Origin of the sequence: Roseicyclus marinus (assembly GCF_036322625.1) — a bacterium.
Lineage (GTDB): Bacteria > Pseudomonadota > Alphaproteobacteria > Rhodobacterales > Rhodobacteraceae > Roseicyclus > Roseicyclus marinus_A.
Genome location: NZ_AP027266.1, coordinates 1,592,821 through 1,647,763, shown reverse-complemented (window position 1 = coordinate 1,647,763; position 54,943 = coordinate 1,592,821). Strand labels below are relative to the sequence as shown.

60 protein-coding genes and 1 other RNA gene (2 of these 61 running past the window's edge) are annotated in these 54,943 nt (G+C 65.5%); 15 read left to right on the top strand and 46 right to left on the bottom strand.

The annotated features are described in order from the left end of the window. The 4 genes in view from AABA51_RS07920 to AABA51_RS07905 are tightly spaced (at most 37 nt apart) and all read right to left on the bottom strand, a layout consistent with a single transcriptional unit that may run on beyond the window. A protein-coding gene (locus AABA51_RS07920; RefSeq protein ID WP_338276213.1) for a beta-ketoacyl-[acyl-carrier-protein] synthase family protein crosses the window boundary here: on the bottom strand, window positions 1-128 show its start. It extends 1,084 nt beyond the left edge of the window; 128 of the gene's 1,212 nt are visible here — the first part of the coding sequence; its start codon is at window positions 126-128; its stop codon lies beyond the left edge, outside the window. 7 nt (window positions 129-135) lie between these two features. Then, a complete protein-coding gene (locus tag AABA51_RS07915) occupies window positions 136-405 on the bottom strand; it encodes an acyl carrier protein (protein WP_338276211.1) in 270 nt (89 codons plus the stop codon). Window positions 406-437: 32 nt separating this feature from the next. Beyond that, a complete protein-coding gene (locus tag AABA51_RS07910; RefSeq protein ID WP_338276210.1) occupies window positions 438-1,535 on the bottom strand; it encodes a UDP-3-O-(3-hydroxymyristoyl)glucosamine N-acyltransferase in 1,098 nt (365 codons plus the stop codon). Window positions 1,536-1,572: 37 nt separating this feature from the next. After that, window positions 1,573-3,171, bottom strand: coding sequence for a L,D-transpeptidase family protein (locus AABA51_RS07905; RefSeq protein ID WP_338276208.1), 1,599 nt, complete (start codon window positions 3,169-3,171; stop codon window positions 1,573-1,575). A 360-nt stretch (window positions 3,172-3,531) separates the two neighbouring features. Between AABA51_RS07905 and AABA51_RS07900 the strand changes: the two genes are divergently transcribed. From AABA51_RS07900 to msrA, 3 genes are all read left to right on the top strand, one after another. Further along, window positions 3,532-4,092, top strand: coding sequence for a YcbK family protein (locus tag AABA51_RS07900; protein WP_338276206.1), 561 nt, complete (start codon window positions 3,532-3,534; stop codon window positions 4,090-4,092). A 133-nt stretch (window positions 4,093-4,225) separates the two neighbouring features. Continuing rightward, complete coding sequence (gene msrB / locus AABA51_RS07895; RefSeq protein WP_338276204.1) at window positions 4,226-4,675, top strand: peptide-methionine (R)-S-oxide reductase MsrB; 450 nt, start codon at window positions 4,226-4,228, stop codon at window positions 4,673-4,675. Further along, entirely contained in the window at window positions 4,672-5,187 is a 516-nt protein-coding gene (msrA, locus tag AABA51_RS07890) for a peptide-methionine (S)-S-oxide reductase MsrA (RefSeq protein ID WP_338276202.1), read from the top strand. Before msrB ends, msrA begins: the two co-directional genes overlap by 4 nt. Before the next feature lie 53 nt (window positions 5,188-5,240). Here msrA and AABA51_RS07885 read toward each other — a convergent pair whose 3' ends face one another. The 18 genes from AABA51_RS07885 to AABA51_RS07800 all read right to left on the bottom strand — a co-directional run bounded on the left by AABA51_RS07885 (window position 5,241) and on the right by AABA51_RS07800 (window position 22,127). Then, window positions 5,241-5,921 carry a hypothetical protein gene (locus AABA51_RS07885; protein WP_338276200.1) on the bottom strand — a complete coding sequence of 227 codons (681 nt, stop codon included), beginning with the start codon at window positions 5,919-5,921 and terminating at the stop codon, window positions 5,241-5,243. Continuing rightward, window positions 5,893-7,404: a PucC family protein gene (locus AABA51_RS07880; protein ID WP_338276198.1), complete on the bottom strand. Its 1,512-nt coding sequence runs from the start codon at window positions 7,402-7,404 to the stop codon at window positions 5,893-5,895. The genes AABA51_RS07885 and AABA51_RS07880 overlap by 29 nt, the downstream gene beginning before the upstream one ends. A 128-nt stretch (window positions 7,405-7,532) precedes the next feature. Further along, window positions 7,533-7,871 (bottom strand): light-harvesting protein, encoded by a 339-nt coding sequence (locus AABA51_RS07875; protein WP_338276196.1) that lies wholly within the window; start codon window positions 7,869-7,871, stop codon window positions 7,533-7,535. Window positions 7,872-7,883: 12 nt separating this feature from the next. After that, the gene (pufB, locus tag AABA51_RS07870) at window positions 7,884-8,039 is read right to left on the bottom strand and encodes a light-harvesting antenna LH1, beta subunit (RefSeq protein ID WP_277822569.1); all 156 of its coding nucleotides are present in this window, start codon (window positions 8,037-8,039) and stop codon (window positions 7,884-7,886) included. A 257-nt stretch (window positions 8,040-8,296) separates the two neighbouring features. Continuing rightward, window positions 8,297-9,238: a 1-phosphofructokinase family hexose kinase gene (locus AABA51_RS07865; protein ID WP_338276195.1), complete on the bottom strand. Its 942-nt coding sequence runs from the start codon at window positions 9,236-9,238 to the stop codon at window positions 8,297-8,299. Between the two features lie 44 nt (window positions 9,239-9,282). Further along, window positions 9,283-10,827, bottom strand: coding sequence for a rhodanese-like domain-containing protein (locus AABA51_RS07860; protein WP_338276193.1), 1,545 nt, complete (start codon window positions 10,825-10,827; stop codon window positions 9,283-9,285). 38 nt (window positions 10,828-10,865) lie between these two features. Continuing rightward, a complete protein-coding gene (locus AABA51_RS07855; RefSeq protein WP_338276191.1) occupies window positions 10,866-11,240 on the bottom strand; it encodes a Na+/H+ antiporter subunit G in 375 nt (124 codons plus the stop codon). A gap of 12 nt (window positions 11,241-11,252) precedes the next feature. Beyond that, window positions 11,253-11,522, bottom strand: a complete 270-nt coding sequence (locus AABA51_RS07850) for a K+/H+ antiporter subunit F (RefSeq protein WP_338276189.1) — start codon at window positions 11,520-11,522, stop codon at window positions 11,253-11,255. Then, window positions 11,519-12,010, bottom strand: a complete 492-nt coding sequence (locus AABA51_RS07845) for a Na+/H+ antiporter subunit E (RefSeq protein ID WP_338276187.1) — start codon at window positions 12,008-12,010, stop codon at window positions 11,519-11,521. Before AABA51_RS07845 ends, AABA51_RS07850 begins: the two co-directional genes overlap by 4 nt. A gap of 4 nt (window positions 12,011-12,014) precedes the next feature. Further along, a complete protein-coding gene (locus AABA51_RS07840) occupies window positions 12,015-13,538 on the bottom strand; it encodes a monovalent cation/H+ antiporter subunit D (RefSeq protein ID WP_338276186.1) in 1,524 nt (507 codons plus the stop codon). Beyond that, entirely contained in the window at window positions 13,535-13,888 is a 354-nt protein-coding gene (locus AABA51_RS07835) for a Na+/H+ antiporter subunit C (RefSeq protein ID WP_338276184.1), read from the bottom strand. Before AABA51_RS07835 ends, AABA51_RS07840 begins: the two co-directional genes overlap by 4 nt. Window position 13,889: 1 nt before the next feature. Further along, a complete protein-coding gene (locus tag AABA51_RS07830) occupies window positions 13,890-16,784 on the bottom strand; it encodes a monovalent cation/H+ antiporter subunit A (RefSeq protein ID WP_338276182.1) in 2,895 nt (964 codons plus the stop codon). A 139-nt stretch (window positions 16,785-16,923) separates the two neighbouring features. After that, entirely contained in the window at window positions 16,924-18,018 is a 1,095-nt protein-coding gene (gene modC / locus AABA51_RS07825; RefSeq protein WP_338276485.1) for a molybdenum ABC transporter ATP-binding protein, read from the bottom strand. Continuing rightward, window positions 18,018-18,713, bottom strand: a complete 696-nt coding sequence (modB, locus tag AABA51_RS07820; protein ID WP_338276180.1) for a molybdate ABC transporter permease subunit — start codon at window positions 18,711-18,713, stop codon at window positions 18,018-18,020. The genes modC and modB overlap by 1 nt, the downstream gene beginning before the upstream one ends. Before the next feature lie 7 nt (window positions 18,714-18,720). Further along, window positions 18,721-19,491, bottom strand: a complete 771-nt coding sequence (gene modA / locus AABA51_RS07815; protein WP_338276178.1) for a molybdate ABC transporter substrate-binding protein — start codon at window positions 19,489-19,491, stop codon at window positions 18,721-18,723. Window positions 19,492-19,558: 67 nt separating this feature from the next. Further along, a complete protein-coding gene (locus tag AABA51_RS07810; RefSeq protein ID WP_338276176.1) occupies window positions 19,559-19,930 on the bottom strand; it encodes a winged helix-turn-helix domain-containing protein in 372 nt (123 codons plus the stop codon). A 71-nt stretch (window positions 19,931-20,001) separates the two neighbouring features. After that, window positions 20,002-20,721 carry a VIT family protein gene (locus AABA51_RS07805; RefSeq protein ID WP_338276174.1) on the bottom strand — a complete coding sequence of 240 codons (720 nt, stop codon included), beginning with the start codon at window positions 20,719-20,721 and terminating at the stop codon, window positions 20,002-20,004. Next, window positions 20,721-22,127: an FAD-binding oxidoreductase gene (locus AABA51_RS07800; protein WP_338276173.1), complete on the bottom strand. Its 1,407-nt coding sequence runs from the start codon at window positions 22,125-22,127 to the stop codon at window positions 20,721-20,723. The genes AABA51_RS07805 and AABA51_RS07800 overlap by 1 nt, the downstream gene beginning before the upstream one ends. Window positions 22,128-22,289: 162 nt before the next feature. Here AABA51_RS07800 and AABA51_RS07795 point away from each other — a divergent pair, with 162 nt between their 5' ends. Next, window positions 22,290-23,789 carry a fused MFS/spermidine synthase gene (locus AABA51_RS07795; RefSeq protein WP_338276171.1) on the top strand — a complete coding sequence of 500 codons (1,500 nt, stop codon included), beginning with the start codon at window positions 22,290-22,292 and terminating at the stop codon, window positions 23,787-23,789. 84 nt (window positions 23,790-23,873) lie between these two features. Here AABA51_RS07795 and AABA51_RS07790 read toward each other — a convergent pair whose 3' ends face one another. The 10 genes from AABA51_RS07790 to AABA51_RS07745 all read right to left on the bottom strand — a co-directional run bounded on the left by AABA51_RS07790 (window position 23,874) and on the right by AABA51_RS07745 (window position 32,671). Further along, complete coding sequence (locus AABA51_RS07790; RefSeq protein WP_338276170.1) at window positions 23,874-25,097, bottom strand: cysteine desulfurase; 1,224 nt, start codon at window positions 25,095-25,097, stop codon at window positions 23,874-23,876. Next, on the bottom strand, window positions 25,098-25,697 hold the full coding sequence (locus tag AABA51_RS07785; RefSeq protein WP_338276168.1) for a YIP1 family protein: 600 nt from the start codon (window positions 25,695-25,697) through the stop codon (window positions 25,098-25,100). Further along, window positions 25,694-26,197 (bottom strand): hypothetical protein, encoded by a 504-nt coding sequence (locus tag AABA51_RS07780; RefSeq protein WP_338276166.1) that lies wholly within the window; start codon window positions 26,195-26,197, stop codon window positions 25,694-25,696. The genes AABA51_RS07785 and AABA51_RS07780 overlap by 4 nt, the downstream gene beginning before the upstream one ends. 3 nt (window positions 26,198-26,200) lie before the next feature. Beyond that, window positions 26,201-27,502 carry a SufB/SufD family protein gene (locus tag AABA51_RS07775; protein WP_338276165.1) on the bottom strand — a complete coding sequence of 434 codons (1,302 nt, stop codon included), beginning with the start codon at window positions 27,500-27,502 and terminating at the stop codon, window positions 26,201-26,203. Then, window positions 27,502-28,257: a Fe-S cluster assembly ATPase SufC gene (sufC, locus tag AABA51_RS07770; protein WP_338276163.1), complete on the bottom strand. Its 756-nt coding sequence runs from the start codon at window positions 28,255-28,257 to the stop codon at window positions 27,502-27,504. Before sufC ends, AABA51_RS07775 begins: the two co-directional genes overlap by 1 nt. Window positions 28,258-28,313: 56 nt before the next feature. Continuing rightward, the gene (locus AABA51_RS07765) at window positions 28,314-29,228 is read right to left on the bottom strand and encodes an FkbM family methyltransferase (protein ID WP_338276161.1); all 915 of its coding nucleotides are present in this window, start codon (window positions 29,226-29,228) and stop codon (window positions 28,314-28,316) included. A gap of 32 nt (window positions 29,229-29,260) precedes the next feature. Then, entirely contained in the window at window positions 29,261-29,455 is a 195-nt protein-coding gene (locus tag AABA51_RS07760; protein ID WP_338276159.1) for a hypothetical protein, read from the bottom strand. Window positions 29,456-29,498: 43 nt separating this feature from the next. Beyond that, window positions 29,499-31,034, bottom strand: coding sequence for a Fe-S cluster assembly protein SufB (gene sufB, locus AABA51_RS07755; protein WP_338276157.1), 1,536 nt, complete (start codon window positions 31,032-31,034; stop codon window positions 29,499-29,501). 62 nt (window positions 31,035-31,096) lie between these two features. After that, window positions 31,097-32,140 (bottom strand): cysteine desulfurase family protein, encoded by a 1,044-nt coding sequence (locus AABA51_RS07750; RefSeq protein WP_338276155.1) that lies wholly within the window; start codon window positions 32,138-32,140, stop codon window positions 31,097-31,099. Between the two features lie 69 nt (window positions 32,141-32,209). Beyond that, window positions 32,210-32,671, bottom strand: coding sequence for an Rrf2 family transcriptional regulator (locus tag AABA51_RS07745; protein WP_338276153.1), 462 nt, complete (start codon window positions 32,669-32,671; stop codon window positions 32,210-32,212). Window positions 32,672-32,838: 167 nt separating this feature from the next. On the opposite strand from AABA51_RS07745, the gene AABA51_RS07740 reads away from it, so the two are divergent. The 4 genes from AABA51_RS07740 to AABA51_RS07725 all read left to right on the top strand — a co-directional run bounded on the left by AABA51_RS07740 (window position 32,839) and on the right by AABA51_RS07725 (window position 35,116). Beyond that, on the top strand, window positions 32,839-33,492 hold the full coding sequence (locus tag AABA51_RS07740) for an alpha/beta hydrolase (protein WP_338276151.1): 654 nt from the start codon (window positions 32,839-32,841) through the stop codon (window positions 33,490-33,492). Between the two features lie 13 nt (window positions 33,493-33,505). Further along, entirely contained in the window at window positions 33,506-33,739 is a 234-nt protein-coding gene (locus AABA51_RS07735; protein ID WP_338276149.1) for a hypothetical protein, read from the top strand. 168 nt (window positions 33,740-33,907) lie between these two features. After that, a complete protein-coding gene (locus tag AABA51_RS07730) occupies window positions 33,908-34,114 on the top strand; it encodes a hypothetical protein (protein ID WP_338276147.1) in 207 nt (68 codons plus the stop codon). Window positions 34,115-34,120: 6 nt separating this feature from the next. After that, window positions 34,121-35,116: a DUF6976 family protein gene (locus tag AABA51_RS07725; RefSeq protein ID WP_338276145.1), complete on the top strand. Its 996-nt coding sequence runs from the start codon at window positions 34,121-34,123 to the stop codon at window positions 35,114-35,116. Between the two features lie 40 nt (window positions 35,117-35,156). Here the strand turns inward: AABA51_RS07725 and AABA51_RS07720 are convergent, their stop codons facing one another. From AABA51_RS07720 to recA, 3 genes are all read right to left on the bottom strand, one after another. After that, window positions 35,157-35,447, bottom strand: a complete 291-nt coding sequence (locus AABA51_RS07720) for a DUF1330 domain-containing protein (protein ID WP_338276143.1) — start codon at window positions 35,445-35,447, stop codon at window positions 35,157-35,159. A 3-nt stretch (window positions 35,448-35,450) separates the two neighbouring features. Continuing rightward, window positions 35,451-38,111 carry an alanine--tRNA ligase gene (gene alaS, locus AABA51_RS07715; RefSeq protein ID WP_338276141.1) on the bottom strand — a complete coding sequence of 887 codons (2,661 nt, stop codon included), beginning with the start codon at window positions 38,109-38,111 and terminating at the stop codon, window positions 35,451-35,453. Between the two features lie 193 nt (window positions 38,112-38,304). After that, window positions 38,305-39,378 carry a recombinase RecA gene (gene recA / locus AABA51_RS07710; RefSeq protein WP_338276139.1) on the bottom strand — a complete coding sequence of 358 codons (1,074 nt, stop codon included), beginning with the start codon at window positions 39,376-39,378 and terminating at the stop codon, window positions 38,305-38,307. 221 nt (window positions 39,379-39,599) lie between these two features. On the opposite strand from recA, the gene AABA51_RS07705 reads away from it, so the two are divergent. Further along, on the top strand, window positions 39,600-40,196 hold the full coding sequence (locus AABA51_RS07705) for a gamma-glutamyl kinase (RefSeq protein WP_338276137.1): 597 nt from the start codon (window positions 39,600-39,602) through the stop codon (window positions 40,194-40,196). 4 nt (window positions 40,197-40,200) lie between these two features. Here AABA51_RS07705 and AABA51_RS07700 read toward each other — a convergent pair whose 3' ends face one another. From AABA51_RS07700 to AABA51_RS07660, 9 genes are all read right to left on the bottom strand, one after another. Further along, entirely contained in the window at window positions 40,201-42,471 is a 2,271-nt protein-coding gene (locus AABA51_RS07700; protein WP_338276135.1) for an ATP-binding protein, read from the bottom strand. Window positions 42,472-42,642: 171 nt separating this feature from the next. Then, entirely contained in the window at window positions 42,643-43,803 is a 1,161-nt protein-coding gene (locus AABA51_RS07695) for an RsmB/NOP family class I SAM-dependent RNA methyltransferase (protein WP_338276133.1), read from the bottom strand. Between the two features lie 31 nt (window positions 43,804-43,834). Then, the gene (guaB, locus tag AABA51_RS07690; RefSeq protein WP_338276131.1) at window positions 43,835-45,289 is read right to left on the bottom strand and encodes an IMP dehydrogenase; all 1,455 of its coding nucleotides are present in this window, start codon (window positions 45,287-45,289) and stop codon (window positions 43,835-43,837) included. Window positions 45,290-45,371: 82 nt separating this feature from the next. Next, a complete protein-coding gene (locus tag AABA51_RS07685; protein WP_277822631.1) occupies window positions 45,372-46,088 on the bottom strand; it encodes an RlmE family RNA methyltransferase in 717 nt (238 codons plus the stop codon). An 87-nt stretch (window positions 46,089-46,175) separates the two neighbouring features. After that, window positions 46,176-47,168, bottom strand: coding sequence for an acryloyl-CoA reductase (gene acuI / locus AABA51_RS07680; protein WP_338276128.1), 993 nt, complete (start codon window positions 47,166-47,168; stop codon window positions 46,176-46,178). A gap of 51 nt (window positions 47,169-47,219) precedes the next feature. Continuing rightward, window positions 47,220-48,323 (bottom strand): dimethylsulfoniopropionate demethylase, encoded by a 1,104-nt coding sequence (locus AABA51_RS07675; RefSeq protein WP_338276126.1) that lies wholly within the window; start codon window positions 48,321-48,323, stop codon window positions 47,220-47,222. After that, the gene (locus tag AABA51_RS07670) at window positions 48,314-48,829 is read right to left on the bottom strand and encodes a DinB family protein (RefSeq protein ID WP_338276124.1); all 516 of its coding nucleotides are present in this window, start codon (window positions 48,827-48,829) and stop codon (window positions 48,314-48,316) included. The genes AABA51_RS07675 and AABA51_RS07670 overlap by 10 nt, the downstream gene beginning before the upstream one ends. A gap of 4 nt (window positions 48,830-48,833) precedes the next feature. Continuing rightward, complete coding sequence (locus tag AABA51_RS07665; RefSeq protein WP_338276123.1) at window positions 48,834-49,526, bottom strand: DUF1326 domain-containing protein; 693 nt, start codon at window positions 49,524-49,526, stop codon at window positions 48,834-48,836. A gap of 14 nt (window positions 49,527-49,540) precedes the next feature. Further along, window positions 49,541-50,302, bottom strand: coding sequence for a DUF2182 domain-containing protein (locus AABA51_RS07660; RefSeq protein ID WP_338276121.1), 762 nt, complete (start codon window positions 50,300-50,302; stop codon window positions 49,541-49,543). Window positions 50,303-50,372: 70 nt separating this feature from the next. Between AABA51_RS07660 and AABA51_RS07655 the strand changes: the two genes are divergently transcribed. After that, window positions 50,373-51,113: a FadR/GntR family transcriptional regulator gene (locus AABA51_RS07655; protein ID WP_338276119.1), complete on the top strand. Its 741-nt coding sequence runs from the start codon at window positions 50,373-50,375 to the stop codon at window positions 51,111-51,113. A 117-nt stretch (window positions 51,114-51,230) separates the two neighbouring features. After that, window positions 51,231-52,274 carry an ABC transporter substrate-binding protein gene (locus AABA51_RS07650; protein ID WP_338276117.1) on the top strand — a complete coding sequence of 348 codons (1,044 nt, stop codon included), beginning with the start codon at window positions 51,231-51,233 and terminating at the stop codon, window positions 52,272-52,274. Window positions 52,275-52,332: 58 nt separating this feature from the next. Here the strand turns inward: AABA51_RS07650 and AABA51_RS07645 are convergent, their stop codons facing one another. After that, window positions 52,333-52,641, bottom strand: a complete 309-nt coding sequence (locus AABA51_RS07645; protein ID WP_338276115.1) for a DUF6525 family protein — start codon at window positions 52,639-52,641, stop codon at window positions 52,333-52,335. A 77-nt stretch (window positions 52,642-52,718) separates the two neighbouring features. On the opposite strand from AABA51_RS07645, the gene ssrA reads away from it, so the two are divergent. Further along, window positions 52,719-53,073: a transfer-messenger RNA gene (ssrA, locus tag AABA51_RS07640) on the top strand. Window positions 53,074-53,136: 63 nt separating this feature from the next. On the opposite strand, the gene AABA51_RS07635 is transcribed toward ssrA, so the two are convergent. Further along, on the bottom strand, window positions 53,137-53,598 hold the full coding sequence (locus AABA51_RS07635; RefSeq protein ID WP_338276113.1) for a hypothetical protein: 462 nt from the start codon (window positions 53,596-53,598) through the stop codon (window positions 53,137-53,139). A 330-nt stretch (window positions 53,599-53,928) separates the two neighbouring features. Between AABA51_RS07635 and AABA51_RS07630 the strand changes: the two genes are divergently transcribed. From AABA51_RS07630 to AABA51_RS07620, 3 genes are all read left to right on the top strand, one after another. After that, window positions 53,929-54,294 (top strand): DUF4345 family protein, encoded by a 366-nt coding sequence (locus tag AABA51_RS07630; protein WP_338276111.1) that lies wholly within the window; start codon window positions 53,929-53,931, stop codon window positions 54,292-54,294. An 88-nt stretch (window positions 54,295-54,382) separates the two neighbouring features. Beyond that, entirely contained in the window at window positions 54,383-54,853 is a 471-nt protein-coding gene (locus tag AABA51_RS07625) for an SspB family protein (protein ID WP_338276109.1), read from the top strand. Window positions 54,854-54,933: 80 nt separating this feature from the next. Further along, a protein-coding gene (locus AABA51_RS07620; RefSeq protein ID WP_338276107.1) for a class I SAM-dependent methyltransferase crosses the window boundary here: on the top strand, window positions 54,934-54,943 show its beginning. It continues 551 nt past the right edge of the window; the window shows 10 of its 561 coding nt (coding positions 1-10); it begins with the start codon at window positions 54,934-54,936; the stop codon falls past the right edge of the window.

Sequence of the window (54,943 nt, the reverse complement as noted above, 5' to 3'; positions counted from 1 at the left end):
CGGTCGAGGTCGCGCAATTCCAGTTCCGCGATCCCGCAGCGTCCCTCGCGCATGGCTTCGAGCGTCGTGGGCACGTCATGCCCGAGCGCGTTGATCGTGCCCTGCCCGGTGATGACGACGCGGCGCATGATCTGCTCAGCCGCCCTTTTGGTCGGCGACGAGCGCCTCGACGGCGGCGATGATGGCCGCGACCGAGGAGATGTCGAAATCGCTCTGGTCGGGTTCGTTTGCGTTGAACGGCACCTGGATGTCGAAGGCTTCCTCGATCGCGAAGATCGACTCGACCAGTCCAAGGCTGTCGATGCCAAGATCGGCCAATGTCGCCTCGGGCGTCACGTCTCCGGGTTCCAGAACCGCCTGTTCGGCGATGATCGCGATCACCTTGTCACGGATAGCGTCAGACATGCCCAAACCCTCTTGCCCGGCTTGCGCGTCACTTAAGATGTCTTGTCCGTCTTGAAAACGGCTTTCTGCAAGGCTGCGACGGTCTGGGCCAGGCGTGGCAGGCGGCGCAGTGCCTTGTACATCTCGACCTGCGTTTCCATGCGCACCGCCGGATAGCCCAGAAGCGCCCGGCCGGGGGGCACGGTGGACAGGATGATGGTGGAGGCCCCCGTCACCACGTCCGATCCGATTTCCAGATTGTCGGCGACACCGGTCTGGCCGCCCAGCACGACGCGGTCGCCGATGGTGACCGATCCCGCGATGCCGACCTGCCCGCAGAGCAGGCAATCCTGCCCAATGCGGCAATTGTGGCCGACATGGACCATGTTGTCGAGCTTGGTCCCATTCCCGATGGTCGTATCGGCGACCGTGCCCCGGTCGATGGTGGCATTGGCCCCGATCTCGACATCATCGCCGATCCGGACCGAGCCGAGCGAGTGGATGCGCGTCCAGCCTTGCGGCGTCACGGCCCCGTCAGCCTTGCCAAGGGTGGCGCGGGTGGTTTCGACCTGGCTGGTTTCGGGGGTGACGAAGCTGAACCCGTCGCCGCCGATCACACAGCCGGGTTGCAGGATGACGCGGTCCCCGATGATCACGCGTGCGCCCACCCGCGCGCCCTGCAAGATTAGGGCGTCATCGCCTATCCGGGCCCCTTCGGCGATGGAGACATGGCTTGCGATGCGCGCGCGCGCGCCGATCTGCACATCGGGGCCGATCACGACGAAGGGTCCGATGGCGGCCCCCGCCCCGATCCGTGCGGTCGGATCGATCACGCTGGACGGGTGAATGCCTGCAGCGATGACGGGGCCTGGATCGAGGGCGCACGTGACATGGGCCATGGCGATCCGGGGGCGCGGCGCGACGATGGCCGCTTGCAGGCCCAGGGCCCGCCAATCCATGCCCGCACCGATCACGGCGGCGCGCGCGGAGCCTTGGGCCAGGCCGGCGGCGTATTTCGCGCTCATGGCCATGGCAAGGTCATCGGGACCCGCCTGCCCCGGCTCGGCCACGCCGGTGACGATGATCGTGCCGTCGCCAAGAACCTCGGTCCCGAGCGCCGTTGCGATCTGCTGAATGCTGTACCCCGTCATGCCGACCCCGCGTCGCCTGATGTCGCGGGATCAGGCTTTAGCTGGCCGGATCGGGCATGACCACCCCAAGCGACTGGATGGCCGCCGACAGCCGTGCGTTCCGTCCGTAGATATCGTTGCGGAACTGGATGTGCCCATCGGATTCCACCCAGGCCGTCAGATAGGTCAGGTGCACGGGAATATGCACGTCGAGATCGAGATAGGTTTCCTCGCCCGTGGCAAGAATGCCCTGGAACAGGCCCACCGGATCGTCGGTCTGCCGCGCGAGCAGGTGATAGGCAAATTCATGCGGGTCATCGAGCCGGATACAGCCCGAGGAATAGGCCCGCACCTCATGCTCCATCAGGTATTGATCGGGGCTGTCATGCAGGTAGATCGCATGCCGGTTGGGGAACATGAACTTGACCGTGCCAAGCGCGTTGCGCGGCCCCGGAGGCTGGCGCAGGTCGAAGGGGAAATTCGACACGGTGTACTGGCTCATGTCGATGCTGGCCGGGTTCACCTGCCGACCGCCCGCCAAAAGCTGCATGTAGGTGCTGCCGCCCGCCAGAATGTTGGGAATGTAGCTGCGCATCGCGATGGAGCGCGGCACATACCAGCTGGGGTTGATCACCATATGCTCCATCTCGTCGGAGAATTCGGGCGTCTGGCGGTCGCGGGCCCCGATGACGGAGCGGGTGATGAAGCTGACCTCCCCGTTGTCGATGACGCGGGTGTGGAAGTCAGTCAGGTTGACGAAGATCAGCCGGTCATGGACCTGTCCGTCATTGAGCCAGCGGTGACGCTCCATCGACAGGACGATCTCGTTCCAATGGTCTTCGACCGAACGGTTCACGGCGCGGATCGTGTCAGCATCGGCGATGCCATCAGCCGTCATGCCGTTGTTGGCCTGGAAATTCACCACGGCCGCCTGAAGGGCGCTGTCGTATTCAGCGGTGGCCGAGCGGTCGAGATAGCCCATCCGCATCAGCCGGTTGCGCAGCTGCACGACCGCCTGCCCCGTATCGCCGGGACGCAGGCTGCCCGCCTGCACCGTCGGACCGTAGCCGCCATCGGCGGCCAGCGCCTCGAGCTCCAGCTTGGTGCGCAACAGCCGCGTATAGGCGGGGCTTTGCGGCGGCAGGGACGCCATGAACCGATGCGGATCGCTGTCGAGGAATTCCGACATCAGCCCATAGGGGTCACGATGCGGCAGATCCTGAAAGATGTCGGGAATGATCGTGGAGGGGTCGATGAAGCCGCCATGCACATCCTGCGCGTATTGCAGGAAGATGCGACTGGCCATCACGTCCGCCTGCCCGCGCAGGTAGGGGTTCGTCGCGGCGTGAAATGCCGCCCGCAGACCTTCGGTGTCGTACCGGTCGATCGGGAGTCCGTGGACATGCGCCTGTTCCAGCGCCCGCATGAGCGCCGCGCGCCTGTCAGCGGCTTCGGTCACGGTCCAGACCGGCTGGAAATCGCGGTCGCGATAGAAGGCGACCAGCGCCTCGTCCTGGGCGGCCGCCTCGGCGATGGCTTGACGCAGGGCCGAAAACGCCTGTGCCTCGACGGGGGTCGGGGCGAGCGAAAGGGTCGCAATCGGTGCCGCCACAAGTGCGGCGGCAAGCAGCGCGGAGCGGGCGATACTGAACGTCATGGCTTTGACTGCCTTTGAAACTTTTGGTTTGCGGCTATGCACACAAGAAAACAGGCGATAGCCAGCATGTCCATTCACATTGCCGAAAGTTTTTTTCTATAGGTCTCGGGCCGCAACAGTGGATGTCCCCACTTTCGGGTGCGTGCCCGGTTGCGCGGAGTTTCACCCGGTCCGATTCGAAGACCGGCGAAAATTTGCCGAAATCCGGGGCTTGCTCGAATCGAAGCGCAACTAGCACTTTCACGAAAGTTTCAGTTGTGTCATGAATCTCACAGCGCCTGGGGATGGCACGCGTCTTGAAGGCTCCGGAACAAGGGGTCGACGCATCACGGACGGGCAAGACATGGGGCAACCTGACCAATGACGACGACGACGTTTTCGCGCCGCGCGCTTTTGCGTGCGTTTGCTGCGACTGCCGTGACTGCGGCACCGATGATGGCCAATGCGACGGGTTTCCTGCGCGGGGCCGGTGATGTTCGCCGTATCACGATGTACAATGGCCGCGCTGGCGAAAGCATCGACATGATCTACTGGATCGAGGGTGACTACATTGCCCCCGCGCTTGAAGAGATCAGCTTTTTCATGCGCGACTGGCGCAACAACCAGGTCCACACCATCGATCCGCGCACCATCGACATCATGACGGCGGCGCATCGTCTGTTGGAAACCTCGGAACCCTACATGCTTTTGTCGGGCTATCGCAGCCCCGAAACCAATGCCATGTTGCGCAGCCGGTCTTCCGGGGTGGCGCGCAATTCGCTGCACATGCAGGGCGAAGCGGCCGATCTGCGGGTCAATTCCCGTTCCGTGAACCAGATCTTCAACGCGGCGCGCGCCTGCAATGCGGGCGGGGTCGGACGATATTCGCGATCGAACTTCGTCCACATGGATTGCGGCCCGGTCCGCAGCTGGGGCGGCTGAACCGCCAAACCGCGTCCCTGCCCTTCCTGAAGCCCCGCAACACCGCTTGCGGGGTTTTCGTTTGCTCGGGAGGTTGGACAGCCTGCCTTGCAGACCCCATATATCGCCCAGACCAATCCGATCAGGAGCGCGCATGACCCGCTATACCAAGGACCCGGATGCCATCGCCCGTCTGACGCCCGAGCAATATCGCGTCACGCAGGCCTCGGGCACCGAACGGCCCGGCACTGGGGAATACCTCTACAACAAGGAGCCTGGCATTTACGTCGACATCGTCTCGGGCGAACCACTTTTCGCATCGTCGGACAAATACGAAAGCGGCTGTGGCTGGCCCAGCTTCACGAAGCCGATCGAGCCTGCCCATATCACGGAGCTGCGGGATCTGACCCATGGCATGATCCGGACCGAGGTGCGTTCGACCCATGGGGACAGCCATCTGGGTCATGTCTTTCCCGATGGGCCGCGGGATCGTGGGGGGCTGCGCTATTGCATCAATTCCGCGTCGCTGCGTTTCGTGCACCGCGATGACATGGTGGCCGAAGGCTACGGCGATTATCTGGACCAGGTGGAGGATGTGGCATGAGCGACCAACGCGAACGCGCCGTTCTGGCGGGCGGGTGTTTTTGGGGCATGCAGGAATTGATCCGGCACAAACCGGGCGTTCTGGCGACGCGGGTGGGCTATACCGGCGGCGATGTCCCCAATGCCACCTATCGCAATCACGGCACCCATGCCGAGGGGATCGAGATCATCTTTGATCCTGCGGTGATCAGTTACCGCGAGATCCTCGAATTCTTCTTCCAGATCCATGACCCGACCACGCCCAACCGTCAGGGCAATGATCGCGGCATGTCCTACCGGTCCGCCATCTATTTCGTGGACGACGGGCAGCGGCAATGCGCGCTCGACACGATCGCGGATGTGGAGGCATCGGGGCTTTGGCCAGGCAAGGTCGTGACGGAGGTGGAACCCGTCGGCCCCTTCTGGGAGGCGGAGCCCGAGCATCAGGATTACCTGCAGCGTATCCCGCATGGCTATACCTGCCACTTTCCCCGCCCCAACTGGGTCTTGCCCAAGCGCGCGGCGGCGGAATGAAAAAAGGCCGGGCAAAGCGCTCGGCCTTTTTGTTTTGGGATCGTGCCGCGTCGTCAGCGATGGGCCGACAGGCTGCGGAAGCCGAATTTCTCGAAAATGCGCGGATGGCCGGACAGGACCGAGGATTTCGTCGGGGACGAGACCGAGCGCGCGGAGCTCAGCATCAGCCGCCCGCCGCGCATCGCGGTCACGCGGCGCGGCTTGTTGCTGAGCAGCGGACGCGGCCAGAACCCGCGCGACATGTAGCGGGTGCCTTGCATCACTGACGGTTTGTAATCGCGCCGCCGCGATACGGTGGGCCACATGAAGATGCCCGAAAAGCTCCACTGCGCCCAACCCGAGCCTACGTAATCATCGCGCGTCATCATCAAGGGATGGCTGGGCAGGATGCTGGGCGTGTGGTTCTCGAGATTGGCGACTTCGCGGATGTATTCGTTGCAGGCGCCCCGGCCCGTATCGATCCAGGCTTCGCTGTCGGCGGCGGCCATGGCAACCCGCGCGGCCCCGAACGGGGTGACGGGTGCGCGGCAGACGAACAGCGCCTGACCGCCCGTCATTGCCCGCATATAGGCGGCGGCTGCCGCCTCACCGACGCGGGCAGCCGCGATGGCCGCGCCATCGGCACTCGTGATGATGCTGAGCGTGCTCTCGGGAAAGCCCTGAGCGCGCAATTTGTCCGCAACCCGGTTTGCGGTTTCGACCTTGTCATAAAGCCGTGAGACGACGGTGGTCATGTGGCTCTCCTCCTGTCGGCCGCCGGTCGGGCGGCGTGGTGTCACTGGATACAGCTTTCGGACCCGGTCGATCCTGGCTGCGAACATAGCTCACGGTCTGGGAAAGTCGCGCCTGTTTTCGGCGCACGAGGATGATCGCAACCGCAGCCATCAGCAGCAGTGCGAATTCGAGGGTAAAGACCGGCGTATAGGCCGCCTCGGCGCGAAAACTTTCTGCCCCCGGCAGCCCGAGGACGAGATCGCGCAGAAGGCCACCCAGCGCCACGGCAAGACCCGCCGCCGTCGCCTGAACGGCACCCCAGGCCCCAAGGGCCAGTCCGACCTGCGCGCGCGGCGCACTGCGCATCGTCGCGGTCAGGGTGCCATGTCCGAAAAGCCCCGCACCAAGTCCTGCGGCAGCCGTGCCCGCAACGAACATCCACGCCGCGCCCATGGGACCTGCCGCGATGATGAGGCCAAAGGCCGGCAAGCCGATCAAGGCCCCCCACCAGGCCACGTCCAGTGGATCATGCCCCTTCATGAGCACGCGCGAGGCGATGGCAAAGCCCACCAGCCCGCCTGCGGCCAGAACGGCGGTCAGGCGCGTGGTGGCCGCGACCGACAGGTCCAGGACCTGCCCGCCATAGGGTTCGAGCAGAACATCGGCCATGCCAAAGCCCATGGTGCCCAGTGCGATGACGATCAAGAGGCCGACAGCCGTCCGCCCCGTAACGAAAAGCCGCCAGGCATCGCGGAATTCAGGATGCGTTTCGACCCGGTTGGCACGCGCCCTGTCGCGCGGCTCCTGTTTCCAAAGCGCCAGAAGGTTGAGCGCGATGGTGATCACGGCAGCCCCCTGAACCACCCGGATCAGCCGACCGGGCGTGTAATCCTGCAAGAGCCATCCAAAGACGAGGGCCGAACCGATCATGCCCAAGAGCAGCATGACATACATCAGGCCCACGACCTTGGGCTGGTCCTCGATCTCGACAAGGTCCGTGGCCAGCGCCAGGCCCACGGTCTGAACCGTGTGAACCCCCGCACCCACGAGGAGAAAGGCCAGCGCTGCCGCCGATTGGCCGATCCAGGGTGCGGCTTCGGCCGCGTCCTGGTAGCCCGACAGCACGAGAAGCGCGAAAGGCATGATCGCGAAGCCGCCGAATTGCAGCATAGTCCCCTTCCAGATGTAGGGAACGCGGCGCCAGCCCAAGGCGGATCTGTGGGTGTCGGATTTGTAGCCGATAAGCGCGCGGAAGGGCGCAAAGACCAGCGGCAAGGCGATCATCAGCGCCACGAGCGAGGCGGGCACCGCCAGTTCGACGATCATCACGCGGTTCAGCGTGCCGACCAGCAGAACAAGCGCCATACCCACGGTCACCTGGAACAGCGACAGCCGCAGAAGACGGGACAGGGGCACGCTTTCGGTCGCCACATCGGCAAAGGGAAGAAACCGGGGCGCGATGCCCTGGATCTTCCGAAGCGCGGTGTCGCGAAGGCTGGTCATGATGGAAAATCGTCCATTCCGCCCATCATCACCATCTGTCCGGGGGCGTGCCGGAATCGGGTCGGGGGTGCGGGATCAGCCGCGGCCTCCGACCCGGTTGTCACGGTCGTTCGGCATCGGATCAGCCCCTATTGCCGCAGCGCGGCCTGGGTCAGATCGTCAACCACCAGCGTGGCGGTCCGGCCATCGGGCAGGATCACGCGCATCGATTGGGTGCCATCCGCATTCGCGTCGATATACATCGGCAGGTTCGCGGTAGCCCCGGCCGAAGCGGGCAGAACGCCACGTTCGGTCGAAAGTGCTGCGGTTTCACCACCGGCCGAGCTGCCGGAGAGGAAATCGGCAACCCAGGTCGTGTTGCTCAGAACCGCCACATGGACGGCAAAAGAGCCCACGGCCACGGCGCCGAGGAACAGCGGCACACCCACGGTCGGTTTGACCACAAGCCACATCTTTGCGTTGTTCATGCTGTGCCCTCCTCAGCCGAGCCACGGTGTGGACACGGCCACAAGCACATGCGCGAGCAGCGCGATCGCGCCGAAGACGCGGGTGCCATCGATGAGGTAGCTATGCACCTCTTCTGCTTCTTTCAGGGTCAGACCGGTCGGCCAGACCTTATCGGGATCGTCGGCCATATGCCGCCCCTCCTTTCTTGCGACTACAATCGGCGGGCACAATGCCGCGCCGCTCAACGGCGGAGGGAGGCGGCGCCTCCCAAAGCCATAACTGTAAAGTTGACATGACAGTTTGAACACTTCAACTGTAAATCTGACAAGACAGTTCTTTTCCTGTGCGCCGGGCCGCTCAAAGCGGTTTAGGCGCTGCCCGGAGCCCGGAATCCGGAGCGGAACAGGCCGCCATGGCCCCCCGAACAGGCACGATTCGCAGTTTTTCAGATCGCGCGGGCCGCGCTTGACGGCAGCAAAGCCTGCATCGTCGCGGCCTCGCAGAGGCGGGTTGCCGGGGTGGTGACAGCTGCACTGGCTGCGGCGCACCCATGGGACAGGACCTCTGGCAAGGGCAATCCGCGCGCCAGCGCCAGCACTGCACCGGCGACGAAACTGTCCCCTGCGCCGGTGCGCGACACGACCTCCACATCCGCTGCCGGAGCAAACCAACGCCCCTCGGCACTGGCAAGAACCGAGCCTTCGGCCCTTCGGGCGATGATCACGACCCTTGCCGCCCCTTGTGCCACCAAAGCCGTCGCAAGGGCCGCGCTGTCCGCAGCCATCGGCAAGGCGCGCCCTGCAAGCGCTTCGGCTTCGGCCGCATCCATCCGCAACACGGCCAATCCCGTCTTGCCCTCAGCCAAGGCTTTGAGGGCCGCGCCCGATGTGTCGGCCATGACCTCCACCCCCTGCCCCGACAACCGCCGTACAAGAGCCGCCAGCGCATCGGCTGAAAAGCCGGGGGGCAAGGAGCCGGACAGAACGAGCCAATCCCCGGGCCCTGCCCGGTTCGTGATCGCCTGCGACACGGTCACCTGATCGCCGGAGTTCCATGCCGGGCCGGGAAAGATAAAGCGGAACTGGTGGCCTGTCCGTTCTTCGATGACAGACAGGTTCTGCCGCACCGCGCCGGGCGCAGGCAGGCATTCCACGGATACGCCGCAGCCTGCCAGCATCTCGACGAGGGCCGTGGCTTCTGCACCGCTTGCGGCGACAAGCGCTGTTGCCGCGCCGCCCAGCTGGATGATCGCCCGCGCGACGTTGATGCCGCCACCGCCGGGATCGCGCAGCGGTTCGCGACATCGCAGCTTTTCGCCCGGCAAAAGCTCCGGCGTCGTGGTTTCTAGATCGATCGCCGGGTTGAGCGTTACGGTCAGGATGGCCATGATCTTGTGCTAGCCTGCTATGGCCGTGCCGCTCAAGCGGACAATCACATGAGAAACTGCGCCCGTTCCGCCGCGCTCAATTGCGCGACCAGCCCCTTTTCCCAGGCGAGATAGAGCCGGGACGCGTCTGCATTGCCCGAGTGGCGGCCATGGGCAAAGCTTATGATGTCGACGGCTTCGTCCAGGTCCAGCTCTTGCCCCGGTACGATCTGCGCACCGGCGGTGCGCAAGGCGGGCAATCCGCCCTCGACGATCTGCACATCGGTCCGCCCGCGCGCGATCAGGGTCGCCGCCGCAAGCTCGGCACGCGCGGTCCTATCGCCGATCAGAAGGGGCGCAATACCCGGCGGTGGAACCTGCAACGCCGCGCGATGGCACCAGACCGCCCCTGCCACAGTGCCCGCCATGTGATCGCTTGATCCCCGCAGATCAAGCAGCATGGCCTTGCCTTCGGCCACGGTTTGAAGCGCTGTCCCTGCGGCAATGCGCGAGACCGAGTGTCGCTTTGGTTCTGGAAACTCCCGGCTCGGCAGGCTGCGCAACGCCGCGTCGATCCGGCATACGGCCACGTCATGACCAAGGGCGCGCAGCCAGAAAGCCCCAAGCGCCCCCCGCACCCCCAAGTCATCGACAAGCACGACCCGCGCGCGCCGGGGGCCGATGTAGCGGTCGGTGGCCTGAACGAGCGTGACGAGCGGCGCGCCCGTCGCGCAGGGGATGCGATCCGCCCTCGCCTCGGCGCTATCGCGCACGTCGAAGACGAAAGTGGTGCGGCCAGGATCGCCAAGTTCTGCCGAAAGCGCCTTGGCCGTAATCAGGGCGAGGGCGTGTTCCGCCATGAAGGCCTCTGCGCGGTTGCGTGTCATCTCGGCATCCACGCCGGGCAGCGGGGCCACGGCATTGTCCCGGACCAGATCCCGTCCCGCAAGACACCAGCCCTGCGTTCCGTCCTCCAGCCACCAGACCTCGCGATTGGGATCGAACAGCGACAGGCTTGCTGCGCCCACAATCCCCCGCGTCCGGCCCGCGCAGGTCAGAACGATGGGTGCCCCTGCGGGCAGGCTGTCGATCCGGTGCACCAGTTCGCCATTGGGAAGACAGACAGCGCCCGGCACGGTCATCTCGGCGTGTTCGCTCGCCGGTCGCGTGTCAAAGAACAGGAACCTGCGCCCCTCGTCGCGCCACTGCGCCAATCGCTCGGCTGGCAGCGGGCGCGGGTGAAGGGCGAGTTCCGCCAGTTCCCCGAGCGTCTTGGAGGGAACATGCACCCCCTTGTAGAGCGTCAGCCCCGCCGCCGCCCAACCGGGCGCACCGGCTGCGATCACCGCCACATCCGTGTAGCCCATTCCGGCAAGAATACTTGCAGCCTCGACCGCGATCCCGTCGCCCGCATCGAGCAGAAAGACCGGGCAGGACAGGCGCGGCACCAGCGCGCCGATCGACGTTTCCAACAGGCTGAAGGGACAGGGCACGGCAAAAAGTGGATGCCCTTCGGAAAAGGGTCCGGGTTCTCGCAGGTCGATCAGCGCGATCTCCCCTGCCCCGAGCAGCCTTGTATTGGCCTGTGTCGCCGTGATGGTTTCAGCCATGCTTCCCCCCTTTGAGCTTGGCTCTTCGTGGCTGCCTGTCAGGGGGTGCGACGATCCTCGGGGGCGTCGTCATAGGGGGACCAGCCCTCACCTGTTCCGCTGGGCGGCAGGTCGTCGCCGCGCAGGTGCTGGACCATATACACCTTGGCGATGAAATGCGCGGTGATCGGGGCGGTCAGAAACAGGAACATGGTGATCAGAAGCTCGTGGAACGAGAACTGGCCCTTTTCGACGTAGAACCAGATCATCGAGGCAACCAGCATTCCCCCCACGCCCAGCGTGGTGGCCTTGGTCGGGGCATGCAGGCGTTGCAAGGTGTTGCGCAGCCGAACCAGCCCGAAAGAGCCGACAAACCCGAAGATCCCGCTGACGATCAGCGCGGCGGAAATCAGGATCTCACCGATGATGTCCATGGCCTGCCCCCCTTATTCGATGATGTTGCCGCGCAGCAGGTAGCGGCAATAGGCGACGGTGGACACGAAACCGACCATGGCGATCAGCATCGCGGCCTCGAAATAGATCGCCGTCCCGCGCCAGATGCCATACAGCACCAACAGCGCGATCACGTTGATGACCATCGTGTCGAGCGCAAGGATACGGTCGGCAGCGGTCGGCCCCTGCGCGATCCGCCACAGATCGAGGATCAGGGCGAGCCCGTAACAACTGGCCGCGAAGAAAAGCGCCATCTCGATCATTCGAAAATCTCCTTGAGGCGGCGTTCGTAGCGCGTCTTGATCTGGTCCCGCACCCCGTCCGGATCATCGGTATCGAGCGTGTGGACAAGGATGGCCGCGCTGTCGGCGGACAGTGTCGCTGATACGGTGCCGGGCGTCATGGTGATCGTGCCGGCAAGGACGGTGATCGCTTCGGCCGAGGTCAGTTCGACCGGCACCGTGATCCAGACCGAGTTGATCCGCGCCTCGGGCCGGAACAGAAGGATCATCGCGACCTGAACATTGGCGACGACGATGTCCCATAGCACGATCAGCGTGTATTCGATGATCATGCGCGGGTTTCGCACCCGTGGCCGATCCGGCCAATAGGCCCGCGTCAGCATCGGAATGACAAGGCCGAAACCCGCGCCAAGGATCACGTTGCCAAGGGTGACCTTGTTGACGAGCGCCAGCCAAACCACGACCAGCGACAGGGTCAGAAGCGGATGGGGAACGAGACGTGCCAGCATGTCCTCAACCCTCCGTTCCGGTGCCAAGCACCGCCGTCATGTATCCGGCCCGATCAAAGATCTGCAGCGCCGTATCCTCAAGATAGCCCGAAACCGGCAGGGCAAGGATCGCAAGCAGCGCCAGCATCCCGATGGAGATCATCGCAGGGGCCAGTTCCCATGCCCCCGCCTTGCGCGTTTCGGGGGAGGCGGCAAGCGGCGCTTCTAGCGCGGTCGAGGACCAGAACAGCACGCTGCCTGCCCGTGCAAAGCCCACGATGGTCAGAAGCGATCCACCCAGGATCGCGGCCCAGGCCCAGCCCATCAGACCCGGCTCGCGCAGCGCATCGAGGATCAGGAGCTTGCCCAGAAATCCGCTGAGCGGCGGCATGCCCGCCATGCCGATGGCCGCCCCGAAAAACAGCGCCGCGAACAGGCCGTTCTGTGCCGTTGCCGGGACCGGTCGCAGCGCGTCGTTGTTGCGTCGTGCGACGACGAGATCCGCGACAAGGAACAGGCAGGCGGCGGCAAAGGTCGAATGCACCAGGTAATAAAGCGCCGCAGTGGTTGCCTCGGGCGAAAAGGCCGAAACCGCCGCCATCAGCGTGCCCATCGACCCCAACACCGAAAAGGCGATGAGCGGCATCAGCCGTCGCGCGCCCAAAACGCCGAAAGCGCCCACGGCGATGGTCAGGATGGCCGCCGGGAAGAGCCATGTCGCCGCCAGATCCTCGGTCGGCGTGATGCCCGGACCAAAGGAGATCGTATGGACCCGCAAGATCGCATAGGCCCCCACCTTGGTCATGATGGCAAAAAGCGCCGCCACCGGGGCGGAGGCATTGGCATAGGTTGCAGGCAGCCAGAACTGCACCGGGAAAAGCGCAGCCTTCACCGCGAAGACGATCATCAAAAGGATCGCCGCCACCCGCACCAGCGCCGCCTCCTCCGCCGGGATCGTGGCGATCACGCGCGCCATGTCGGCGATGTTGAGCGTCCCGGTCGAGGCGTACAGCGTGCCTAGCGCGAACAGGAACAGCGTCGATCCCGCAAGGTTCATGACCACGTATTGCAGGCCCGCGCGCACCCTGTCGCGGCCGCCCGCATGGATCATCAACCCGTAGGAGGCGATCAGCAGCACCTCGAAGAAAACGAACAGGTTGAAGATATCCCCGGTCAGGAAAGCCCCGCAGATGCCCATCAACTGGAACTGGAACAGCGTGTGGAAATGCTTTCCGCGCGCGTCCCAGCCGGTGGCGATGGCATGGATCAGCACGATCACAGCCAGCACGGCCGTCAAAAGCACCATCAGCGCCGACAGCCGGTCGAGCACCAGCACGATGCCAAAGGGCGCGGGCCAATCCCCCAGCCGGTAGACAAAGGTTTCGCCCGTAGCCGCCATTCCGGCATTGAACAGGGCGACAGCCAGCAACAGAACGGTGCCCGTGACCGACGCGATGCGCGCCAGCCCGATATCGTGGCGCATGACAAAGCCGATGATGGGCGCAAAGAGCGCGGGCATCACGACGGGAAGGATGATCCAATGCATCACTTGCCCCCCTCGGCGCGGTCATCATTTTGGTCGATGTCGACCCTATCGCTTTCGGCCTCGAAATAGGCGGCCAGCCCGATCATCACCAGAACGGCGGTCATCCCGAAGGAGATCACGATCGCGGTCAGAACCAGGGCCTGCGGCAGCGGGTCGGTATAGCTCGCCTCGCCATAACGCGACAGGATGGGCGACTGGTCGATAGCCAGACGCCCGCTGGCAAAGATGAAGACGTTGACCGCATAGGACAGGAAGGCCAGCCCAAGGATCACGGGAAACGTGCGCAGGCGCAGGAGCAGATAGACACCCGCAGCCGTCAGAACGCCGATGGCGCTTGCGAGGATCATTTCCATGTCAGCTGTCTCCCCCGCGCGCCGTGACCCTGTCCATCCCGGGGTCGAAGTCCATCGCTTCGGTGTTCACGGTCTCGCCGGCATGACGCGCGATCCGCGACAGGCTGTAGAGCATCAGCATCACAGCCCCCAGAACGGTCAGGAACACGCCCAGGTCGAACAGCATGGCCGTGGCCAGTTCGAATTCCTCGATCGGCGGAAGATGCACATAGGTATAGGCCGAGGTCAGGAAGGGCGTGCCCGAAAGCCATGCCCCGACCCCGGTCAGGCCCGCGATGATCACGCCAAAGCCGATCAGCGTGTGGTATTCGATCCGCTTGCGCGCCTGCGTCCAGGCAAAGCCCGAAGCCATGTATTGCATCAAAAGCGCGATGGCGACGACCAGACCCGCGACGAACCCCCCGCCCGGCTGGTTGTGCCCGCGCAAGAAGATATAGGCCCCGACCACGATGGCGATGGGCATCAGGACGCGGGTGACCACGACCATCATCAGCGGATGGCGGTCGCGCGACAGATGGGTCACGGCCAGCCCTTCGCGCAGCACAGCCGACATGGCACCCCCCCCGCGCAGCTTGCGCGCCACGGGACCGGCCAGAAGCGTCTGGACAAGCGCATAGATCACCATGCCCGCGATCCCCAGGACGATGATCTCGCCATAGGTGTCATAACCCCGGAAATCGACGAGGATCACGTTGACCACATTGGTGCCGCCGCCGCCCTCGTAGCTGTTGTCGAGGTGGAACTGCGAAATGGTCGAGATGTCGCGCAACAAGAAGGCATAGGCCAATCCCCCGACGCCCAGACCCGCCACCACGGCGATCACCCCGTCACGCAGGCGGCGCAAGGCGCTGCTTTCGATGGGCGTTGTCTTGGGCAGGAAATGCAGCGCCAGAAGCAGCAGCATGATCGTGACCGTCTCGACCGAGATCTGCGTCAGCGCCAGATCGGGGGCCGACAGATAGGCAAATCCCGCCGAGATCGTCAGACCGATGATCCCGATCAACACAAGCGATGTGAAGCGGTCCCGGTGCAACAGGACCACGGCGACACTCGCCACGATCAGCATGAGCCAGCCGATCCCCACCACCGCAGGCACCGGCAACAGGTCGCGCGTCGGCGCGGACAGGCCGCTGCCGGTATAGGCGATCCACCCAAGCGCGACCGAGGTGACGACGAAAACCGCCAGATACCGGCTGATCGCCCCGTTGTGCGCGATCTCGGTGATTTGGCGCGACAGGGCGACGATGGCGGCCACCAGACGGTCAAAGATCACCTTGGCCTCGGGGCGCGGCGCCCCCTCCCATGCCGCCAGAAGCGGCTTGTGCAGGCCAAGCAGCGCACCACCCCCCAGAACCGCGATGACCGACATCCAGAGCGCGGGCGTCACGCCATGCCAGATCTTCAGATGCGGGTGCAGATCTGCCCCGGTGACGGCATTGGCGGCCGCCGTCACGACCCCCTCGGCCAAGAAAGGCGCGATCCCGATCACGACCACCAGAACGGTCAGGAATGCGGGTGCTGCCCAAAGCCCTGCGGGCGGATCATGTGGTTTGTGCGGATAATCATCGCGCACCGGCCCCAGAAAGACATGGCCGATGAAGCGGAAGGAATAGGCCACCGACAAGAGCGCGCCCAAGGTCGCCAGAACCGGCACGGCCCACGTGCTGCCCGCCCAATAGGTGTGCGATGCCTCCTCCAGCATCATCTCCTTGGACAGGAACCCGTTCAAAAGCGGTATGCCCGCCATGGACAGGGCCGCGATCGTGCCGATGGCGAATGTGATCGGCATCAGGTGGCGCAAACCGCCCAACCGGCTGATGTCGCGGGTATGGGTCTCGTGATCGACGATCCCCACCGTCATGAAGAGTGCCGCCTTGAACGTCAGGTGGTTCAGGATGTGAAACACCGCCGCCACCGCCGCAGCCTCCGTCCCGAAGCCCAGAAGCATGGTCAAAAGACCCAGGTGGCTGACCGTCGAAAAGGCCAAAAGCGCCTTCAGGTCATCCTTGAAAAGCGCAATCAGCGCGCCCAGCACCATCGTGACCAGACCCGTGGTCGCCACGATGTAGAACCACGCATCCGTCCCCGCCAGAACCGGCCACATCCGCGCCATCAGGAAAACGCCCGCCTTCACCATGGTCGCCGAATGCAGATAGGCCGACACGGGCGTCGGGGCCGCCATCGCGTGCGGCAACCAGAAATGGAACGGGAACTGCGCCGATTTGGTGAAGGCCCCCAAAAGGATCAGGATCAGCGCGGGCAGATACCATTCGGAGGCCCGGATCGCCTCACCCGCCTGCAGGATATCGGTCAGCTTGTAGCTTCCCGCGACATGGCCGAGGATCAGCATGCCCCCGATCATCGCAAGACCCCCTGCCCCGGTCACGGCCAGCGCCATCCGCGCGCCCTGCCGCCCCTCGGGCAGACGTTTCCAATACCCGATGAGCAGGAAGGACGAGAGCGAGGTCAGCTCCCAGAAGATCAGCAAAAGCAGGATGTTGTCGGAAATCACGATGCCCAGCATCGCGCCCTGGAACATCAGCAGATAGGTGTAGAACTGGCCCATCGGATCGTCGCCCGACAGGTAGAACCGCGCATAAAGCGTGATGAGCAGGCCCACGCCGAGGATCATCGCGGCAAACATCAGCCCCAGCCCGTCGAGGAAGAAGGACACCGACAGCCCCAGCTGCGGCAGCCACATCACCTCGGCCGTGATCACCTCTCCGCGCAACACGTCCGGCGCGAGGATCAGCAACAGGATCAAGGCCAGCACGGTCGGCACGGCGGTGAAACTTGCGCAGGCGTTGCGTCCTGCACGAATCATGATCCCCGGAATCACTGCGCCCAGAAAGGGCAACAAGGATATCAGGAACAGGAAATGGCCCTGGTCGTTCATTTATGCGTCCCTGCCGTGCACGCGGCGTTCCGTCTTGGATAAGCGGTTGCAAGCCGATGGAAAAGAGCCTGCCAGCCCCATGAACGACGCCCGGCGCAAAAAATGAAGCATGATCGGGCAGAAAACCTTTGCCGCGCCGTCAGGTCGCACCATGCGCCGCGCCGACATCGGCCGGCGCGACGGCAACCGATTTCAGAACCGCATGCACCGATACGCCCGGTTCCAGCGCCAGGGCCGCGACCGACCGGCGCGTGATCCGCGCCAGCACACGCCCCGCAGGCGTGTCGAGGGCCACCAGCGCCCCCGGACCCTCACCGGCCCGGATTTCGGCCACGACACCGGGTAGGATGTTGAGCGCGGACAAACCATCCGGCGCCGCGCGCGACAGGATCACGTCATGCGCCGCGATCCGCACCCGCAGGTTCACGCCCGCCTCGCGCCGCAACCGTGGCAGGAACAGCGCAATCCCGCCCGCCTCGATCTCGGTCAAGCCGTCCGCGTGATGGCGGACCACACGCGCCATCAGAACCGCCCCTGCCTCGCGCGCGCCGGTGGGCAGGACGGTCGGGTCGCCCAGCACCTCCGCCGCGGGTCCCGCCGCGATCACCCGTCCAGCCTCCAGCGCGACGATCGTCGTGGCCAGCCGCGCCACCTCGGATGCGGCATGGCTGACATAGAGGATCGGGATCGCCACCTCGTCGCGCAGCCGCTCGAAATAGGGCAGGATCTCGGCCTTGCGCGCCTCGTCCAGCGCGGCCAGCGGTTCATCGGCAAGGATCAGGCGCGGCGCGGAGAGCAGCGCGCGCCCGATGGCCACGCGTTGTTTTTCGCCCCCCGACAGCGCGCCGGGCCGCCGGTCGAGCAAGGGACCGATCCCCAGCATCTCGACCACGCGCCCCATATCCTCGCGCGGGGCGCCTTTGGGCGCGAACCACGCGCCATAACGCAGGTTCTGCCGCACGCTCAGATGCGGAAACAGTCGCCCTTCCTGAAAGATATAGCCGATGCGGCGTTTGTGCGGGGGCAGCCACTGGCGCGCAGCCGTATCGGTCAGGATCGTGTCGCCCATGGCGATCCGCCCCGCTTCGGGCCTGAGCAATCCGGCGACCGCGTTGACGATACTGGTCTTGCCGGACCCCGAGCGCCCGAACAGGACCGTGATCCCCTGTGGTGCGGCAAATTCCGCATCGAGCGTGAAGCCGCCAAAGCGGTGTTTCAGCCGCACCTCCAGCATCACGTGCCCCCGATCCGGCGTGCGACCGCCCGGCTGATCCATTCCGACAGGAGCAGCGCCGCCATGGCGATGACGATGGCCACGATGACCAGTCGCGCCGCGTCATCCTCCCCGCCCGGCACCTGCAAGAAGGTGTAGATGGCCGAGGGCAGCGTTTGCGTTTGCCCCGGGATGTTCGAGACAAAGGTGATCGTCGCCCCGAATTCCCCCATCGCCTTGGCAAAGGCCAGGATCGCGCCCGCGATGATGCCGGGCAGGATCAGGGGCAAGGTGACGGTCAGAAAGACCCAAGACCGCGTTGCGCCCAGCGTGCCCGCCGCCTGTTCGAGCTTGGGGTCCACCGCCTCGATCGCCAGCCGGATCGCGCGCACCATCAGGGGAAAGGCCATGATCCCCGCCGCCAGCGCCGCCCCCGTCCAGCGAAAGGCAAAGACGATCCCGAACCAGCTTTCGAGGAATTCGCCCACTGGCCCCCGCCGCCCGAAGGTCATAAGCAACAGGTAACCCGTGACCACGGGTGGCAGGATCAATGGCAGATGCACCAAACCGTTCAAAATCTGCTTGCCCGGAAAGCGCCAGCGCGCAAGCGCATAGGCGGTGAATATCCCGAACGGCAGGCTCACCACCGTCGCCCAGAAGGAGACGCGGAGCGACAGGAAAACCGCCTGCCATTCGCTGGGGGAAAGCCAATCCATCACGGCGTCAATCTAGCACCCTGAACCCCTGGGCCTCGAACCGGGTCCGCGCGGCCTCCGATCTCAGCGCGTCGAAAAAGGCGCGGTCTGCCGCATCCGCCGCCTCGATCAGAAGGGCGGCGGGATAGCGGATCGACGGATGGCTGTCGGCGGGAAAGGTGCCAAGGATCGTCACGGTGTCATCCGCGGCTGCATCGGTCGCGTAGACGATGCCGTATGGGGCCTCTCCCGTCGAGACAAGCGCCAGCGCGGCGCGCACATTGTCGGCTTGCGCAACCGACCCCTCGACCAATCCCCAAAGTCCAAGATGTTCCAAGGCCGCCTTGCCATATTGACCGGCGGGCACCGCCTCGACCAGCGCCATGGCCAAACGTTCCTCCCCCAGCATGCTCGCCAGGTCGAGCTCCGGGCCGATGTCGACCTGTGTTGCACCCCGATCATGCGCGACCAGAACCAGCGCATTGCCCAAAAGATCGGTCCGCGTGCCTTCCACAACCAGCCCCTCCGCCTCGACTGCATCCATCCAGGTCACCGCGGCCGAGATGAAGATATCGGCAGGCGCGCCCGCGAGGATCTGCTGGGCCAATTGGTTCGATCCGGCGTAGGAAATGGTAACCTGGTGGCCCGTCTCCGCCATCCAATCCGCCGCGACCGCGTCAAGTGCCGTCCGCAGGGATGCGGCGGCAAAGAGCATCACGCCCTCTGCCCGGGCCGGGACCGCAAATCCAAGGGCGAGCGCAAAGGCAAGCGCGGGTCGGGCAAAGGTGGACAGGCGCATGATCAGTCTTTCCGACACTGATATGTTTCATGAAACATATCGTAAGCCACCGGCCCCGAGGCAAGCGTTATTTTCCGTCGGGAATATCGCGTAGCAGAGCCGCAAGGGCCGCCACCTGCGGCGCGCCAGCCTTGGCCACGGTGGTTTCCATGTTGCGGTAGAGGGCCAGCACCGCCTGCCCCGTGGCGGTCAGATGCGCCCCGCCCCCGGCCTTGCCCCCGCGTGCCGACGCGACGAGCGGTTCACGAAAGGCCGCGTTCATATTCTCGACCAAAAGCCAGGCGCGCTTGTAGCTCATGTTCATCGCCCGCCCTGCAGCGGCGATGGAGCCCGTCCGGCCGATATGCTCCAACAGGTCCACCTTTCCGGGACCCAGCATCGTGTCTTCCCCGAACAGGATACGGATGCGCAGGCTGGCAGGGGCGGATCGGGCCGTCATGCGCCGATCATGCCAAGACGAGCGGGAGGGACGCAAGCGCGATACATTCCGCCTCCACCCTTGCAGAGATGCTAAAGTGTGGCACCGACGATCGACCCGATCGCACTCGTGACGCCCATGGCCACAAGACCCCAGATCGTCACCCGGATCGCCCCCCGCCTGCGCGATGCGCCGCCCGCCTGCGCGCCAAGCGCGCCCAGCGTCCCAAGCGCAAGCAGGGTCGCGCCACCCACCCAAAGCTGCAGATCGTCGAGCGGCGCAACCGCCCCCACGGCCAATGGCACCGAAGCCCCTGCCGCAAAGGTCAGGGCCGAGACCAGTGCCGCCTGCAGCGGACGCGGCGGGGACAGGTCGGTCAGACCGATCTCGTCGCGCAGATGGGCACCAAGCGCATCGGCCTCGGTCAGATGTTCGGCCACTTCGCGCGCCAACGGCGGCGGCAGACCACGGGTCTCGTAGATCGCGGTCAACTCGTCCAGTTCCGCCTCGGGGTTTTGCTTCAGCTCGCGCTTTTCCTTGGCGATATCGGCCTGTTCGACATCCTCCTGGCTCGAGACCGAGACATATTCTCCCGCCGCCATGCTGAGCGCGCCTGCCGTCATGCCCGCAACGCCGGCCAGAAGGATGGTGACATGATCGGCCGCCCCCGCCGCAACCCCCACGATCAGCGAGGCGGTGGACAGGATGCCGTCGTTCGCCCCCATGACAGCCGCGCGCAGCCAGCCGGAGCGGCCCGACAGATGCGGCTCGATATGGGCCGAAGGGATGCCGTGATGAATGGGCCGCGCCATCAGCCAAGCCCCATCTTGCCAGGGTTCAGGATGTTGAGCGGATCGACCGCGCGTTTGATCGCCTGCATCATGCCCATCGCCCCCTGCCCCAGTTCGCGTTCCAGATATCCCGCCTTGCCCTGCCCGATCCCGTGTTCGCCGGTGCAGGTCCCGTCCATCGAAATCGCCAGCTCGTTCAGCCAGCCGATGAACTCCTCGGCCTGCGCCACCTCGGCGGCATCCTCGGTATCGACCAGAAGCAGGCAATGGAAATTCCCGTCGCCCACATGGCCCACGATGGGCGCAAGCATGCCCATCGCGGCAAGCCTGTCCTGTGCGGCGCTCACGCAATCCGCCAGACGGCTGACCGGTACGCAAACATCAGTCGACAGGCCCCGCGCGCCGGGGCGCAGCTGCAATCCGGCCCAATAGGCGTCATGGCGCGCCTGCCACAGGCGGTTTCTGTCCTCCTCCCGCGTGGTGAAGGTGAAACCATGGCCCCCCATCTCTTGCGCGATCTCGCCAAAGGCGCGCGCCTGTTCGGCAACGCCCGCCTCGGACCCGTGGAATTCCAGAAGCAACAGAGGCGTCTCGGGAAGCGTGAGCTTGGAATAGGCATTGACCGCGCGCACCTGCAACGCATCCAGCAATTCGATCCGGGCGACCGGAATGCCATACTGGATCGTCGCGATCACGGCCGCGCAGGCCGCGCCCACATCGGGAAAGGAACAGGTCGCGGCCGATACGGCCTCGGGTATGCCTTGCAGGCGCAGGGTCAATTCCGTGATCACCCCCAGCGTCCCTTCGGAGCCCACCATCAGGCGCGTCAGGTCATAGCCCGCGCTGGTCTTGCGCGCGCGCTGTGCGGTCGTGACCACCTCGCCCGAGGGCAGGACCGCCTTGAGCGACAGGACATTGTCCTTCATCGTCCCATAGCGCACCGCATTCGTGCCGGACGCCCCCGTCGCGGCCATCCCGCCGAGCGACGCATCGGCACCGGGATCGACCGGAAAGAAAAGCCCCGTAGCGCGCAGATGCGTGTTGAGCGCCTTGCGCGTGACACCGGGCTGGATCACGCAATCCATATCCTCGGCATGAACCGCGAGAATGGCGTTCATCTCCTTGAAATCGAGCGAAATGCCGCCTGCGGGCGCATTCACGTGCCCCTCCAGCGAACTGCCCGCCCCAAAGGGGATCACGGGAACCCGGTATTCTGTGCAGATGCCCAGGATCGCCTGCACCTCTTCGGTCGAGGTGGGGCAGATCACCGCATCGGGCGGCTGGTTTCGCAGCCACGTGGTGGTATGCGCATGCTGTTCGCGCAGGGCCTGACCGGTCTCAAGCCTTGCGCCGAAACGTTGCCGCAACACCTCGATCGCGGTCGCGATGCCGGTTTCGTTGCGCGCCAGATCGTGAACGCCCGCCATCTTGTCCGCCCCCCGGTTCTGCTTGGCCGTGCCAATCGCTTAGACCCAAGCGGAGGGCCTGTGCAAGCGCACCCGCTGTCACATTCGCCGCGTCACGGTTGCACTTGCCTCCGCCCGCCGGGTCGTTTCAAGTGCAAGCTCGGGACTTTGGGGAGGATCCACATGACGCGACCGACGCCGCTTTGGCTACTCGTGGTCTTGCAAGGGGGCATTTCGGCCGCCTCGCTCGTGGTCGAGATCGTGGCGGGCCGGATGCTCGCACCGCATGTGGGCATGTCGCTCTATACATGGACGGCGGTGATCGCCGTGGTTCTCGCGGGCTTTTCCGCAGGCCATTGGTGGGGCGGGCGCCTGGCCGCGCTGCCGACCAACCGGGCGCTGGCCTGGACGGGGGGTGCCACGCTGGCGGCGGCGCTGACCACGGCGGCGGCGGTCCTGATTCTGCCCATGGTAGCGGGCCCGGTGCTGGCCGTTGTCACAAGCCCCGTATGGGGCATTACGGCGCTGACCATGGTGGTCTTTTTCCTGCCCTCCTTCTTTGCCGGTGTGCCCGCGCCCGTTCTGGCGCAGATCGCCATCACCTCGAACCCCGACCGGTCCGGCCCCGCGCTCGGCGCGATGTTCGCCTCGGGGGCTGTCGGGGCCATCGCGGGCGTTCTTCTGGCCGGCATCGTCTTCATCGCCTGGCTTGGCTCTGCCCTGACGCTCGTCGTGGTGACGGTTGTCTACATCGCCTCGGGCCTGTTGTTCTTCTGGCTCGCGCGCTCGCGCGGTTTTGCCATCGCGGTGCTGGCCGGGGCGGCGGCAGCAGGCATGGCGGGGCTGGCGCTGGCCGCCCCCCAGCAATGCCACCAGGAAACGCAATATTTCTGCCTCCGGGTCGAGGATCTGTCGGCCGATCCGTCCAGCCCCGTGCATCTGATGGTGATCGACCACCTCGCCCATGGGATCAGCGCCCGCGATGCGCCGCAGGTCCAGTTCACCGTCCATGGCGCGATGCTCGACACGCTGACGCGGCTCCGCGCGCCCCGGGCAGATTACAGCACCTACGTGATCGGCGGCGGCTCCTTTTCCGTGCCGCGCAGCCTGATGGCGCAGGGGGCGGGCCCCATGACCGTGGCCGAGATCGACCCAGAAGTGACGCAGCTTGCCGAAGACGCCTTTTGGTTCGACGCCTCCGCCGCCGAGATCTGGCACGAGGATGCGCGCCGCGCCCTCCTGATCCGGCCCGAGCGGCAATTCGACATCATCATCGGCGATGCCTTCACCGATGTGGTCGTGCCCGTTCACCTCGTGACGCGGGAATTCTTCGAACTGGTCGCGGCACGGATGACGCGTGACGGGTCCTTCCTGATGACCGTGATCGATTACGAGGATCGCCTGGGCTCGCTGGGGTCCATCGTCATGACGCTGCGCGAGGTCTTTCCGGTGGTCGAGGTCTGGACGCAGGCTGGCCAGCCCGCGCCCGGATCGCGGATGGTCTTTGCGGTGGTGGCGGGATCGGTCGAAACCCCGATCAGCCAATTCACCGCCCCTGCCCCCGATCTGATGGCCTTTGCCGCGCTTGATGACCGGTTCATCCGGGCGATCGCGGCCGACAGGGGCATGATACTGACCGATGATTACGCGCCCATCGACCGGTTGATGGGGCGGCCCGACTGAGCTTTTGAATGGTGCGCCTGAAGGCACACCCTACCATGCGCAACGGTCCGGGTAGGGTGCGCCTTCAGGCGCACCTACGTGCATTCACGCGAACAACTCGTGGCACAGCTCCAACGCCTCGATCAGCACATCCACCTCGGCTTCGGTGTTGTACATCCCGAAACTCGCCCGGCAGGTCGCGTTCAGCCCCAGATGCGCCATCAACGGACCGGTGCAATGCTGCCCTGCCCTGACCGCCACGCCCTTCTTGTCGAGCACGGTCGAGATGTCATGCGCATGGGCCGCCCCCTCGAGCGTGAAGGAAAAGATCGCCCCCTTGCGCGCCGACGTGCCTTGCACGTTAAGCCAGTTGAGCCCGTCCAGCCGCGCCCTTGCGTAATCGCAAAGCCGTTTTTCGTGAGCGGCGATATTCTCCATCCCCACGCCCATCATGTAGTCGAGCGCCACGCCCAATCCGATCTGCTGTACGATCCCGGGCGTGCCCGCCTCGAACTTCATCGGCGGGTCGTTGTAGATCACCCGGTCGCGATGCACCTCGCGGATCATGTCGCCGCCCCCGATGAAAGGGCGCATCTCGGCCATCCTGTCGGCCTTGATATGGATCGCGCCCGACCCCGAGGGGCCATAAAGCTTGTGGCCCGTGACCGCGTAGAAATCCGCCCCCAGATCGTCGAGGTTGAGCGGCATGTGCACCGCCGCCTGTGACCCGTCGACCAGCACCGGAATGCCGTGCGCATGGGCTGCCTCGATCACCGGTTTCACATCGAAAACGGTGCCCAGGACATTGGACATATGGGACATTGCGACCAGCCTGGTCTTTGGGCCCATAGCCTCGATCATCGCCTGCGGGTCCAGATCGCCCTTGGCATCGACCTCCACCCATTTCAGCACAACGCCCTGCCGCTCGCGCAGGAAATGCCATGGCACGATATTGGCGTGATGTTCCGCAATCGTCAGAACGATCTCGTCCCCGGCCTCGAGCCGCGGCATCGCCCAGCCATAGGCGACAAGGTTGATCCCTTCCGTCGCACCCGAGGTAAAGACGATCTCGTCCTCGTTTTTCACCCCAAGAAAGCGCGCGATGGTGCCGCGCACGCCCTCGTATTTCTCGGTCGCAAGGTTCGACAGGTAATGCAGGCCGCGATGCACGTTGGCGTATTCCATCGAATAGGCCTGCGTCACCGCGTCGATCACCACCTGCGGCTTCTGCGCGCTCGCCCCGTTGTCGAGGTAGACCAACGGCTTGCCGTTCACCTGCCGCGACAGGATCGGGAATTCCGCGCGGATCTTGTCGATATCATATGTCATTCAGACCGTCCCGAAGGTGATGCCCAGAAGCGTCAGCAAAAGGCTGAGGGCAAAGAGAAGCGCAAAGGCCGACAGGATCGTCATCACCGCCACCATGCCAAGCGACGTGAACCCGTGCAGTGCCGCGATGAAATTCACCAAGAGCCACAGGAAAAGACCCAAGGCCAGGATCGTGATCAGCCCTGCAACCGGAGGAAGCGCCACCAGCGCGATCAACTGCACCACCTGCACGCAGAGAAAGATGAATTGCAGCCAGATGATCAGCGCGAGCGCTTCCTCAAAGCGGCCCGTGCCGCCGAAAAGCCGCCCGATATGCGTGATCGCATGGGCCATCAGGTACAGGAACCCGGCCTGAAGCGCCCCCATCACGACCGGAGACGCCCCCATAGGACCGGTCAGCGGCCCGCCTTGCGGCAATCCGGCCAGAAGATAGAGGATATCGCCCAGAAGCATCGACAAGACGATGACCAGCGCGAATGCCAGCCACAGCGCCTGTCGCGGCAGCCCCAGCGCCAGAACCGTTTCGGCCCCTTCGCGGGGATTGGCCACCGTGTCGCGCGCCATCCGCAACAGGGGGCCCAGAGAAATGATATGGGTCATGCCCCCGCCTCGGGTTCGCGTTCCGCCTCGCGCAAGCAAAGGCCCCAGATGGCGAGGAAGGCAATGAGCAAAAGCCCCCCGGCGATCCTCTGCTCGATCCCCGGCCCGATGAAGCCCGCCACCAGCCCGTGAAAGAGCCATGCAGGCGATGTCGCAAGCAAGGACCAGAACAGCGCCAGCCGCGCCGAATACCACGTCCCACGCCCCCCGATCATCCGCGCAACCACATGCGTGATGCCGGCCAGGGCATAGGCCATCAAGGGCCAGATCATCAGCATCGAGAAAAAGGTGATCGCCATGACGGCTTCCAGCGGCGGACCACCTTCTGACGCAAGAAACGCCTCCCGGCTCAACCGTGGCCATTGCGCGACGAAGATCACGAGACAGGCCGCGATCAGCATCGCCAGCGCCCGATCCTCGCGGCGGCCCATGGACAAGAGCCGCCGCATGACCACGCCGGGCCTGCGCCATGTCGCCACGATATCGGTGGTCACCGCCATGGATCAGCCCCGCCTGCGCCGCTCCAGCCACATCTGCAACCGGACGCGGATATCCTCGGCCAGCCGCTCATCCTCGATCTCGCCGATGGCCTCGTCGATGAAGGCCAGAACCAGCAGGTCCGTGGCGGTATCGTTCGGCACACCGCGCGCACGCAGATAGAACAACGCGGTTTCGTCGATCGCCCCGGTGGTGGAGCCGTGCGAGCATTTCACGTCATCGGCGTAGATTTCCAGCTCCGGCTTGGCCTGGAACGACGCTTCCTCGTCCAGAAGCAGCGATTGGCTGATCTGGTAGCCATCCGTTTTCTGCGCGCCGGGTTTCACGAGGATCTTGCCCTGGAACACGCCTTCGGCCCCGTTTCTCAGCACCTTCTTGAACACCTGGCGGCTTTCGCAGCGCTCGGCGTCATGGGTGATGAACACGGTATCGTCATGGTGGAACGCATCGTTGCGCGCATCGCCCATCGCGGCGCCTGCGACATGGGCCACGGCATCGTCACCGGTCAGCTCGATCACGTGCTCGTTGCGCGTCAGCACGCCGTTCACGGTCAGGGTAAAGGATTTGTAGACGCTTTCCTCGCCCAGCCGCGCGAACATATGGGTCGCCGCGCGGCGCTCATGGTCGCGGCCTTGCGCGCGCACATGGTGGAACGTGCCGCGATCGGCCACGCTGATCTCCATGCATTTGTTGAACCGGGCTGCGGCCGGACCGTTCTCCAGAATGGTCAGCTCCGCCCCGTCCTCGACCCGCACGACATGGTGCAGGATCGCATCCGAGGTTTCCGAGCGGTGCAGGTAGACAAGGCTGATCGGCTTTGCGACCTTTCCCGTCGCCCGGATCACCACGCCATCTTGTGCAAAGGCCGTGTTCAACGCCGCCAGCGGACGCTGAACCGGGGTCTGGCCCGCGGTTTCCAGCTTGCCGTAATGCTCACGCGCCCAATGGATGTCGCGCGCCATTGCGTCCGACAGGCGCTCGATCTCCACCCCGGCAAGGCTCAGATCGTCGGATTGCGCGGCGTCAAAGACGCCATCGACAAAGACGATGCGCAGACGGTCGATCCCAGCAAAGATCGGCTCTTCATCCGTCGCCTCGAACAGGGCCGCGCGCGGCGCTGCCGCCTGCGTGAGGCTGCTGGGATCGGTGAACTTCCAATATTCGTCGCGCCGATTGGGAAGACCCATGGCGCGCAGCCGCGCCAGCGCATCGGCCCGCGCCGCATTGGCCCAAGCGCCCCCTTTGGGCAGGTCCAGCGCCGCGATGCGCGCCTCGGTCAGATCCTGCTTGGCTTGTGCAACCGCCATCACGCCACCTCGTTCAGGATATCGGCATAGCCGTTCTTTTCCACCTCGAGCGCCAGCTCCGGCCCGCCCGTCTTCACGATGCGGCCATCGGCCATGATATGGACGACATCGGGTTTGATATGGTCCAGAAGCCGCTGGTAATGCGTGATGACGAGGAACCCGCGCCCCGCATCGCGCAGCGCATTCACGCCATCCGACACCAGCTTCATCGCATCCACGTCAAGCCCGCTGTCCGTCTCGTCGAGGATGCACATCTTGGGCTCCAGCATCGCCATCTGGAGGATTTCGTTGCGCTTCTTCTCACCGCCCGAAAAGCCCACGTTCACGGGGCGCTTGAGCATCTCGGCGTCGATCTTGAGCGTCTTGGCCTTTTCGCGCACGAGTTTCAGGAAATCGCCCGCGCTGATCTCGTCCTCGCCGCGTGCCTTGCGCTGCGCGTTCAGCGCCGTGCGCAGAAAGGTCATGTTGCCCACGCCGGGGATCTCGACCGGATACTGGAACGCCAGGAACAGACCCGCCGCAGCGCGGTCTTCGGGTTCCATTTCCAGCAGGTCTTCGCCTTCCAGCGTCGCGCTGCCCTCCGTCACCTCGTAGCCATCGCGTCCCGACAGCACGTAGGACAGCGTCGACTTGCCCGATCCGTTCGGCCCCATGATGGCGTGAACCTTGCCCGCCTCGACGGTCAGGTCGACACCCTTGAGGATCTGCTTGTCCTCGTCTTCAAGCTTCACATGCAGGTTCTTGATCGTCAGCATTGGCGTATCCTCTCAGCAATCTTGACGCCCTCGGCGCGTGCCGGGGCCATGTTTCGTCATTCGGCGGCCAGCGTGTCCGGCCCTGCCCGCTCGGGGCGTTGTGTCGTTTCGGGAAGAAGGTCGATGTAATCATGCACCTGTTCGGGCCTGATCCGCTCGCGCTCGGCCAAGACGCCAAGCGCCGCGACGCCCAGATCCTGGCTCAGGAACACCGCATCGGCGAGGATCGCGAGATGCTTGAGCGCCTCGTCCTCCAGCCGCTCCAGCCCAAAGAGATGGCGCACGAAAACCGCGTCCCCGTCGCCCAATTGGCTGCGGTAATGCTTGCGCCGCAGGCGATTGCAATAGCCCGACCGGAACCCGAAACTCTTGAGGAACAGGAACTTGTGCAGCCCGAACCCCATCTTGCCCAAGACAGCGGCCTGATCGGGCAACAACGGCTGATCCTCGTAGATCGGCAGCGCCGAAACCTCCGAAATCACCGTGACAGCACCTGTCAGACGCGCCTGTCCATGCTCGAACACCGCGCATTCCCCGCCCTGCACGTCGATCTTCAACAGATCGAATTCGGGCAGCTCCGCGATATCGTCGAGCCGGATGGTCTCGACCTCCAGCCGTTCCACCACCTTGGCGCGGTCCTTGAACTGTCCCAGCGCCGCCATCGTCGCCCCGCTCGGCTCCAGTAGCGAGGTAAAGCCGCTGTCGGCGCACACCCTGAGCGTTCCGCGCGATCCATCGCCCACCACATGCGGCAGGTAATGCTCGCCCTTGCCCGCATCGCGACGCAGCTTTGCCAGCGCCTCTTCCTGCGGCTCGAAACCCCAGACCTCGCAGCCGCCCATCTTCAGCAGCCCCGCATAGGGCGGCACGTCCAACGGGTTGGCCCCCACATCGACGACCCGCGTGACGCGCGCAGGCGAAAGAATCCCGATCAGGGCCTCCACACGTTTCGCGTCGAAATCTGCCGACATGACCTTCCCCTCAAGCGCGCCGATAGGACCCGTCAGCGCCGCATGATCAGCTTGGCCGAGACATGGCTGATGATCGTCGCCGTCACCGCCGCAAAGGCCGCCATGCCCGGCCCGCCGGGCTGCCAGATCGGATAGGTCAGGCTCATCATGATCACGACCCCGATCGCCACCAGAAGCGCATAGCGCGGGCGCGGCTCGCCCGCCGTCAGCCAGAATTTCATGTTCATCGACCCACCTCGATACCAGACCCGTCTCGCCGCGCCGGCCCGATCAGCCGACGCTACCCTCCAGCGAAATCGCCACCAGCTGCTGCGCTTCCATGGCGAATTCCATCGGCAAGGCCTGCAAGACCTCGCGCGCGAAGCCGTTCACGATCAGGGCGACGGCCTCTTCCTCGCCGATCCCGCGCTGGCGGCAATAGAACATCTGCTCGTCATCCACCTTGGACGTGGTCGCCTCGTGCTCCACCCGGCTCGAGTTGTTCTTGACCTCGATATAGGGAACAGTATGCGCGCCGCATTTGTCGCCGATCAAAAGGCTGTCGCATTGCGTGTAGTTGCGGCTTTCCTTGGCCTTGGGATGCATCGACACAAGACCGCGATAGGTGTTCTGCGCGCGGCCCGCGCTGATCCCCTTGGACACGATGCGCGACTTCGTGCGCTTGCCCAGATGCACCATCTTGGTGCCGGTATCGGCCTGCTGGGCATTGTTGGCGATGGCGATGGAATAGAACTCGCCCTGGCTGTCATCGCCCCGCAGGATGCAGGAGGGGTATTTCCACGTGATCGCCGATCCCGTCTCGACCTGCGTCCACATCACCTTGGACCGGTCGCCCCGGCAATCGGCGCGCTTGGTCACGAAATTGTAGATGCCGCCCCGGCCTTCCTCGTCGCCCGGATACCAGTTCTGGACGGTGGAATACTTGATCTCCGCATCCTCGAGCGCGATCAGCTCCACCACCGCCGCATGCAGCTGATGGGTGTCGCGCTTGGGCGCGGTGCAGCCTTCGAGGTAGCTCACATAGCTGCCCTTGTCGGCGATGATCAGCGTGCGCTCGAACTGGCCCGTATTCTCGGCATTGATGCGGAAATAGGTCGACAATTCCATCGGGCAGCGCACGCCCGGCGGGATGTAGACAAAGGAGCCGTCCGAAAACACCGCCGAATTCAGCGTGGCAAAGAAATTGTCGGTGATCGGCACGACGGAGCCGAGGTATTTCTTGACCAGCTCGGGATGCTCGCGGATCGCCTCCGAGATCGAGCAGAAGATCACGCCCGCCTTCTTCAGCTCGGCCTGAAAGGTCGTGCCGACGCTGACGCTGTCAAAGACCGCATCGACCGCCACCTTGCGCCCTTCGGCCGGCGCATCCTCCGCCCCTTCGACGCCGGCAAGGATCATCTGTTCCTTCAGCGGGATGCCCAGCTTGTCATAGGTCGCCAACAGCTTGGGGTCGACCTCGTCCAGGCTCTTGGGCTTTTCGGCCATGCTCTTGGGCCGGGCGAAATAATACTGGTCCTGGTAGGCGATGGGCGGGTAATTCAGCATCGCCCATTCCGGCTCGTCCATCTGCTTCCAGCGCTTGAACGCCTGCAGACGCCAGTCGGTCATCCATTCCGGCTCGCCGTTCTTGTCCGAGATCAGGCGCACGATGTCCTCGTTCACGCCCTTGGGCGCGTAGTCCATCTCGATCTCGGTTTCCCAGCCGTATTTGTACTTGCCGCCCATCGCCTGGACGGTTTCGACCGTTTCGCGGTCGACGCCATCCTTGACCTGCGTGTCCTGCATGTCGGTATCGAGGGCTGCCATGTCACTCTCTCCTCTGCCGGCCTTGGCCGGGTCATCCTCTGGGGCCGGGTCCCGGCCGTTCGTCAGCGGCGCTTGGCCGCCCATCTGTCCCGCGCCGCGAGCCAGGCTTCGGCAAAGGCCATCACCTCCGCCTCCGTCGTCTCGGGCCCGAGCGAGACGCGCAGCGCCGATGCCGCCGCCTCCTCGTCCAGACCCATGGCGCGCAAGACGCCGCTGGCCTTCACCTTGCCCGAGGAACAGGCCGATCCCGCCGAAACGGCGAAACCTGCCAGGTCCATCTGCATCACCTGCGTCTCGCCCTTCCATCCGGGCGTGACCATCAGGCTGGTGTTGGGCAGCCGGGTCTGATCTTTCCCGACAAAAATAGTCCCTTTCGCGCGGGGTTCCAGAGTCTTTTCTAGAATATTTCTAAGTTTGTCCACCCGATCCCAAACGCCCGAGGCCAGATCTTGCGCCGCCGCCTCTGCCGCTGCGCCAAATCCGGCAATGCCGATCAGGTTCTCGGTGCCCGATCTGCGCCCCATCTCCTGACCGCCGCCGCGGATGCGCGCCTCGACATCTAGGCCCCGGCGCAGCACCAGCGCCCCGATTCCCTTGGGCCCCCCGATCTTGTGGGCCGAGACAAAGACCATATCGATTCCCGACCAGTCAAAGGCCACGGGCAGTTTTCCGAACCCTTGCGTCCAGTCACTCACCGCCAGCCCCTCGGGCAGATCCTGCACGATACCCGTCTCGGAATTGGCCAATTGCAGCGTGCTTGCGGGCGCATCCTCCAGCCGCACCCGGCCCGCGCCATCCACGGCCAGGTCCTCGACCACCCAGGCCCTGACCGCATCATGCTCGACCGCCGCTCCATGCAGCCCGCGCCCCGCCAGCGCCAGCGCCGCCGCTTCCGTGGACCCCGAGACAAAGACGATATCGGCCGCCTGCGCCCCCAGCGCCTCGGCCAATTGCCCCCGCGCCCGCTCCATCAGCGCCTTGGCCGCCCGCCCCTCCGCATGGACCGACGACGGATTGCCCACCACATCCATCGCCGCGACCATCGCCGCCCGCGCCTCACGCCTCAGCGGCGCCGTCGCGTTGTGATCAAGATAGATCCGCGCCATCCCGCCCCCGCTTCATCTTTCCAAAAATATGCATGGCCCGACGGGCATCCCCGATCCGGCCGCCCGTGGTCAGCCCTCGTCGACCACCTCGAACAAGGTCGGCACGGCCGGGCATGGCGTCAGCCCGTTCTGCACCACGTCCGACAACCGCGTCTGGTGCAAGAAGACATAGACATGCGCAGACAGGCTCTCCCAGAGCCGGTTGGTCATCGATTGCGCCCGGCTCCCCGATACGCCCCCCGTCGCGCCTGCCCCGGTATGCAGGGCGCTCACCGTCTCGTCCACGGCGGCAAAGATATCGACCACCCGGATCTCGGAGGCGGGCCGCGATAGCCGGTAGCCGCCCCCCGGCCCCCGGACCGAGTCGACCAGTTCCGCCCGGCGTAGCTTGACGAACAATTGCTCGAGATAGGGCAGCGAAATGTCCTGCCGCTTGGACAATTCCGCAAGCGACATCAGCCCGTCGCCGTTCTGCAGCGCAAGATCGGCCATCGCGACCATGGCGTAACGCCCCTTGGTGCTCAGCTTCATGCGCAGCCTCTCCCCTGCAAAGATTGACCTTTTCGATCCGCAGGCTTAACTGCGAAGCGACCCGGTTCCGGCTTCCCCGGCCCCGGCAGGAATTCATCGGTTCTAGGCAGCGGCCCCGAATGCGTCAAGCAGCGCCGCCGCCCGGACCCCGCTTGAGGAGAGTGCGTTTGCCCGAGGTGATTTTCCCCGGCCCCGAGGGTCGGCTCGAAGGCCGTTACCACCCGCAAAAGACCAAGGACGCGCCCATCGCGATCATCCTGCATCCGCATCCCCAATTCGGGGGCACGATGAACAACCGCGTCGTCTACAACCTGCATTACGCCTTTCACAAGATCGGCTTCACGGTGCTGCGCTTCAATTTTCGGGGTGTGGGCCGCAGCCAGGGCGAATACGACCAGGGCATCGGCGAACTCAGCGATGCGGCCTCCGCGCTCGATTACCTCCAGTCGATGAACCCCAATTCCAAGCATTGCTGGGTCGCGGGCTTTTCCTTCGGGGCCTGGATCGGCATGCAGCTCTTGATGCGGCGCCCCGAGATCACGGGCTTCGTCAGCGTCTCGCCGCCCGCCAACATGTATGATTTCAGCTTCCTCGCGCCCTGCCCCGCCTCGGGCCTGATCATCAACGGGGCCTCCGACCGCGTGGCCAAACCCCAGGATACCCGCATTCTCGTGGACAAGCTGCACGAGCAAAAGGGGATCACGATCACCCACCAGGAAGTGGAAGGCGCAGGGCATTTCTTCGAGGATCCCCACATGGATCCGATGATCGAAAGCGTGCAGACCTATGTCCGCCGCCGCCTGACCGAGAACAGCCGCTAAAAGGTCGCGCGCCATGAGCCGCATCGCCGAGGAACTGGCCGACAAGCTGGCCCGCGACACGCTCGAAGCGGCCGAACGCCTGGGCGACGACAAGCTCGTCGAGCAGATCGCCCAGGCCATCGGCGCCTCCTCCCCCACGACCGAGGAATTGTTCCGCACGCTGGTGCGCGTCCGCGTGGCCGAGGCGCGCGCCCGCAAATTGCTCGAGGCGCGTCTGGCCCGCGCAACCACCGCACCGGGCGGCTGACGCCCGGGCCACAGGCCATCCCCAGGATCGCTGACGACCCGGCCCCGCGACACTTGCGCCCGTGGCCGCAATCCTAACGTCCCGCCCCTAAGCTTTCGCCCCTGCCCGCCGTTTGCCCCTGTGCTCCCAGGGAACGCGCAATCCTCTGGCACCAAACGAAAGCACAGCATGACCCTTCCAAATCCCCTCAAGCTGAGGTCGCTCATCACCTCGGACACGGCCCTTTCCTCGGCCTCGCTCGCCACGCGCATCGTCGTCGGACGGTTGCGGATCGAGGTGCGCAACAACCCCGGCCTCATAGATGCCAAGGTGCAGGAACTTGTCACCTTTGCCCGCCAGAACGCCTTCGCCGCCGATGAACTCGTGCAGCTCTGAGAGAAAGTGACGATTGTGAAAAACGAACTTCTGACCCTTGAAGACGCCTCCGCCCGCATCCGTGCCGGGGCGATCCTGTCCATCGCGGGCGACGAGGCACTGCTGGCGCAATTGCCGCGCGGCAGCTGGATCGGCGGAACCTCCGTCTATTTCGTGACCGATACGGGCGGCGCGGTGATCCGCGACCGGCTGTTCTGCACCACGATCGAGCACGCCACCGCCGCCACGATCCGCACGATCGATCCCGATGATCTGGCCAGCATCCCCTCGGGCTATGTCGAGGGCGGCTTTTCCCTCGTCCTGATCCCCGCCTTTTCCCGTGCCCATGCCACCTTCGCCATGGACGGCGCGGGCTATCCGGGCTTTTTCGCCCAACCCCTGATGGGCTGGATTTCGGGCGTGCATCTCGACGACATCGGACGCGTCACGCCCAAGGTCTTCGACGGCCGGACCGGGCTTGCGCTCGAAGATGCCGCCGTGGTGATGCATCTGGCCCTTGGCGCGGGCGACCGGGTCGATCTCGACATCGTCAACATCTTCTCGCGCAGCGATGATGACAGCCTGACCTTCCGCTTCCCGCAAACGGGCTTTTCGGCCCAAACCGCGCTCGTGAACGGGCAACAGGTGTCGCTCGCCCGCTTCCTGACCGATAACGGGATCGACACGCGCCTGCCGCTCATCGCCGATTACGGCGGGGCGCTGGTGAATGTGTCGGTGCAATCGGTCGATGTCGCGGGCGATACGGTCGCTTTCTACGCGCCGGTCATGGCGGGGGTCGACTATCGCCTCGCCCGCCCGCTGCCCGATTACCGCGCGGCCTTTGCGGGCCAGCTCGGCACGGCAGGCTCGGGGCAGTTTTCGTGCAACTGCATCCTGAACTACCTTTACGGCGATCTGGAGGGCAAGGCGACGGGCGGCTTCACCGGCCCCGTCACCTTCGGCGAGATTGCCTATATGCTGCTGAACCAGACGCTTGTCCGTCTTGACGTGACACCGGCCTGATCATGGGCGCGGGGGCCGCTGCGGTCCCCGCCCACCCCGATCAATCCAATGCCTCGACCAGCACCAGGTCGCGTTCGGATGCGCCTTGCGCATGGCTCAACGCCTCCTGGTAGGTGGCGCTTTCGTAACAGGCATTCGCCGCCTCGAGGCTCGGGAACCGCGCCACGACATTGCGCGGATGCGCGCGGCCCTCCTTCTGGATCGCACGTCCCCCGCGCGCGAGGAATTCCCCGCCATGCTCGGCGATGGCCTTGGTCGCAAGGGCTGCGTATTTCGCATAGGCCGCATCATCCGACACGGTCACATGCGCGATCCAGAACGCTCCGGGCATCTGTCACTCCCCCTTCAGAACAGTTTCCGCCGCCGCGATGGCCGCCTCGGCATTGGCCGCGTCCTTGCCGCCGCCTTGCGCGAAATCGGGCCTGCCGCCGCCGCCCTTGCCGCCCAGCTGTTCCACCGCCGCGCGCACCAGGTCGACCGCCGAAACCCGGCCCACCAGGTCCTCGGTCACGCCGGCCGCGACCGCGGCCTTGTCGCCGGTATCCGCGATCAACAGCACCGCACCCGATCCAAGCCGCGCCTTGTGCTCGTCGATCAGCCCGGCCAGGTCCTTGCCGGTCACACCGCTCAAGGCCTGCGCGTGAAAGGCGATGCCGTTCACCTCCCGCGCCTCGGGTGCCGCCTGACCCGCGCCGCCCGCCATGGCCAGCGCCCGGCGCAGCTGCGCCACCTCGTTCTCCAGCTTGCGCCGCTCGTCCTTGAGACTGCGCACCCGCTCCAGCAATTCGGCAGGCGTCGCGTTCATCTCTTGGGCAAGCGCTGCCACGCGCCGATCCTGCCCCGACAGGTAGTCAAAGGCCGCGAGGCCGGTCAGCGCCTCGATCCGGCGCACCCCGGCGCTCGACGCGCTGTCGCCAAGCGCCACGAAAACCCCGATATCGCCCGTCTGGCGCACATGCGTGCCGCCGCACAATTCCAGCGAATAGGTCTGGCCATCCGCGCCCTTGCCCGATCCGGCCAGCGTCCCCATGGACACCACCCGCACCTCGTCGCCGTATTTCTCGCCGAACAGCGCCTGCGCCCCCAGATCGCGCGCCGCATCGGGCGTCATGATCCGCGTTTCCACCGGTGCATTCTGGCGGATGAAATCATTCACCTCACGCTCCACCCGCGCCAGGTCTTCCGCCGACAACGCCTTGCCATGGCTGAAATCGAACCGCAGACGGTCGGGCGCATTGAGCGAGCCGCGCTGTGCTACGTGATCGCCAAGCGCGCGGCGCAGCGCCTCGTGCAGCAGGTGGGTGGCGGAATGGTTGGCCCGGATCGTGGTGCGGCGGTCATGATCGACCTCCAGCTCCGCACCCTGACCGGGCTTGATCGTGCCGTCGGTGACTTCGGCCATATGCAGGAACAGGCCCGCGATCTTCTTGGTGTCGGTCACGCGCGCCTTGCCCGTCGCGGTGCGGACCATGCCGGTATCGCCGACCTGGCCACCCGATTCCGCGTAGAACGGCGTCTGGTTGACCACGATCGCCAGCGTCTCCCCGACGCCCGCCTGATCGACGCCCGCACCCTCGCGCACCAGCGCCAGAACCTGCCCCTCCGCGATCTCGGTGTCATAGCCAAGGAATTCGGTCACCCCGTGCTGTTCAACCAGATCGTACCAGATGGCCGCATCCGCCTGCTCGCCCGAACCGGACCAGGCCGCGCGCGCCTTGGCCTTCTGTTCGGCCATCGCGGCATCGAACCCGTCGGTATCGACCGCCCGGCCCTTTTCGCGCAGCGCATCCTGCGTCAGGTCGAGCGGGAAACCATAGGTATCGTAAAGCTTGAACGCCGCCGCACCGGGCAGCGCCGCCCCTTCGTCCAGCCCCGACAATTCCTCGTCCAGCAGTTTCAGACCCCGATCCAGCGTGGTCTTGAACCGCTCTTCCTCCAGCTTCAGCGTCTCGGTGATCAACGCCTGCGCGCGGCCCAGTTCCGGATAGGCTTGGCCCATCTGCTGCACCAGCGACGGCACCAGACGGTGCATCAGCGGGTCCTTTGCCCCCAACAGATGCGCATGGCGCATCGCGCGGCGCATGATCCGGCGCAGCACATATCCCCGCCCCTCGTTCGACGGCATGACCCCGTCCGCGATCAGGAAGGAACAGGACCGCAGATGATCCGCGATCACGCGGTGATGAACCTTTTGCGGCCCGTCGGGATCGACACTCGTCGCATGGGCCGCCGCCTCGATCAGCGCGCGCATCAGGTCGGTGTCGTAATTGTCGTGCTTGCCCTGCAACAGCGCGCCGATCCGCTCCAGCCCCATGCCGGTGTCGATCGACTGCATGTCGAGCGGCACCATCGAGCCATCCGCGAATTGCTCGTTCTGCATGAAGACGACGTTCCAGATCTCGATGAACCGGTCGCCATCCTCCTCCGCCGACCCCGGCGGACCGCCCCAGATATGGTCGCCATGATCATAGAAAATCTCGGTGCAGGGGCCGCAGGGACCGGTCGGCCCCATCTGCCAGAAATTGTCCGAGGTGGCGATGCGGATGATCCGATCCTCGGGCACGCCCACCTTCTTCCAGATCTCGAAGGCCTCGTCATCGGTGTGGTAGACCGTGGTCAACAGCCGCTTGGCGTCGATCCCGAAATCTCGGGTGATCAATTCCCAGGCAAAGGGGATGGCCTCGGTCTTGAAATAATCGCCGAAGCTGAAATTCCCCAGCATCTCGAAAAACGTATGGTGCCGCGCGGTATAGCCCACGTTGTCGAGGTCATTGTGCTTGCCGCCTGCGCGCACGCATTTCTGCGCGGTCGTCGCGCGCACGTAATCGCGCCGTTCCACCCCGGTGAACAGGTTCTTGAACTGCACCATCCCCGAATTGGTGAACATGAGCGTCGGGTCGTTGCGCGGCACGAGCGGGCTCGAGGGCACGACCTCGTGGCCGTTGCGGCGGAAATACTCGAGGAAGGTGGAGCGGATATCGTTGAGGCTGGCCATCGGGTCTCGACTGAAGCTGGGCGTGGGTCACGTCGGACAAGGCATGTATCCCCGCACCCCGCCCCTGTCCACGGCTGCGCGGCACCCGATGCGAAAAAAGGCGACCCCAAGGGGCCGCCTTTCTTGCAAACATGGTCCTGATGCCCTGCCACCCCGCCCCTTTGTCGGGGCGCAGGTGCCACGGGGCCGACCCTCAATCGTCGACCATCTCCATCGGGCCGTCCTCATCGCCCATGGCGAAATCCAGCCCGTGCGAGGCGCGGATCTTGTCCTCGATCTGCAGCGCGACCTCGGGATGATCGCGCAGGAACTGCTTGGCATTCTCGCGGCCCTGCCCGATCCGCTCATCCCCGTAGGAGAACCAGGACCCCGACTTCTCGACCACGCCGGCCTTGACGCCCATGTCGACAAGCTCGCCCATCTTCGAGATGCCTTCGCCATACATGATGTCGAATTCCACCTGCTTGAAGGGCGGGGCCACCTTGTTCTTGACCACCTTGACGCGGGTGGTGTTGCCCACGACCTCGTCGCGATCCTTGATCGACCCGATGCGGCGGATGTCGAGCCGGACCGAGGCGTAGAATTTCAGCGCATTGCCGCCCGTCGTCGTCTCCGGGCTGCCGAACATCACGCCGATCTTCATCCGGATCTGGTTGATGAAGATCACCATGCAGTTCGACCGCGCGATCGAGCCCGTCAGCTTGCGCATCGCCTGGCTCATCAGGCGGGCATGCACGCCCACCGAACTGTCGCCCATGTCGCCCTCGAGCTCGGATTTGGGCGTGAGCGCCGCGACCGAATCGACCACGACAAGGCTGACCGCGCCCGAGCGCACCAGCGTGTCGACGATCTCCAGCGCCTGTTCGCCCGTATCGGGCTGCGAAATCAGCAGCTCGTCCAGGTTGACGCCCAGCTTCTTGGCATATTGCGGGTCAAGCGCGTGTTCAGCATCGACAAAGGCGCAGACGCCGCCCTTTTTCTGCTCCTCGGCCACGACATGCAGCGTGAGCGTGGTCTTGCCCGAGCTTTCGGGGCCGTAAATCTCGATGATCCGCCCCTTGGGCAGGCCCCCGATCCCCAGCGCGATGTCGAGACCCAGCGAGCCGGTCGAGGTCGCCTCGATATCCTTGAGGGCGTTGTCGCCGCCCAGCTTCATGATGGAGCCCTTGCCGAACTGGCGTTCGATCTGGGCCAGCGCACTGTCGAGCGCCTTTTGCTTGTCGGCAGATTTGCGGTCGGTCATGTCGAGAAGATTTGCCGTTGCCATTGCGATGGCCTCCCTTATTCCACGTCGCTGCCGGGGCGGCAACGGGATGCTCGTGTTCACCTCTTGTTCCTGTGTATCTGTGCAAACAAAAGGAGAACATTTCAAGTGAATTCTTGTCTGGCCCGAGTTTTCACGTGATTGGTTAAAAAGGTGTTACCCTTGTGTTACCGCGTGGTGTGACCGCGTGTGGCCGCCGCGCGCGTGGTCTGGGAATTGTACGCATGTTGTTGTTCTGGAAAGCCAAACTCGTCCTTCTCGCGGTTCCGAAAACCGGCACCACCGCGCTCGAGGAGGCGCTCTTGCCCCATGCGGATGCGGCGATTCTGAACCCGCCCGACAAGAAACATGTCACCGCCCGGCGCTGGCGCGCGCAGCTTGCGCCCTATTTCGAGAACAAGGGCGCGCGCCCGCTCGAGACGATGGCGGTGATCCGCGAACCGGTCGATTGGCTCAAGAGCTGGTATCGCTACAGGGCACGGCCCGAGATCGCGGGCAGCCCCGCCTCGACCGCCGGTATCGATTTCGACGCTTTCGTGACCGGTTGGCTGTCCTATCCCGAGCCGGAATTCGCGCGGGTGGGGCGGCAATCGCGCTTCGTTTCCGACGCTTCGGGGCGGGTGATCGTGGATCACCTCTTTCGCTACGACGCCCTGCCCGCGGCGGTGGCCTTTCTCGAGGGCCGGCTGAATTGCACCCTCACGCTTCCCCGGCGCAATGTCTCGCCATCGGCCGCGCTTGCTCTCTCCCCCGCGCTCGAGGCGCGCCTGCGCCGGGAGGCCGCGGCCGATTTCGCCTTGTGGGACAGCATCGGCCGCTGAAGGATCATCCGATTTCGCGCGCCACCGTCTCCGTCAACTCGGTCAGAGAAAAGGGTTTTGCGAGGAACACGGAATTGGGCACTCCGATCGATCCATCCTCGATCTGGTCCTCGGCATAGCCCGACATGAACACGACCCTGACACCGGCTCGCCCCTCCAGCGCGCGGCGCACCCAGCTTGGCCCATCCAGACCCGGCATCACCACGTCGGTCAGGAAAAGATCGACCTCCAGCGCCGGATCATCGAGCCGTTGCAGCGCATCCTCGCCGCTCTCGGCCTCGATCACGACATAGCCGCGCAGGCGCAGCGCGCGGGCGGCAAAGGCGCGCACGGGCGCCTCGTCCTCGACCAGCAAGATCACGGGTGTTCCCGCGCGCAGTTGTGTCGTCGCATCGGGCGCGACCTCCTGCGCCGGGCAACTGGCCGGATCGACGATCCCCGCCCCCCGTCCACCGGGCGCAAAGGCATGGGCCGGACAATAGATGGTGAACCGGCTGCCCACCCCCACCTCGCTGTCCACGAAGATGTAGCCCCCCGTCTGCTTCACGATTCCATAAGCCATCGACAGGCCCAGCCCCGTCCCCTCGCCCACGCGCTTGGTGGTGAAGAACGGCTCGAAGATACGCTGCAGCTTGTCGGGCGGAATGCCATGCCCCTGATCTTCCACGCAGATCGTCACGTAGCGCCCTGTGGGCACCTCGGCCCGGTCGCGATAGAGCGGCTCCGACAGATGCAGCACGCGGGTTTCCACCCGGATCTCCCCCCCCTCCGGCATCGCGTCGCGCGCGTTCACCACGAGGTTCATGATCACCTGGTCCAGCTGCCTGCGGTCCGCCCGGATCGGCACCAGCGCGGGATCATGGACAAGCCTCAGCGTGATCCGTTCCCCGACCAGCCGGTTGAGCAGATGCGTCAGCTCGCCCATGCTGTCGCGCAGGTCGAAAATCTCGGGCTCGAGCGTCTGCTTGCGCGAAAAGGCCAGCAATTGCCCCACGAGCGCCGCCGCACGATTGGCATTCTGGTTGATCTGTTCCAGATCGGCGTAATCCGGGTCGCCCCGGTCATGGCGCAGCATCAACAGGTCGCAATGCCCCCCGATGGCGGTCAGCAGATTGTTGAAATCATGCGCAACCCCGCCGGCCAATTCGCCGATGGCCTGCATCTTCTGGCTCTGGACGAATTGCTGCTCCAGTTTCTTGAGCTCGGTCGCGTCATGCAGAACCGCCAGCAACGAGGGGCCGCTCGCATCAGTGATGCGGGCAAGCGTGATCTGGACAAAGACATCCTGATCCCGGTGGCGCACCCGCACCACCTCGGACCGGTCGGGTATCCGCGCGGCCAGCGTGTCCATCACCCAGTCATTCACCGGGCGGCCCAGCCCCTCGACCAGGGCGGACAGCGTCCCCCCTGCCTCCGCGCCGATCCCCAGCAGGTGGCGCGCGGGCAGGTTCGAGGCCAACAGCCTGCCATCGGCCCCAATGTGCAAAAGCGCCACGGGCAGCGATTCGAAGGCGCGCGCGGCCACCGGTGCCATGTCCGGTGCATGCGCCTCCGGCACCAGGTAGATCTCCCGCCGCCCGTCGCGGGCAGGCAGCACCACGGGCAGGATGTCCACCGCCCCCTGTGCGGCGATCATGCGGCAGCGGCGACCGGGGATCAGCGCCCCCTCCCCCTCGATCACCTCCGACAGCGCCGTGGCGCGCCGACCCAGGATATCGCGCAGCGCGCCGTTCATCGACAGGATCGTGTCCGAGGCGCTGACCACCATCATCGGCAGCCCGATCCCTTCCCCCGACGGCAGGCCGTCGGCCTCCAGATCGTCGAGCCGCCAGAAAATGCCCGCGCCAAGGCGATGGCCCGTTAGCCGAACCGCGCCCCGGGGTGCGGGGATCGTCTCTTGCGCAAAGGCGCGTCGGTCGAGCTGGCGCTGTTGGCGCAGGATGACAGCCGCCGCATTGGGCAAGGCCGGGCCAAGCGCACGGGCCAACAGCTGCCCCCGTGCCTGCCCGAAGCGTTCCAGCGCCGCGGCATTGAGAAACAGGATTTCTCCCGCCGCGTCGGTGCACAGACAGGGCGCCGGATCCTGTTCCACAAGCGCCATGGCAGCCCGCAACCTGCCCCGTAGGCGCCCCAGGTGCAGCCCCTGCCACAGCACGCCCATGGCCCCGGCCGCGAACAACCCGCCCGCCACGGCCCAGGCCCACAGGCCATAGGGTCCGCTCAGCGCGCTTGCCGCCACTGCGGCAGCCAAGCCGCCGAGCATGATCAGGATCATCGGTCGGCGTCCGGGTCCCGGCCGATGTGCCTCCCCGACAAGCCGTCGCGTCACATCCGCCTCAACACTCACCTGCACCTCCACAAGCGTCGCGCGACAGGGCCGCACATTCCGCCTCACTACAGGAGCAAGTGTTAAGCCTAGCTTAAATTCGCGCAAGCCTGTGCCGCATCAGGCCTCGGGGGCCCGCAGCACGGCGTGAAAGAACCCGTCCGAGGCCGACAGGGGCGTGTCGCAACCCGTTTGCGCCACCTGCCAACCGGTGGCTTGCGCGCAGAACCGCGCGATCTGGGCCTCGTTCTCGGCGTGAAACAGCGAACAGGTCATGTAGACGAGCGAACCGCCCGGGCGGACCAGCGGTGCGGCCTCGGCCAGGATCGCCGCCTGCACCCGCTCCAGCTCGGCCAACCGTTCCGGCGTCAGACGCCATTTCGCCTCGGGATCCCGCCGCCACGTGCCGCTGCCCGAACAGGGCACATCGCAGAGCACGGCGTCAAACCGTCCCATCCGCGCCAGCGCCGCCCGATCGAGCGTCCGGATGACGACCCCCGCCCGCTCGGCCCGCGGTGGCAGATCCGCCATGCGGCCCGGGTTCGCGTCATGGGCAAAGACCTGGCTTCCGCAGGCATCCGCGATGGCCAGCGCCTTGCCGCCCCCGCCCGCGCAATAATCGAGGATCCGCCCCTCGGGCCAGTCGATGCCGCGCACGGCCCGCTGCACCGACAGGTCCTGCAATTCCACCAGGCCATCCTGGTAGGCCGTGCAGGATTTGATGCGGCGCGCCCCCGATGTGACGACAAGCGCCGTGGCCGCGCCCGCGACCGGCTCTGCCGCCACGCCGTCGCGCGCCAGGGCCGCGACAGAACCCGGCAGATCGATCCGGCGCAGGTTCACCCTCAGATAGACCGGCGCGCGGCTCCGAAACGCCCCCAGTAGCGGCGCAAGCTCCCCGCCGACCCGTGCCTCCAGCAGGGGCAATGTCCAACCGGGCACGTCGGCCGTCCCCGCCGGTTCTGTGCCCCCGGCCAATTCCGCCTCCGACAGCGCGTCGGGCGCATGGCCCTGCCCAGTGAACAGGGCCGCCGGGTCGCCGCCTTGCATCCGCAGCAAACCGATCGCAAGCGCCCGACCGGTCTCGCCCCCCCCAAGGGCGGCGCAGGTCCCGCGCGCGCGCATGATGTCATAGACATGATCGCGCACCGCTGCCCTGTCGCCCGATCCGGCATAGCGCGCGGACCGGGCCCAATTGGTCAGGGCCTGTTCCACGGGCATACCCGCCACCCAGGCGTCCAGAACCACGATGGCCGCCTGCAGGCGCGCCCCCGGGGTCACGAAACCACCTCAAGATCGGCCCGCAGAACCCTCATCCCAAACGATAATTCGGGCTTTCACGGGTGATCTGCACATCGTGGACATGGCTTTCCTTCAGCCCCGATCCCGTGATGCGCACGAACTGGCAATTCTTCCGCATCTCCTCGACCGTGGCGCAGCCGGTATAGCCCATGGCGGCGCGCAAGCCGCCCACCAGCTGATGGATCACCGTGCCGGCAGAGCCCTTGTAGGGCACCTGCCCCTCGATCCCTTCGGGCACCAGCTTGTCGCTTGCCGCATCCTTCTGGAAATAGCGATCCGCCGATCCCCGCGCCATGGCGCCCAGGCTGCCCATGCCGCGATAGCTCTTGAAGCTGCGGCCCTGGTACAAGATCACCTCGCCCGGGCTTTCATCCGTGCCCGCGATCATGCTGCCCACCATGGCGCAATGCGCGCCCGCGGCGATCGCCTTGGCGAAATCCCCCGAATACTTGATCCCGCCATCCGCGATCACGGGCGTCCCGCTCTCGGCGGCGGCCTTGGCGCAATCCATGATCGCGGTCAGCTGCGGCACACCCACGCCCGCCACGATCCGCGTGGTGCAGATCGACCCGGGGCCGATGCCCACCTTGACCGCATCCGCCCCCGCCCCGATCAGCGCGCGCGTCGCCTCGCCGGTGGCGACATTGCCCGCCACGACCTGCACCGCGTTGGACAGCTTCTTGACCCGCTCCACGGCATGGGCCACGCCCTCGGAATGGCCATGCGCGGTGTCGATCACGATCAGATCGCAGCCCGCATCGATCAGGGCTTCCGAGCGTTCGAACCCCGCATCACCCACCGTGGTGGCGGCGGCCACGCGCAACCGGCCCAGCTCGTCCTTGCAGGCCTGCGGGTTCAGCACGGCCCGCTCGGTATCCTTCAGCGTCAACAGACCCGTCAGCTTGCCCTCGGCATCGGTGACAAGCAGCTTCTCGATCCGCCGCGCCTTCATCAGGCTGATCGCCTGGCCCCGGTCGGCGGGCTCGCGCAAGATGGCAAGGTTCTCGCTCGTCATCATCACCCGCACGGGCGTGTCGTCTTGCTCGGCAAAGCGCATGTCGCGGTTGGTGACGATCCCCAGAACACGGCGGTTCTCGTCGACCACCGGGAAACCGGTGAACCCGTAGCGCTCCATCAGCGCGCGCGCATCGGCCAGCGTCTGGTCGGGGGTCAGCGTCACGGGGCTGTAGACGATCCCGCTCTCGAAGCGTTTCACCCGGCGCACCTCGCGGGCCTGCGCCTCCACGTCCAGGTTGCGGTGGATCACCCCCATGCCGCCGGCCTGCGCCATGGCAATCGCCATGCGCCCTTCGGTCACCGTATCCATGGCCGAGGACAGAAGCGGGATGTTGAGGCTGATCGCCTTGGTCACCCTCGTCCGCGTATCCGCCGTGGACGGCAGGACCGAACTCGCCGCAGGCACAAGCAACACATCGTCGAAGGTCAGCGCTTCGCGAATCTCCATCGGATCCTCCTACAGGTCGGGGATTGCGTTGCCACGGCCCTATCCCATGGGTCGGGCGCGAAGAAAAGACCGAAATCTGGGGTCAGCCGCGAAACCCTGTCGCAACCACGAATTTCTCGGAACTGTCCGACCGGCTCGCGGGCGGCTTGACATTGGCCACCTTGTCGAACCGCTGCTTCAACAGCGTCTGCAACCCGCTCTCGGCCCCCCCCGCCAGGACCTTGGCGACAAAGGTCCCGCCGGGTTCCAGCACGTCAAAGGCCAGCTGCGCCGCCGCCTCGCACAGCGCCACGATGCGCAGATGGTCGGTCTGCTTGTGCCCCGAGGCGCTGGCCGCCATGTCGCTCATCACGACATCGGCCCGCCCCCCCAGCCAGCCCTTCACCTTCTCGTCCGCGCCATCCTCCATGAAATCGAGCACATGCAGCTCGGCGCCCGCGATCGGCTCAACCTCCTGCAGATCGACGCCGATGATGCGGCCCACAGCCTTGCCCGACTTCTCGCCAAGCGCATTGATCCGCGGCACCGCCACCTGGCACCAGCCCCCCGGCGCACAGCCAAGGTCCACGACCCGCGCACCCGGCACAAGGAACCGGTAGCGGTCATCGAGCTCCATGATCTTGTAGGCCGCCCGCCCCCTGTAGCCCTCGCGCTTGGCACGCTGGACATAGGGGTCGTTCAACTGCCGCTCCAGCCAGAGCGTCGAGCTCAGCTTGCGCCCACGCGCGGTCTTGACCTTGGCGCGCAACTCGCGCTGGCCGCGTCCGCTCGTGCTCTTGCCGGTCGGGCTCTTCGCCATGATCCCCAGATGCCTCGCTTCATCTTTCCACAAATATGCAGACAAGACGCCAAACACGAAAGCCCCGGTCGGGTCAACGCCCTCCGCTCAACCCCGCACGTCGACCACGACGCGTCCGCGCACCTCGCCCTTCAGGATCGCCGCCCCCAGCCGGGGCAGATCCTCAAGCGTGGCAGGCGCGATCATCGCCTCGAGCTTGTCCATCGGCAGATCGCGCGCGATCCTTTCCCAGGCGCGCAGACGGTTGTCATGAGGCTGCATCACGCTGTCGATGCCCAAGAGGTTCACACCGCGCAGCAGAAAGGGGATGACCGTCGCAGGCAGGCCCGCTCCCCCCGCCAGCCCCACGGCGGCGACCGAGGCACCGTATTTCATCTGTCCCAGCACGCGGGCCAGCATCGCGCCGCCCACCGCATCGACACATCCGGCCCAGGTCTCGGCCTCGAGCGGGCGCTTGACCGTCTCGGCCAGATCGGCGCGCGGCACGATCCGGGCGGCGCCAAGGCCCTTCAGGTAATCCTCCTGCTCCGGCCGCCCCGTGACGGCGGCGACCTCATGGCCCAGCTGGGCCAGGATCGCGGTCGCGACCGACCCCACGCCGCCTGCCGCCCCTGTCACCAGAACCTCGCCCGCGCCGGGTTTCAGCCCGTGATCCTCCAGCGCCATCAACGCCAGCATCGCGGTGAACCCCGCCGTGCCCACCGCCATGGCCGCCCGCGTGCTCAAGCCGTCGGGCAAGGGCACCAGCCAATCGGCCTTCAGCCGCGCCTTTTCGGCATAGCCGCCCCAATGCACCTCGCCCACGCGCCAGCCGGTCAGGACGACCTTGTCGCCCGCCTTGTAGCGCGGATCGTCCGAGGCCTCGACCACGCCCGCGAAATCGATCCCCGGAACATGGGGGTAGCTGCGCACCAACCCGCCGCCGGGACCAAGGCAGAGGCCATCCTTGTAATTCACCGTGGAATACTCGACCGCGACCGTCACGTCGCCCGGGGGCAATTGCGCCTCGTCCAGCGTCTGGACGGACCCATGCGTCTTGCCCTCGTCGTCCTTCTCCACCACCAATGCGCGGAATGCCATCTTGCCTCTCCTTCTCCGCCGCACATCAACGTCGCGCGGCAATTGCCTGTTTCAAATCCAGAAATTCTCGCGAACGCGCGCCGGAAAGGTGCCGTCCTGCGTCTCGACCGTCACCTCGGTGCCCTCGTCCCAATGCGTCATCCGCACCATGCCGATGGCCACCCCACAGCCGAAATCGGGCGAGACGGCGGCCGAGGTCACCTGCCCCACCCGTTTGCCCCGATCCGACAGCTGCCAGGCCCTGTCGCAGCGCGGCAATCGGTCGGTCTCGATCTCGATGCCGCGCACCTGCTTGACCGGACCGTCCTTGACCACCCTGAGCAGCGCATCGCGCCCGATGCAGCCGATGGCCGTCGCCGTATTGCAAAACCGGCCCAAGCCCGCCTCATGCGGCGTGTTCTCGCGCGTCATGTCATTGCCGTAGCTCAACAATCCGCCCTCGACCCGCTCGATCCCGTTGGGGCAGCCCGCCCGCACATCCAGATCGCGCCCCGCCTCCATCAGCGCATGCCACAGCGGCATGCCCATATCGGACCCCTCGACATAGATCTCGAACCCGCCCTGCTTGGAATAGCCCGAGCGCGCGATCACCATGTCGCGTCCCATGAAATCGAAATGCCCAAATCGGAAAAAGCGGATGCCCCGCACCCCATCGCCAAAGACCCGCGCCATCAGCTCATCGGCCAAGGGGCCCTGCACGGCGAGCGGCGAGACATCGGGCTCGTCGATCAGCACATCCAGCCTGTAGCCATGCGCGATCCCCTTCACCCAGAACAACAGGTCGCTGTCGGCGATGGAAATCCACCAGCGATCCTCCGCCAGTTTCACCGCCACCGGGTCGTTCAACATGCCGCCCGTCTCATCTACCATGGGCAGGTAGTAGCATTGCCCCGGCAACATGCCCCGCAGGTCGCGCGGGCTCAGCATCTGCACCAGCTTGCCCGCATCGGGCCCCCGCACCTCCACCTGCCTCTCGCAGGCCACGTCCCAGACCTGCACGGCGGATTTGAGATGGCGGTAATCCTCCTCGACCGAGGCAAAGACAGTCGGCAACAGCATGTGGTTGTAGACCGTGTAGGCGCTCACGCCCGCGGCCTCGACCCCGTCGGAAAAGGGCGTGCGCCGCAACCGGCGCGAGGGGGAAATCAGCGCCATTCGGGGATATCCTCGGGCATGAAGGGAAGATCGGTATCGTCGGGCCTCGCGCCTGCCGCCGTCAGCATGGCATGCACCTGCCCCCGGTGATGGGTCTGGTGGTTGAACAGATGCATCACGCAGACCGAGGCCGGCTTGCCGATCTCGCGACCCATGGCAAAGGAATGCCAGCGGATGTCCCCCGCCAGGTCCTCGCCCGTCACCATCCAGGCCCATCCCGCGATCCGCGCATCAAGCTTGGGGCGCTCGGACCAGAGCGTCGCCCAATCATACATCCCGGGCGAGGCCGCGATGCTGCCTCCCGGCCCCGCGCCGCCGTCGAACCGCGCCATCCACATCAGGTCGCCCCACATCAGGTGGCTCAACGTCGCCCGGATCGAGCCGAAGAACGCGCCCCTATGGGCCTCCCGCTCCGCCTCGGTCAGGCTTGCCGCCGCCTGAAAGATCGACTGGTTCTGCCAGGCGTTGTAGCGCGCCATCATCCGGCAATAATCGGGGGTGATCATGGATTTACCCCTTGCCCGGCCCGGACCAGTCGATCTGGCAGATCTCGGCCGACCGCCCCCCGAAATCCCAGACCCGGCCAAAGGCGCGCACGCGGCCCTTGCTGGCGGTGGCCACCGTGATGTCGGGGCCCATCCAGTACTTGGTGTTGCGGATCACGATATCCTCGTCGGGGTCCTTGCCGCCCACCGGATAGACCACGCCCTCGATCTTGCGGCCCACCGTGATGTGGCGCGTCTTGCCGTCGGTCTCGTAGCTGACGGGCTGGCGTTCCACCCCGATCACCTCGCCAACGAGCACGCTGAACAGCCCCGTGGTGCCCTTGGCCTTGCCCGAAAAGATGTCGACCAGCGCGCGATAGGCCGCGTCGCTGGCGCGGTCATCGATGAAGAGCGCCACCTTCCAGTTGCCCCGGCTCATCATGCCCGGGATCTCGATCAACAGCCCGATGTTCAGCCCCGACAGGTCGGTCTCGCCGTAATGGCCCGCGTCGATCCGGACCCCGCCCCAGGTCTGGCAATGCCCCTCGGTCGGCGGATGCAGGCCCAGCGACACGACGCAAGGGCAGAACACCGTGCAATTGCAGTTGAGGATCAACTCCCCCTTGATCGCCCAGGGGATCGTGCCTTGCCCCGACCGGGGCGCACCGGCCGCGCGGTTGTCGATCGGTGCCGCCACCGCGATGCGATCACTTGCCATCTCTCATCTCCTCCTCAAAGGGTCGTGGCCAGCGTCACCGCCGCCCCGCCCAGCAATGCAAAGCCCACGGGCCGCGTCAGCCAGCGCCCGATCTCGGGCAGTTTTTCCAGGACCATCAGAACCGTCGCGATCCCCATGAAGGCGAGGTTCATCACGCCCCCCACGAACCCCAGCAGCATCAGCGCCCAGCAACATCCCAAACAGACCGCGCCCAGCCGCAGCCCGTTGCGCCACGGCCCCTCCTCCCAATGCTGGAGGAAAAACATCATCGGCTGGCGGCATTTCGACAGGCAGGCCTCCTTGAACGCCGTGAATTGCCACGCCCCCGCCAGCGCCAACAACAGCGCCGACAGCAAGCCGGACAGGCTCGCCCCGAACGGGTCCAGCAACCCCGCGCCGACCAGCACCATCTGCGCCCCCGCGGCCAGGGCCGAAAACCCCAGCCAGATCATGAGGTAACCGCCCACCAGCGCCCAGATCCGCGTTCTTGCCCCCGCCGCCGACAGATCGTCATAGGTGGCCAGCGCGGGCAGCATCGTGGGAACCATCATCGCCGCCGACATGATCGCCCACATCGCGACCAGCCCCGCAAATCCCGCCGCATCGGGCGTGGCGACACACAGCGCCGCGATCAGCTCCCAGCCATAGACCTCGCCTGCCGCCCGCAGATCGGCGGGAATCGCCATCGCATAGATCAGGCCCCAGGCGACCAGGATCAGGCCGTAAAGACCCAGCCATTCCGGCTTGCCCATGCTGCGGATACGGGTGGCGATCATGCGGGCCGCCCTCCCCCAAGCGACTCAATCCTCTGGACAGGAAAATGTCAGACCTTTAAATGTCTGACAAATGAAAATCGACCCCGACCATCCCGCTGGCCTCTCCGCCCAGATCGCCGCCGCGATCCGCGACGCGATCGTGTCGGGCAAGCTGATCGTGGGCGACCGCCTCCCCTCCGAGGCCGAACTGGCCGAGCAATTCGCCGTCTCCCGCCCCACGGTGCGCGAGGCGCTGAAACGCCTGGCCGCGCAATCGCTCATCCGCACCCAGCGCGGGGCTTTCGGCGGGGCTTTCGTCAACCGGCTCAGCTATGCCGATGCCTATGCCCAGCAGGTCACGACCTCCACGCTGCTTTTGGGCATGAACGAGGTCAGCTTCGATGCCGCCTGCGAGGCGCGCTTTGCCATGGAACGCGCCTGTGCGGGCCTCGCCGCCGACAGGCGTCAACCCGACCATCTGGCCACCATGCGGGCCGAGATCACGCGCCAGGCCCAGCCCGGCCTGACGGACGAGGCGTTTTGCGCCTCCGATGTGGCCTTTCATCGCGCGCTCGTCGATGCGGCGGGCAACCCGGTCCTGTCCTACCAGCTTGCCGGCGCGGTCGAGGCGATGCAGCCCCTGATGAACATGATCACCTTCACCGCCCGCTCGCGCGAACGCATCGTGGCGCTGCACCGCCGGATCGCGGATGCGGCCGAGGATCGGGACGGCGCAGGGATCGCCCGCGCCCTCGAAGAGCTCGAGACCTATACCCGCCAGCTCGCGCAATCGGTCTTTGCCGCCCGCGCCGCCGCACCGGGCAGCGCCTAGGCCCCTTGGGCATTTTAACCCGAAACGCCCGGCAATTGCCCTTGTCCACTGCGCCCTGCACACTTAGGTTCCCACGCGATCCGAGCCCCGGATTGACACAACAGGGATCGCAGACACATGACCAATCGCACCGCCCTCGGCACTGCCATGGCCCTTGCACTCACCGTGCCCTCGCTGGCCGCAGCGCAAGACCTTCTCGTCTTTGACTATTCGGGGTTCGAAACGCCCGAATTCCACCAGCCCTTCATCGACCAGCACGGCGCATCGCCCGAATTCGTCTTCTTCGGCGACGAGGATGAGGCGTTTCAGCGCCTGCTCGCGGGCTTCCGGTCCGATGTCACCCATATCTGCGCAGGCTCCGTGCCGCGCTGGCAGGAATCGGGCATCATCGAAGCCTGGGACCGCTCGCGCATCGACGCCTACGAGACGCTGAACTCCGACCTTCTGGGCTCGGATGTGCGCGCAGGCTCCGCCGATCTGATGTGGGTTCCCACCGATTTCGGCTCGACCGCCATCGCCTACAATGCCGAAACCGTCCCGGCCGAGGACGTGGCCTCGCTCCAGATCTTCACCAACCCCGCCTATGCCGGGCGCCTGTCGATCCCCGACAACGTCGATGATGCCTATGCGCTGGCCTATCTCGCCACCGGCGTGACCGACTGGACCAACGCCACCGACGAACAATTCGAAGCCGCCACCGCCTGGCTGCGCCAGATCCACCCCAACCTGCTGAACTACTGGGTCGATCCCGGCGAGATCGCGCAGCTCATGGCCTCCGGTCAGGTTCAGGCCGCCTGGGTCTGGAACGAGGTTCCCGTCGCACTCGCGGACGAGGGCTTCCCCGTGGGCTTCCAGCGCAACACGACCGAGGGCACCTCTGTCTGGCTTTGCGGCTACGTGAACATGGCCAATGGCGAAGGCTCCGAAGATCAGGCCTATGATTTCATCAACGCGATGCATGCCGAAGTGTCGGCGGGCCCGCTGCTCGACAACGGGTTCGGCACCGCCAATGACGCCGCCCTTCAGGCGCTCGGTGCCGAGGCGCTCGAGGCCGCGGGCCTTGGCCCCGTGACGGTGCCGGTTCTGGCGCAACTCCCGATGTCCAACGAACAGCGCGAGCGTCAGGCCGAAGCCTTCGAACGGATCAAGTCGGGCTTCTGATCCGATCTGCACAGATCACCGAAACGGGCGCCCGTCGTGGCGCCCGTTTTCTTTTGGCTCAGGCCATTCCCGGATCGCGCGCCAGCATCGCGGCCTCTGCCCGGTCCAACCGCGCCCTTGCGCGCTTCGGGCACCCCTCCTCGGCCATGGCCCGCCGCCACAGCCGCAGGCAGGACCGGGGCGACCAGGGGCGCGCCGCATGGGCCACCCAATCGCGCAATTCCGCCGGCAGCGCATCATAGGCCCGCATCGGATCCTCCGCCCGCGACCGCCGCTTCAGCCGCGTCGCGCCCAGATTGCCGCCAGCCTGTGGCGCATGATCCTGCCGGGACGGCGCAAACCTGCTGAAACGGGGATCATGACGCATTGCCTGCCCTCCATGTGACGGAACAATACGTTATGTTATGTCATAACTATCATGCAAGGGGCCATTCCCGCGCCATCCATCTTGAAAACCCGAGCCCGCCCGCGTATCTCTGGGGTGTCCCGGCAACGGGACTATGGACATAAACGCGCTCGGAATAAGCGGCTCGGACCCGGGGGCGGTACCCGGCGGCTCCACCAACAACCGTCATTTGCGGTGCATGGGGCCGAAACAGGATCGACGAACGTCTAAAGGGGTTATGCTTTGTCCCGGTGAGGTACCACCGTTATCGGTCCGAAACGTACAGTTGCAAATGACAACCGTGCTCCGGCAATGGCTCTGGCTGCGTAAGCAGCTCGGGTCGCCGAAACTAAGTCCTTGCGCCTAGCAGCGTAAGGCGGGGTTCGCAGGCACCTGGCAACAGAAGCCTGCACTTTCCCCCCACATCGCCGACAGACAGCCCGGGGCCCTACCGACCCCGGACCGCCCTGTCGCAGCTCAGAAGGTTTCGAGCGTCAGCTCGGCACTGCAGATCTCGCTGCCATAGGTGCCGACCCAAACGTCGAACACCCCGTCGCTTGCGCCGACGATATCGATGACGGGATGCACCGCGCCGTTGAAATCATCCGAGAAATGCCACTGCCCCGTGCTGTCGTTGACCAAAAGCACCGTGTCGCAATCGCCCACCACCCGCAGTTGCAGCAGGTTGTAGCCCGCCAGGCCCGACAGCTGGAACTCGAAATCGGGGCCGGAAACGACCATGCCCGTGCCCGGAACCGACGGGCAGGCGTCCAGATCGATATCGCCCCCGGCCGCGACCCCGTAGCTGTTGGGGCTCCACAGATCCTCACCCGTGGTGGCGATGGTCATCCCCGCCGGATCCGAGACCGAGGGACACGCCAAGGCCCCCCCTGTCGACGCCAGGAAGACAAGCACACCCAGCGCGGTCAGTTTCGTCATGATGATCTCCTGTCGGTTCGGAAGACATGGCCGGTCGCACTGCATCGGGGGGCCAGTCCGGTCCGAACCCTGTACATGTCCATGGCAAATCCGATGCAGTCCCCCGTGAGCTATCAACCCGCCCCTATCCCGTCGAGAGAAAAGCGGCACCACCGTGCGTTTCGCCCAACTTTCGTGCAGCCCCATCCGCATGGCTTGCAGCGCCCGCGCCACTCCCGGCTCCGCCTTGCCCGACGCGCGCCCAAATTTTTTCACGCGCAAGTGATCCGCCCGGCTCCGCGCTACGTTAAAGAACCGACAGATGCGTCAAGATTGCCCGAAAGGACCCAGATGACCGCCCTCGACTTCATCAATTACGCGGTTGCGATCCTGACGATCGTCCTTGGCCTCATGGGGTGGCTCGCGCCGCGCTGGACGATGGAACAGCTCGACATGCAGGCAGGCCCCTCCAACATGGCCTATACCGAGGTGTCGGCCGCCTCCGGGTGCCTCTTCGTCGGTCTGGGCCTTGGCGCGATCTTTCTCGACCAGCCGCTCGCCTGGGTCGTCGTGGGCCTGGCCTATGCGGGCGCTGCGACCGGGCGCATCACCTCGATCTTCCGCGACAATGCCGCCAGCCGCCAAAGCTGGAGCTTTTTCGCCTGCGAGGCGGGGCTTGCCGCCTGGCTGATCCTCGCCAACCTGCCCGCCGCCTGAAACACCGCGCCCAAGCGTCAGGCTGCGCCTTTCAAATCGAAACGAATCTTCTATGGTGAGGGCACCTTACAGGGATGCCCTGCCGCTCATGTCCGACCGCCCCACCTCCATCGCCTATGGCCGCCTCATGCATCACGCGATGCGCGGCCTGATCCAGCGGGTCCTGTCGGAAGTCGCGGCAACCGGCCTGCCCGGCGATCACCATTTCTTCATCACCTTCGACACCACGGCCGAGGGCGTGGGGCTGGCCGATTGGCTGCGCGACCGCTACCCCGAGGAAATGACCATCGTCATCCAGAACTGGTATGACGGTCTGGCCGTGGATGATGACGGTTTCTCCATCATCCTGAATTTCGGGGACAATCCCGAAAGCCTGCGCATCCCCTTCGACGCGATCCGCACCTTTGTCGATCCTTCGGTCGAATTCGGCCTGCGCTTCGAGCGGACCGAAACCCCCGATGACGGCCCCGAGGATGAACCGCCCGCACCGCCCCCCACGGGCAAACCGGGCCAGGATGCCGAGGTCGTCAGCCTCGACCGGTTCCGCAAGAACCATTGATCCGTCGCGGGCGGGCTTGCCCTGCCCCCGGCACGGGTTAGAACACCCATCGACAGCGGGGCACAGCGACGGGGCGGACCATGGCCAACA

Excerpts from the sequence above, each read along its gene's own strand:
- AABA51_RS07915 (WP_338276211.1), bottom strand. The coding sequence starts at position 405 with ATGTCTGACGCTATCCGTGACAAGGTGATCGCGATCATCGCCGAACAG.
- AABA51_RS07910 (WP_338276210.1), bottom strand. The coding sequence starts at position 1,535 with ATGACGGGGTACAGCATTCAGCAGATCGCAACGGCGCTCGGGACCGAG.
- AABA51_RS07905 (WP_338276208.1), bottom strand. The coding sequence starts at position 3,171 with ATGACGTTCAGTATCGCCCGCTCCGCGCTGCTTGCCGCCGCACTTGTG.
- AABA51_RS07900 (WP_338276206.1), top strand. The coding sequence starts at position 3,532 with ATGACGACGACGACGTTTTCGCGCCGCGCGCTTTTGCGTGCGTTTGCT.
- msrB (WP_338276204.1), top strand. The coding sequence starts at position 4,226 with ATGACCCGCTATACCAAGGACCCGGATGCCATCGCCCGTCTGACGCCC.
- msrA (WP_338276202.1), top strand. The coding sequence starts at position 4,672 with ATGAGCGACCAACGCGAACGCGCCGTTCTGGCGGGCGGGTGTTTTTGG.
- AABA51_RS07885 (WP_338276200.1), bottom strand. The coding sequence starts at position 5,921 with ATGACCACCGTCGTCTCACGGCTTTATGACAAGGTCGAAACCGCAAAC.
- AABA51_RS07880 (WP_338276198.1), bottom strand. The coding sequence starts at position 7,404 with ATGACCAGCCTTCGCGACACCGCGCTTCGGAAGATCCAGGGCATCGCG.
- AABA51_RS07875 (WP_338276196.1), bottom strand. The coding sequence starts at position 7,871 with ATGAACAACGCAAAGATGTGGCTTGTGGTCAAACCGACCGTGGGTGTG.
- pufB (WP_277822569.1), bottom strand. The coding sequence starts at position 8,039 with ATGGCCGACGATCCCGATAAGGTCTGGCCGACCGGTCTGACCCTGAAA.
- AABA51_RS07865 (WP_338276195.1), bottom strand. The coding sequence starts at position 9,238 with ATGGCCATCCTGACCGTAACGCTCAACCCGGCGATCGATCTAGAAACC.
- AABA51_RS07860 (WP_338276193.1), bottom strand. The coding sequence starts at position 10,827 with ATGGCTGAAACCATCACGGCGACACAGGCCAATACAAGGCTGCTCGGG.
- AABA51_RS07855 (WP_338276191.1), bottom strand. The coding sequence starts at position 11,240 with ATGGACATCATCGGTGAGATCCTGATTTCCGCCGCGCTGATCGTCAGC.
- AABA51_RS07850 (WP_338276189.1), bottom strand. The coding sequence starts at position 11,522 with ATGATCGAGATGGCGCTTTTCTTCGCGGCCAGTTGTTACGGGCTCGCC.
- AABA51_RS07845 (WP_338276187.1), bottom strand. The coding sequence starts at position 12,010 with ATGCTGGCACGTCTCGTTCCCCATCCGCTTCTGACCCTGTCGCTGGTC.
- AABA51_RS07835 (WP_338276184.1), bottom strand. The coding sequence starts at position 13,888 with ATGGAAATGATCCTCGCAAGCGCCATCGGCGTTCTGACGGCTGCGGGT.
- AABA51_RS07830 (WP_338276182.1), bottom strand. The coding sequence starts at position 16,784 with ATGAACGACCAGGGCCATTTCCTGTTCCTGATATCCTTGTTGCCCTTT.
- modC (WP_338276485.1), bottom strand. The coding sequence starts at position 18,018 with ATGCTGGAGGTGCGGCTGAAACACCGCTTTGGCGGCTTCACGCTCGAT.
- modB (WP_338276180.1), bottom strand. The coding sequence starts at position 18,713 with ATGGATTGGCTTTCCCCCAGCGAATGGCAGGCGGTTTTCCTGTCGCTC.
- modA (WP_338276178.1), bottom strand. The coding sequence starts at position 19,491 with ATGCGCCTGTCCACCTTTGCCCGACCCGCGCTTGCCTTTGCGCTCGCC.
- AABA51_RS07810 (WP_338276176.1), bottom strand. The coding sequence starts at position 19,930 with ATGACGGCCCGATCCGCCCCTGCCAGCCTGCGCATCCGTATCCTGTTC.
- AABA51_RS07805 (WP_338276174.1), bottom strand. The coding sequence starts at position 20,721 with ATGGCGCGGCCCATTCATCACGGCATCCCTTCGGCCCATATCGAGCCG.
- AABA51_RS07800 (WP_338276173.1), bottom strand. The coding sequence starts at position 22,127 with ATGGCGGGCGTTCACGATCTGGCGCGCAACGAAACCGGCATCGCGACC.
- AABA51_RS07795 (WP_338276171.1), top strand. The coding sequence starts at position 22,290 with ATGACGCGACCGACGCCGCTTTGGCTACTCGTGGTCTTGCAAGGGGGC.
- AABA51_RS07790 (WP_338276170.1), bottom strand. The coding sequence starts at position 25,097 with ATGACATATGATATCGACAAGATCCGCGCGGAATTCCCGATCCTGTCG.
- AABA51_RS07785 (WP_338276168.1), bottom strand. The coding sequence starts at position 25,697 with ATGACCCATATCATTTCTCTGGGCCCCCTGTTGCGGATGGCGCGCGAC.
- AABA51_RS07780 (WP_338276166.1), bottom strand. The coding sequence starts at position 26,197 with ATGGCGGTGACCACCGATATCGTGGCGACATGGCGCAGGCCCGGCGTG.
- AABA51_RS07775 (WP_338276165.1), bottom strand. The coding sequence starts at position 27,502 with ATGGCGGTTGCACAAGCCAAGCAGGATCTGACCGAGGCGCGCATCGCG.
- sufC (WP_338276163.1), bottom strand. The coding sequence starts at position 28,257 with ATGCTGACGATCAAGAACCTGCATGTGAAGCTTGAAGACGAGGACAAG.
- AABA51_RS07765 (WP_338276161.1), bottom strand. The coding sequence starts at position 29,228 with ATGTCGGCAGATTTCGACGCGAAACGTGTGGAGGCCCTGATCGGGATT.
- AABA51_RS07760 (WP_338276159.1), bottom strand. The coding sequence starts at position 29,455 with ATGAACATGAAATTCTGGCTGACGGCGGGCGAGCCGCGCCCGCGCTAT.
- sufB (WP_338276157.1), bottom strand. The coding sequence starts at position 31,034 with ATGGCAGCCCTCGATACCGACATGCAGGACACGCAGGTCAAGGATGGC.
- AABA51_RS07750 (WP_338276155.1), bottom strand. The coding sequence starts at position 32,140 with ATGGCGCGGATCTATCTTGATCACAACGCGACGGCGCCGCTGAGGCGT.
- AABA51_RS07745 (WP_338276153.1), bottom strand. The coding sequence starts at position 32,671 with ATGAAGCTGAGCACCAAGGGGCGTTACGCCATGGTCGCGATGGCCGAT.
- AABA51_RS07735 (WP_338276149.1), top strand. The coding sequence starts at position 33,506 with ATGAGCCGCATCGCCGAGGAACTGGCCGACAAGCTGGCCCGCGACACG.
- AABA51_RS07730 (WP_338276147.1), top strand. The coding sequence starts at position 33,908 with ATGACCCTTCCAAATCCCCTCAAGCTGAGGTCGCTCATCACCTCGGAC.
- AABA51_RS07720 (WP_338276143.1), bottom strand. The coding sequence starts at position 35,447 with ATGCCCGGAGCGTTCTGGATCGCGCATGTGACCGTGTCGGATGATGCG.
- alaS (WP_338276141.1), bottom strand. The coding sequence starts at position 38,111 with ATGGCCAGCCTCAACGATATCCGCTCCACCTTCCTCGAGTATTTCCGC.
- recA (WP_338276139.1), bottom strand. The coding sequence starts at position 39,378 with ATGGCAACGGCAAATCTTCTCGACATGACCGACCGCAAATCTGCCGAC.
- AABA51_RS07705 (WP_338276137.1), top strand. The coding sequence starts at position 39,600 with ATGTTGTTGTTCTGGAAAGCCAAACTCGTCCTTCTCGCGGTTCCGAAA.
- AABA51_RS07700 (WP_338276135.1), bottom strand. The coding sequence starts at position 42,471 with ATGATCCTGATCATGCTCGGCGGCTTGGCTGCCGCAGTGGCGGCAAGC.
- guaB (WP_338276131.1), bottom strand. The coding sequence starts at position 45,289 with ATGGAGATTCGCGAAGCGCTGACCTTCGACGATGTGTTGCTTGTGCCT.
- AABA51_RS07685 (WP_277822631.1), bottom strand. The coding sequence starts at position 46,088 with ATGGCGAAGAGCCCGACCGGCAAGAGCACGAGCGGACGCGGCCAGCGC.
- acuI (WP_338276128.1), bottom strand. The coding sequence starts at position 47,168 with ATGGCATTCCGCGCATTGGTGGTGGAGAAGGACGACGAGGGCAAGACG.
- AABA51_RS07675 (WP_338276126.1), bottom strand. The coding sequence starts at position 48,323 with ATGGCGCTGATTTCCCCCTCGCGCCGGTTGCGGCGCACGCCCTTTTCC.
- AABA51_RS07670 (WP_338276124.1), bottom strand. The coding sequence starts at position 48,829 with ATGATCACCCCCGATTATTGCCGGATGATGGCGCGCTACAACGCCTGG.
- AABA51_RS07665 (WP_338276123.1), bottom strand. The coding sequence starts at position 49,526 with ATGGCAAGTGATCGCATCGCGGTGGCGGCACCGATCGACAACCGCGCG.
- AABA51_RS07660 (WP_338276121.1), bottom strand. The coding sequence starts at position 50,302 with ATGATCGCCACCCGTATCCGCAGCATGGGCAAGCCGGAATGGCTGGGT.
- AABA51_RS07655 (WP_338276119.1), top strand. The coding sequence starts at position 50,373 with ATGAAAATCGACCCCGACCATCCCGCTGGCCTCTCCGCCCAGATCGCC.
- AABA51_RS07650 (WP_338276117.1), top strand. The coding sequence starts at position 51,231 with ATGACCAATCGCACCGCCCTCGGCACTGCCATGGCCCTTGCACTCACC.
- AABA51_RS07645 (WP_338276115.1), bottom strand. The coding sequence starts at position 52,641 with ATGCGTCATGATCCCCGTTTCAGCAGGTTTGCGCCGTCCCGGCAGGAT.
- AABA51_RS07635 (WP_338276113.1), bottom strand. The coding sequence starts at position 53,598 with ATGACGAAACTGACCGCGCTGGGTGTGCTTGTCTTCCTGGCGTCGACA.
- AABA51_RS07630 (WP_338276111.1), top strand. The coding sequence starts at position 53,929 with ATGACCGCCCTCGACTTCATCAATTACGCGGTTGCGATCCTGACGATC.
- AABA51_RS07625 (WP_338276109.1), top strand. The coding sequence starts at position 54,383 with ATGTCCGACCGCCCCACCTCCATCGCCTATGGCCGCCTCATGCATCAC.